Genomic DNA, 56680 nt, shown 5'->3' with positions numbered 1-56680 from the left:
GTAGCGGTTGTTCTCGATGACGTAGATCACCGGCAGCTTCCAGAGCTCCGCCATGTTGAAGCTCTCATAGACCTGGCCCTGGTTGGCCGCGCCGTCGCCGAAATAGGTGACGCTGACATTGTCGTTGCTGCGATAGTGATTGGCGAAGGCAAGCCCGGTGCCGAGCGAGACCTGGGCGCCGACGATGCCGTGACCGCCGTAAAAGTGCTTCTCCTTGCTGAACATGTGCATGGAGCCGCCCTTGCCCTTGGAATAGCCGCCGCGGCGGCCCGTGAGCTCGGCCATGACGCCGTTGGCCTCCATGCCGGTGGCGAGCATGTGGCCGTGGTCGCGATAGCCGGTGATGACCTGATCGCCCTGCTTCAAGGCCATCTGCATCCCGACCACCACGGCCTCCTGGCCGATATAAAGATGGCAGAAGCCGCCGATCGCGCCCATGCCGTAGAGCTGGCCGGCCTTTTCCTCGAACCGCCGGATCAGGAGCATGTCGCGGAGCGCCTTGAGCTCCTGCTCCCTGGTGAATTCCGGGGGCGAACCGCCGTCGGTCTTGTCCTGTGCAGTGCTTGCGGCGGCTTTCTTGGGTGCGGCCATGGGAATTCCGGGTCAGAGAAAACTTCAGCCCTCTCTAACCCAACTCAAACGCCCTTGGAAAGCACCGCGGCGGCATGGCACGACTTTCATTATGCCGCACTGCAACGTGATCGTAATATTGCAAAATCTTTGACGCGGATCGGGCAACAAATCGATGCACGGCGGCCGCCCGGCGATTCGTGGCCGCGTCAAGCAACGTCGACCCAACGCGGTCCCGACATTTGGAACGGGCGGCGCAGAACAGCGCCGCCCTCTCCGCCTGCCCGATCAGAAGAAGCCGAGCTTCTTCGGGCTGTAGCTGACCAGCAGGTTCTTGGTCTGCTGGTAATGGTCGAGCATCATCTTGTGGGTCTCGCGCCCGACGCCCGACTGCTTATAGCCGCCGAAGGCCGCATGTGCGGGATAGGCATGGTAGCAGTTGGTCCAGACCCGGCCGGCCTGGATCGCCCGGCCGAAGCGGTAGCAGCGGTTGGCATCGCGGCTCCAGACGCCGGCTCCCAAGCCATAGAGCGTGTCGTTGGCGATCTCGAGCGCTTCGTCGTCGCTCTTGAAGGTCGTGACCGAAACGACGGGGCCAAAGATCTCCTCCTGGAAGATGCGCATCTTGTTGTGGCCCTCGAACACGGTCGGCTGGACGTAGAAGCCGCCGGCGAGATCGCCGCCGAGCTCGGCGCGTCCGCCGCCGGCCAGCACCTTCGCGCCCTCCTGCTTGCCGATGTCGATGTAGGAGAGAATTTTTGCGAGCTGCTCGCCCGATGCCTGCGCGCCGATCATGGTGTCGGCCGCGCGCGGGTCGCCCTGCTTGATCGCGGCGACGCGCTTCAGCGCCCGCTCCATGAAGCGGTCATAGATGTCGGCGTGGACCAACGCCCGGCTCGGACAGGTGCAGACCTCGCCCTGGTTCAGCGCGAACATGACGAAACCTTCGATCGCCTTGTCGAAGAAGTCGTCGTCTTCGGCGGTCACGTCGCTGAAGAAGATGTTCGGCGACTTGCCGCCGAGCTCGAGCGTGACGGGAATGAGGTTCTGGCTGGCATATTGCATGATCAGCCGGCCCGTCGTGGTCTCGCCGGTGAAGGCGATCTTGGCGATGCGCGGGCTGGACGCGAGCGGCTTGCCGGCTTCCAGGCCAAAGCCGTTGACGATGTTGAGGACACCGGGCGGCAGGAGATCGCCGATGATCTCGGCCCAGACCATGATCGAGGCCGGGGTCTGCTCGGCCGGCTTGAGCACGACGCAATTGCCGGCGGCGAGCGCAGGGGCGAGCTTCCAGCAGGCCATCAGCAGCGGGAAGTTCCAGGGGATGATCTGGCCGACAACGCCGAGCGGCTCGTGGAAATGATAGGCGATGGTGTCGTGGTCGATCTCGCCGATCGAGCCTTCCTGGGCGCGGACGACACCGGCGAAATAGCGGAAGTGGTCGATTGCGAGCGGGATGTCGGCGGCGCGGATCTCGCGGATCGGCTTGCCGTTGTCCCAGGTCTCGGCGATGGCGAGACGCTCGAGATTTTCTTCCATGCGGTCGGCGATCCGGTTCAGGATCGCGGCGCGCTCGGCGACGCTGGTGCGGCCCCAGGCGGCCTTGGCCGCATGCGCCGCGTCGAGGGCAGCCTCGACGTCCTGCGCGTCGGAGCGCGCGATCTTGCAGACGATCTGGCCGTTCACCGGCGAGGCGTTGTCGAAATACTTGCCGGAGATCGGCGCGACGAATTTGCCGCCGATGAAATTGTCATAGCGTTCGGCGAAGGGAACTTTGGTGACGCTGAGGAATTCCACCTTGTTCATTGATCACTCCCGATGTTTGCTGTTTGCGCAATTCGTCGCGTGGTCGCGACTTGGGCCGACGATGTCGCGGGAGGCGTTCTCTGTCAGCCCGTGCGGGAGCGATGACGGAGCCGACCTGTCGCAGTTCTGCGACAGGTGATGAGGCGGCACGTCCTGCTACCGCACATACTGACCTCAGCCTGAGAGCGGGCTCTTGCGCGCGTCTCGAAGGATGGCGGGGGTGACAGTCAGGCCTCTTATGGTTCGAGACGACCGCTTCGCGGTCTCCTCACCATGAGGTCACGAGCAGCTCAATGCGCGTTCAGCTCGAACCGCTTGAGCTTTCTGTGCAGCGTGGCGCGGCTGACGCCGAGGGCCTTGGCGGCCGCCGAGACATTGCCGCCCGCGCGCAAGAGCGCCCGCTGCAACACCGCGCGCTGACCGCCGGCAAGATGGTCGCGCGCGGTATCGCCGCCGAGGAGATCGGCGGCAGGCATCGGCTGCAACGCCCGGCCGGGCGCGATTCCAAGTGCCACTCGGGCGGACCGGGTCGCGCCGATCACGAGATCGTCCGCATCGACCGCAACGAGGCCGCCGCACTGGCCGTCCGCACCTTGCCTCAGCACGATACGGGCATGGGCGAAGGCCCTGCGAAACAGATCGGCCTCGATACGCTTGGCCGCCTCACCCGCCGCGAGCGCGATGAGACTGGAAAACGCGTCGGTGCGGTCGGCGCGGCAGGACGAGACGTCGAGCACGCCCGCGAGCGCGGCCTCATGGTCGTAGATCGGAACGGCCGTGCAACTCAGAAGCGTGTTGCGGGTGAAAAAATGCTGGTCGCGGTCGATTGTGAGCGGACGCTGCTCGACGAGGCAGGTGCCGATGCCGTTGGTGCCCTCGTGCTCCTCGCTCCAGAGCGCTCCGGTCCAGAGCCCCCAGGACTGAAACGTCGCGTCGTCCGCCGGGGTGCCGCGGCGATCGACCGGCACGCCCTCGCCGTCGGCGAGCAGCACGCAGCAGCCGCTCGCGCCGACCGCCTGGTAGAGCCGGTCCATCGCGCCTCGCGCAGCGGACAGCAGCGGCGCGACGCGCTCGCACGCGTGGTGCAGCTCGGCTTCGCTCAGCCGGGTCGGCGAGCTACGGCCGGCGGGATCGAGACAATGCAATCTGGACGAACGGCGCCACGAGGCCACCAGCGCGGAGCGTGCCGCCTGGCCTGACGCGATGGCGGCCTCGACGCGGGCCGCGTGATGCCGGGGGGCTTGCCCATTCATCACTGTTTCCTCCGGGTGGCAAGCTAGACCGTGCCGGCACGGCCCGGTTGATCTGCGTCAACCCTGGCCAATGCGATGGAAGCCATGAACCCGCTGCGGCGCTGCCGTCAAGGCCGCAGTCCGGTTCCAGGCCTCGACTTCCAGGCCTTCGACTTTCGGGAGAGTTGAGACTTGCGGTTTTCGGCAGCGGCTTTCGACGCCGGTCTGAAGCGCTAGTTCGCCGGGATCATCCGGACGAGATCGCGCGGATTGACGTAGTCGAGCTGGAAGCGCGCCCGCTCGTCCAGCATGTCGGGGTCGATCTTCGCGGAGCGCAGCAGCGAAACGCGCTGCTCGCTCCTGGCGCGCTCGCGCTTGAGCTGCGCCAGCTCGCTGGTCAGCGCCACGATCTCCTGGTCGAGCTCCTGGCGGGCGTTGAGGCCGTATTTGCCGGTATAGGCGTTGACGCCGAAATAGCCGACGATGGCGGCCGCCATCGCATAGAGGGCAAGACCGGTCAGGATCGATTTGAGGCGCGCGCGGGAGACCATCAGGAGAAGATGGGACAGGTTGGTTAAGGGCGTGCTAATTGCCCCTCCCCGCTTCGCGTTCCATGCCTGAATCAGCCGTCATGCCCGGCCTTGTGCCGGGCATCCACGTTCTTCGTCAGTTCGGGAAAGACGTGGATGGCCGGGACAAGCCCGGCCATGACGGAGACTTGGGAATAGCCCCTCAGCCGTGATGCTTCGCCACGTGCGCCGCAAACGCGTCGAGATAGGCCTGGAGCACGGGCTTCAGCGAGTCCTTGGCCAAATTGCCGTCGGCATCGAAGGCGTCGCCGACTGCGTTCAAATAGGCTTCCGGCTGCTGCATGATCGGGCCGGAAATACCCGGCAGGATGTTCTGGAGCGTCTTGGCGGCGCTGACGCCGCCGAGCGGGCCCGGCGAGTTCGAGATGATGCCGACCGGCTTACCGTTGAATGAGCTCTTGCCATAGGGCCGCGAGGCGACGTCGATGGCGTTCTTCAGCACGCCCGGGATCGCGCGATTGTATTCAGGCGTGATGAAGATAACGCCGTCCGACTTCTGGATCTTTTCGCGGAAAGACAACCAGTCGGCCGGCGGCGCGCCCTCGAGGTCCTGGTTGAAGAACGAGATGCCGGCCGGCGTGACGACCTCAAGCTTGAGCGAGGCCGGCGCGAGCTTGGCGAGCGCATTGGCGATCTTCAGCGAAAAGCTGTCCTTGCGCAGGCTGCCGGCGATCGTGACGATATTGTAGGCCATGGGGTGTCCTCGAAATCTTCAGCGGGAGTGCCGGGGCGGCACTTAAACGATCCCCAGCGATGGATGCAAGTGCATGGACCGGTGCGATTTGGAAACACTGAGTTTCTGAACGGTTGCCCAAAACAATCAGGCCGCCAAGCGGCGGCCCGATCTCTTGTGCAAACGTCTCACCCCGATCAGATCGTCGGATTCCACGCCGACGGGATCAGGCGATATTTGGCGCCGTCCTTCTCGACATGGCCGATCGAGGGGAACGTGAAGTGGAAGCCGATCACGGTCGCCTTCTCGGCCGCCGCCATGTCGTAGAATTTGTGGCGGGTCGCTTGTGCCATCGGGCCATCCGTGTCGAACGCGACATGCCAGTCCGGATTGCGCAGGAAGAATTCAGGGATGTTGGTGACATCCGACTGGATCAGCACCTTGGCATCGCCGGACGCAATCGCGAACGAGGTGTGACCCGGCGTGTGGCCCGGCGTCGCGATCGAGGTGATGCCAGGCGCGACCTCCTTGCCTCCCTCGTACTTCGTCACCTTGGATTCGAGGCCGGCAAAGGTCTTCTTCACGTTGGCGAAGTAGTTCTTCATCATCGGGTTGGACTCGGCCTTGGCGGCGTTTTCCTCGCTGGTCCAGAACTCCCAGTCCTTGCCCGGCACCATGATCTCCGCATTGGGGAAGGCAAGCGCGCCGTCGGCGAGACGAATGCCGTTGGTGTGGTCGGGATGCAGATGCGAGAGCAGCACGACGTCGATGCTCTTGGGGTCGACGCCGGCGGCCTGGAGGTTCTGCAGCGTGCGACCGACCGCGCCCTTGCTCGGCTCGAGATTGGCAACGCCGTTGCCGGTATCGATCAGCACGAGCTTGGAGCCGGTGTTGATGAGCTGCGGATTGAACGGCACCGTGACCATGCCCTTCGGCATGTAGGCCGCCTCGCCCGCAGCCAGAGCTTCCTCCTTCGGCGCGTTGACGACGAACTTGTCCGGCATCGGGAAAGTGCGCGCGCCGTCGTTGATCGAGGTGCACTCGTAGCTGCCGACCTTATAGCGGTAGAAGCCCGGCGCCTGCGTGCCGGCTTGCGGCACTGCGGCATTGGCGGCGGTCGGTCCAAGCCTGGTCACGGCAGCCGCACTGAGGGCGGCGACGCCCGCGAGCAAATGGCGGCGATTGAGATCGGTCATGGAGAGGTCCCCTTCTGAGCGCGCCTTGCGGTTTTTCCGCTTTCAATGGCGGCGGAATAATCTCCCGCTTCGCTCAGAAGGCAAGACCTTCTTTCGGTGACGTGCCCTCGCACATCACGATTATTTATTTGGGTTGATGGGGAATTTTTCGCCGTTGGCCTGTCCGCCCCAATATCGCTTCGGTGCTTGGCCGTAGATTCGTTTGAAGGCATGTCCGAAGGCGCTCTCCGACGAATATCCCAGCTGCGCGGCGGTTGCCGAAACGGTCGCTCCGCGTCGCAGCTGATCGCGTGCAAGCCGCATACGCCACCGAAGGAGGTAGTCGAGCGGCGCGAGCCCCACCAGCGACTTGAACCGCTTCGAAAACGCAGATCGTGACATGGCGATCGCGTCGGCTAATGCTTCCAGGGTCCAGGGGTGAGCGACGTCTTCGTGCATCAGCCTGATTGCCTTGCCGATCCTGGCATCGACCAGCGCGTTGATCCATCCAAAACCCTCGCCGGCACTCTGATCCAGCGCTGCGCGGAGCACCTGGACGAGCAGGACGTCGGCGAGCCTGTCGGTGAGTACGGCCGCTCCGATTCCTGTCCCCCTGATTTCAAGGTCGAGAATCTGGAGCGTGGAATGAATGACGGGTGCCGACGGACTGCGCGATGGTATGAGCAGAAAGCGAGGCAGCGCATCGAGCAGCAATTCGGCGTCTGACGCTTCGAAACCGAAACTGCCGGCAAGTAGAACGGTATCGCTCCCCGCGCCGGCATCAAGATCGTTCCGACAATGGCCGTCTACGCTGGATCGAAGAATGCCGTCAGAGCGATTTCCGAAGGACTTCGTCAGGAGGCTGGCCCGTCGCTTCGGGTGACGACCATCTCTCCCGGTTATGTCGATACCGAGCTTCCATCCTCCATGACGGATTCCGCGCTACGGGAGCAGGGGCAGGCGAGCATGAAGGCACTGGCCATTCCGGCGAGCGCTATCGCAGAAGCCATCGCTTTCGCGATAGCTCAACCAGATAGCGTGGATGTCGGCGAGATCGTCGTTCGCCCGACTGCTCAGGCATGAACATGTCGATCAAGCGAGGTTGGGCCGGCGCGGCCGGTCCTTCCCCCCAGGTCACGCGCCGTCGCAAATCACGAAGATTTATTCGGATTGATGAGGAATTTTTCGCCGGTGGCGCGTTTGGCGTAGACTGCGATGTTGGCGGGATCGAGCGCCTCGGAAAGCGACACCACCTTGGTGTAATGGCTGGCGAAGGTGGTCTTCAATTCGTCGACGACGCGCTGGCGCAGCCTGGCCCCGTCCGCCTGCCCGATCTTCATCAGGAACGGAAACAGCAGCCAGCCGCCGACGCCCCAGGCCATGCCGAAGCCGCGCGGCAGCTCGATCGGGCGGACATCGAGCCCGCCGTAAACATAGACCTGCTTGTGCACGTTGGAGCCGTACCGGCTGTGGCCGTCTTGTTGATTGCGGCTTCCATGCAATTAAGGATGTCGCCGGCGAGCTTGCCGCCGCCGATGGCGTCGAAGGCGATGGTGGCGCCGGTTTCGACCAGCGCGTTGGTGAGATCGCCGAGGAAGCTCGGCGCGGTGGAATCGACGACGTATTTGGCGCCGATCTTGTGCAGGATGTCGGCCTGCTCCTTGCTGCGCACGATGTTGACCAGCGGGATGCCGTCCTTGATGCAGATCTTGTTCAGCATCTGCCCGAGATTGGAGGCCGCCGCGGTGTGCACCAGCGCCTTGTGACCCTCGCGCCGCATGGTCTCGGTCATACCGAGCGCGGTGAGCGGATTGACGAAGCAGGACGCGCCTTCCGCCGGCGTGGTGCCTTCAGGCAGCGGCAGGCATTCGCGCACTTTCAGCGTGCGATACTGCGTATACATCGCGCCGCCGATCATGGCGACGGTCTTGCCCATCAGTGCCTTCGCGGCATCCGACGAGCCGGTCCTGATCACGACGCCCGCGCCCTCGTTACCGACCGGCATGGACTCGTCGAGCCGGCCTGCCATCGCCCGCATCGCGCCTTCCGGCACCTTCGCGGTGATGACGCGAGCGCCCTTGTCGCCCGAAGCCTTTGCCGTGCTCATATCGGCCGCGCCGATCAGGAGCCCGAGGTCGGACGGATTGATCGGCGCCGCCTCGACGCGGACGACGACCTCGTCCGCGGCGGGTTCGGGGGTCGGCACGTCCAGAAGCGAGATCTCGAGCTCTCCGCTCTTCTTGATCAGCGAACGCAGTTGCAGTCCGGTCTTGCCGTCGGTCATGTCGATCCTCCCCTGTTCTTGTCTAAGCGCCGGCTTATGCCAGCGCCTTCAGTGCCGCCTTGCCGCCGTAGAGCGCCTGCTTGCCGAGCTGCTGCTCGATGCGCAGGAGCTGGTTGTATTTGGCGGTGCGATCGGAACGCGCAAGGGAGCCGGTCTTGATCTGACCGCAATTGGTGGCAACCGCGAGGTCGGCGATGGTGGAATCTTCGGTCTCGCCGGAGCGGTGCGACATCACCGAGGTGTAGCCGGCCTTGTGCGCCATCTCGACGGCGGCGAGAGTCTCGGTCAGCGTTCCGATCTGGTTGACCTTGATCAGGATCGAGTTGGCCCTGCCGGCCTTGATGCCCTCGGCGAGGCGCTTGACGTTGGTGACGAAGAGATCGTCGCCCACGAGCTGGCACTTCTTGCCGACGAGGTCGGTCAGCTCCTTCCAGCCGTCCATGTCATCTTCCGACATGCCGTCCTCGATGGTCACGATCGGATAGCGCGAGACGAGGTCAGCAAGGTACTTGGCCTGCTCGGAGATCGAGCGGGTCTTGCCCTCGCCCTCATAGACGTATTTGCCGTCCTTGAAGAACTCGGTCGAGGCGCAGTCGAGGCCGATGACGATGTCGGAGCCCGCCTTGTAGCCGGCCTTGCCGATCGCGTTCATGACGAATTCGAGCGCGGCGTCCGCCGACGGCAGGTTCGGGGCAAAGCCGCCCTCGTCGCCGACATTGGTGTTGTGGCCGGCCTTCTTCAATTCGGACTTCAAGGTGTGGAAGACCTCGGCGCCGTAGCGCAGGCCCTCGGCGAAGGAGGACGCGCCCACGGGGAGGATCATGAACTCCTGGAAGTCGATCGGGTTGTCGGCGTGCACGCCGCCATTGATGATGTTCATCATCGGCACCGGCAGCAGCCGCGCCGAGGTACCGCCGACGTAACGGTAGAGCGGCATGTCGAGCGAGTTCGCGGCCGCCTTGGCGCAGGCGAGCGAGACGCCGAGGATGGCGTTGGCCCCTAACCGGCTTTTGTTCGGCGTGCCGTCGAGGTCGATCATGATCTGGTCGAGCTGGGCCTGCTGCTCGACATCGAGGCCGCTCAGGGCCTCGAAGATCTCGCCGTTGACGGCGCCGACCGCCTTGGTGACGCCCTTGCCGAGATAGCGGGCCTTGTCCCCGTCGCGCAGTTCCACCGCCTCATGGGCGCCGGTGGAGGCGCCGGACGGCACGGCAGCACGGCCAAGCGCGCCATCTTCCAGCACGACGTCGACCTCGACGGTGGGATTGCCACGGCTATCGAGAATTTCGCGGCCGATGATGTCGATGATGGCGGTCATGATGTGCACTTCCGTTCGTTAGGGCTGATCGGTGCCGCGGGTCTTACACGGAGCGCAAGCAAATGTGAACGCTTGGACGGCGTGCTTCGACTGACGCGTGAAGCCTCCAGGACTAAGCTTAAGGGCATCTGGTCCGCGCGCAAAACCTCAATCTGAAACAGTCGGGGTAACGCCATGAATCGCCGCCAGTTTCTTGCCTCGAGCGCCGCCCTCCTCGCGGCCCGCCCAAGTTTTGCGCAGGAAGGGCCGTTCCGGACAAAATACTTCCCGATCAGCTCCGGCATCGGTCTGCACGACCTTGCCCCCGCCCCTAATGGCACGGTCTGGTTTACGGCCCAGGGCAAGGGCATGCTCGGCAGGCTCGATCCGAAGGATGGCAGCTATAAGACGGTCAGCCTCGGCCAGGGCGCCGCCCCGCACGGCGTGACCATTGGCCCCGACGGCGCGCCATGGATCACCGAGGGCGGCCAGAATGCGATCGCCCGCGTCGATCCTTCCGACCTCAAGGTCACGCTGTTCCGCCTGCCCGAAAAGTTCGCCGACGCCAATCTCAACACCGGCGTGTTCGACAAGGAAGGCACCTACTGGTTCACCGGCCAGTCCGGCTATTACGGCCGGCTCAAGCCGAACTCGGGCGGGATGGACGTGTTCAGGGCGCCCAAGGGCGTCGGCCCCTACGGCATCGCCGTCACGCCCAAGGGCGACGTCTGGTATGCCTCGCTTGCCGGCAGCTATATTGCCAAGATCGATCTGGCGACGGGCAGCGCCAGTGTGGTCGAGCCGCCAACGCCGAGCCAGGGTTCGCGACGGGTCTGGTCGGATTCGAAAGGCCGGATCTGGGTCAGCGAGTGGAACAGCGGCCACGTCTCGGTGCACGATCCCGTGGGAGCCTCCTGGAAGACCTGGAAGCTGCCCGGCGAACGTCCCCGCACCTACGCGGTCTATGTCGACGACAAGGACAAGGTCTGGCTGACCGATTTCTCCGCTAACGCCATCGTCCGCTTCGATCCCGCGACCGAAAAGTTCAACGTATTCGCCAGCGACAAAGCCAATGCCAATGTGCGCCAGCTCGACGGCAGGCCGGGCGAGCTCTGGGGCTGCGAGTCCGGCAACGACCGGATCGTCATGATCCAGACGGTCGCCGCCGGTTGACGACAGCGGCATTTGCGTCCATCCCGGCACGCGAAACAGGATGTGACGACAATGGCGAAGAAATCCCTTCAGCTCGGCCGCGCGGTCGAATGGCCGCACACGCCGGAAGAAGCGCAGCTCGACCGCGTGCCGAATCCGCAAACGGGCACGGACTATCTGGTGCGCTTCACCGTGCCGGAATTCACCTCGCTCTGCCCGGTCACGGGACAACCGGATTTCGCACATCTGATGATCGACTACGCACCGGCTGCGTGGCTGCTGGAGTCGAAGTCGCTCAAGCTCTACATCGCGAGCTTCCGCAATCACGGCGCCTTCCACGAGGACTGCACCGTAATGATCGGCAAGCGCATCGCGAGCGAGATCAAGCCGAAGTTCTTGCGCATCGGCGGCTATTGGTATCCGCGCGGCGGCATCCCGATCGACGTGTTCTGGCAGACCGGCCGCGCGCCGAAGGGCCTCTGGGTGCCCGAGCAAGGCGTCGCGCCGTATCGCGGGCGGGGCTGAACGTTTCTAAAGCGCGATGAGATGAGGATGAATCATCATCGCGCTTTAGGTTGTTGTTTGAGCATGATCTTTTCGGAAAACCGCTTCCCACTTTTCCGGATCATGCTCTAAATGTCCAGCAAGCGGTGCGGTTCCGGCTAACTAATAAGCGCTGAGCAGGTCGACCTTGGCGTTGGCTGCCACCAGCCGCCGCGCCAATATTGCGGCAAGGTTGCGCATGATCTTCAGCGAGGTCTCGGGATGCAGCCGGCGGTAGTCGGCAAAACTGTCGAGCGGCAGTTCGAGGCAGGTCACGAGCGTATCGGCGAAGACGTCGGCGCTGCGGCTTCTTTCGAGGATTGCCATCTCGCCGAACTCCATGCCGGGACCGAGCGAGGCCAGCCGCACGCCGCTTCGCAATTTGACGCTGACCATGCCGCTCTGGAGGAAGAACAGCGAATTGGCGGGCGCGCCGGCCGCGACGATGCGCTGGCCGGCAGTGTAGTGGCGCGTGGTCGAGAGCTTGACGATAGCGCCGATCTCGTCGGCGTCGAGCTCGGCCAGCAGCGCCTGTTCGCCGAGATGCGCGCTCTCCTTCACGTCGGTGAAGCCGCCGAAGCGATAGATCACCTGGTCCTCGGCCCATTCGATCGCATCGTCGAGCAGCGCGAAGCGCCGCAGCCTTCGCGGATCCGCCGTGCGCGCGGAAATCGCGACACACACCGCGGACGTCTCCTCGAAGCCTGATAGAACCGTGCTGATGCCGGCATTGCCGAGCGCCGTCAGCGCCTCACCCAGAAGCTCTGCGCCGGCTGCGGTGATGTCGGGGACGCGGCGGAAATCGATGATCAGGAGCGGCGCGTTCGGCGGCTCACTGGTGAGTCTTCGTGTGACGTAGTCGATGGTGCCGAAATTGAGCGCGCCGACGAGCTCAAGGATGCGGATATCGCTGTGGCGATCATCGAGAATCTGCTGCTCGTGCGGCTGGCGGCTGCGGCGCGACGAGATGCCGTAGATATCATAGTCGGCCATGACGCTGCTGCGAACGTCAGCGTTGCGGTTGAGCATGTGCAGGTCGAACCGCGCCGACAGCGCCTCGCAGACCTTGAGGCCGCGCACGCTGTTGAAATGATTGTCCAGGAGCGGCGAAAAGGTGCCGAGTCCCAATTGCGAAGGCAGCGCCGCGACGATGCCGCCGCCAACGCCGCTCTTGGCGGGGATGCCGACGCGATAGGTCCACTCGCCGGCATAGTCGTACATGCCCGAGCTCGTCATCACCGACAGCGTGCGCGCGACGATGTGCGGCGTGATCACCTGCACGCCGGTTACTGGATTGATGCCGCGATTGGCGAGCGTTGCCGCCATCACCGCCAGATCGCGCGCAGTGACCAGGATCGCGCATTGGCGGAAATACACGTCCAGCACGGCGTCGACGTCGTCCGGCAGCACCGCGTAATTCCGCAGCAGCCAGGCAATGGCCCGGTTGCGGTTGCCGGTTGCGGTTTCCGAGGCATGCACGGCCTCGTCGACGCCGAGCTCGCGGCCGGCGAATTGGCTGAGCTTTGAGCGGACGCGCTCGAAGGCGCCGTTCCCGTCCACCTCGTAGATCAGGCCCGAACAGGCAATCGCGCCGGCATTGACCATCGGGTTGAAAGGGCGGTTGTCGTTGGTGAGCCGGATCGAATTGAAGGCCTCACCGCTCGGCTCGACCCCGATCGTGGCCGCGACGCGCTCCTCGCCCACCGTCTCCAGCGCCAGCGCGAACACGAAGGCCTTCGAGACCGACTGGATCGTGAACGGCACCGCGCTGTCGCCGACCTCGTAGACGTGGCCGTCGATGGTGACGAGCGCGATGCCAAAATCATCGGGATTGGCACGCTTCAGCTCGGGAATGTAGTCGGCGAGTTCGCCCGAACTGTCGGCCCTGAACTCCTCGTAGCAATCGGTCAGGAAACGCCGCAGTGGTGGCCTGGTGGGGTATCCGGTCGATCGGGTCGCGCTTGCTGCGCTGGGCCAACGGATGGGCTGAGCGTCCACGGTCTCACACCTTGATTTGCTCAAAAGGGAAGCAATCCGCGTGCCATGCATACGACGGGCGGCTGTGGCACGGTGACGCCAGACCCAAGACACGCGCGGCGTTGATCCTGCTAAAACACGAAGAGCGGTAGCTTGATACGTCCGTCAGACCCGCGCGTCTCCCGGCGCCCGCTGCTTCAGCAGCCGGGCGCAGACGAATCCCAGCACCACCACGATCGCTGCGCTCGCGAACAGGGTCGGCATCTTGCCGCCATGCTGGAGGCCAAGGCCATAGGCGAGCGGCCCGACCGTCTGCCCCATGAAAAAGAAGAACGAATGCAGCGACAGCGCGGTGGCACGCGCCTCGACCGAGAGCTCGCTGGCAAACATCTGGAGGCAGCCATGGGCGATGTAGAAGCCCCATCCCATCACGATGAGATTGAGCGCCTGCACTTCCCAGCGTGGGCCGAAGGCGACGACAACGAGCTGCGAGGCCACCAGCGTCATGCCCGCGATCATCATTCCCTTCATGCCCAGCCATGGCAGCAGGCGCGACACCGTCAGCGTGTAGAACAAGCCGCCGACCGCAAAGCCCGCGATGACGAGACCGGCGATCGAGAGCGAGGTCTGCCCGAGCTCGAACAGGAACGAGGCGATGTAGGGAAACAGACCGAGCACGCAGCAGCCTTCAATGAACACCGCCGAATAGCAGACATAGGCGTTCGGGTTGGTGAAGATGGTGCGATAGCCGGCCTTCAGCGCCGACAGACTCGTCTTCGGCGGATGCTTGACCTTGGCGCCACGAAAACCGGCGGCGACTGCGATCGATGCAACGATCACAAGCACACCGAGCACCGCCAGCACGCCGCGCCAGCCGAGGAAATCGCCGATCAGGCCGGAGGCCGAGGCGCCGAGGAGATTGCCGGTCATCGCGCCGGCGAGCGTGCGGCTGATCGCGACCTGGCGTTTCTCCGGACCGACGAGATCGCTGGTCAGGCTGAGCGCCACCGGAAACACGCCGCCGGAGCCGATGCCGGCGAGGATGCGGGTCGCGAACAGAACCGAGAACGAGGTCGAAAGCGCGCCCAGAATGTTGGCAAGGCCGAGCAGCGCGAGGCAGCCGATCATCAGCCGCGTCTTGCCGAACAGATCGGCGGCGGCGCCGACAATCGGCTGGATGATCGAAAAGGTGAAGGCGAACACCGCGGCAAAGCCGGCAGCGGTCGCAATGCTGACGCCAAAAATCCTCGGCGACGTGCGGCAGCACCGGATCGAGCGCGCGCGCCGAGAGCGCTGCGGCGAAGCTTGCACCGGAGATGACGTAAAGCGCGGCCGGCAGGCCGTGATCGTGCGGCCGCGCCTCGCCTTGCTGCATCAGCGCGGGCCGGTTTTGACAGATTCTTTGGCGAGCGCGTCGAATGCCATCAGCTTTCGGATCAGCCCTTCGAACTCGCGCAGCGGCACCATGTTGGGTCCGTCGGACGGCGCGCTATCGGGGTCGGGATGGGTCTCGATGAAGACGCCGGCAACACCGACAGCGACGGCCGCGCGTGCGAGCACCGGCACGAATTCGCGCTCGCCTCCGGAAGACGTTCCCTTCCCGCCCGGCTGTTGCACCGAATGAGTCGCGTCGAAGATCACGGGCACGCCGGTGGTCCGCGCCAGGATCGGCAGCGCGCGCATATCAGAGACCAGTGTGTTGTAGCCGAAGGAGGCGCCGCGCTCGGTGACGAGCACGTTCGGATTGTTCGCGCTCGTGATCTTGGACACGACGTTCGCCATATCCCAGGGCGCGAGGAATTGCCCTTTCTTGACGTTGACGACCTTGCCGGTCGCGGCGGCGGCCAGCAGCAGATCGGTCTGCCGGCACAGGAAGGCGGGGATCTGCAGCACGTCCACCGCCTGCGCCACCTCGGCGCACTGCGCTGCGTCATGCACGTCGGTCAGGACCGGCAGGCCGAGCGACGATCGGATTTCGGCGAAAATCGGCAGCGACTGCGCAAGCCCAAGGCCCCGCGCAGCCGACGCGCTGGTGCGATTGGCCTTGTCGAACGACGTCTTGTAGACGAGGCCGATCTGCAGCCGCGCGGCGATCTCCTTCAGTGCGGAAGCCACCTCCAGCGCATGCTGGCGGCTTTCGAGCTGACACGGCCCGGCAATGATCGAGATCGGCAGATCATTGCCGAATTTGACCTTGCCAATGGTGATGACCGGCGCCGCTGACGTCGAAGAGCTCAAGGCAAATCCCTCGTTTCGGCGCGACCATAGCCGCGATGAAGGGCGGATCAACCCCATTCGGCCTGGGCTCCCAGAATATCAGGGTTGCGCCCAGGCTCCCGGCGACGTCCTCGCGCCGGCAGCCTCTACTTCACCGCCGAGAAGGCGGTCGGCGCCAGGATCTGGCTGACGATGTTGCCGACGATCTGGCCGTCGGCCTCGCTCTCGGCGCGCGCTTTCATCCAGTCCGGATCGGTCATGAAGCCGCCCCACTTCTTCTCGCGCTCGGCGAGCGACTCCCAGGCCAGGAAATAGGTCAGTTCCTGGTTGGATTCACCGATCAGCGTCGTGAAGAACCCGGCCTGCTTGATGCCGTGCTTTTCCCACAGCTTCAGCGTGGCGGTCTCGAACCGCTTGAGCAGTGCCGGCAGGCGGCCGGGCACGCAGCGATAAATGCGCATTTCGTAGATCATTCATGTTCCTCCCTGATCAAGTCCGGCGGTTATAACGGCTGGCACTGACAGTGTCTTGAGGCCCGCTCGGCCGCCCCCTGTGGCGTTCCGCGCATGGCTGAGCCCGCTCAAGGCCACCTCCTCGAGAGCCGGTTCCCGTAATGCTGCCGCAATGATACGGCCGCTAGATTGGCGCGATTGAGGTTGAGGTGCGGATCATGCGGATTTTGCTCGTCGAGGACGAGGCCGAAATGGCCGACGCGCTGGCGTCGGCGCTGAAGCGCTACGACATGGTGGTGGACCACGCCCCCACGCTCGCCGAGGCGGAAGAGGCCATTTCTGCCGACGTCCACGCCGCCGTCCTGCTCGATCGCCAGCTTCCCGATGGCGACGGTCTCAGCCTGATCCCGAAACTGAGGGCGCGCGCCGACGGCGTGCCGATCATCGTGTTGACGGCGCGCGGCGAACTCGCCGACCGGGTCGCCGGACTGGACTGCGGGGCGGATGATTATCTGGCAAAACCGTTCGCGGTGGAGGAATTGCTGGCGCGGCTGCGCGCCGTGCTGCGCCGGCCCGCCGGGATGCAGCCCGACATCATGCACGCCGGCCGCCTCGCCTTCGATTTCGGCCATCGCGAGGCAAGCATCGACGGGGCACCGCTCGAGCTGCCGCGGCGCGAGCTCCTCGTGCTGGAAGCCCTGGTCCGCCGCATGGGCCGGACCGTGCTGCGCTCTGCGCTGGAAGAAGCCGTCTACAGTTTCGACGACGAGATCCAGTCGAATGCGCTCGATACGCATGTGTCGCGGCTGCGCCGCAAACTCTCGGAAGCCGATGCGCGCGTGGAGATCCACGGCATTCGCGGCGTCGGCTATCTCTTGAAGAAGCTGCCATGAGCAAGCACGACGATCCCTATTGCCTGCGCTCGCGGCTGAGCTGGCGCCTGCTGTCGCTCCAGGCGGCGCTGCTCACGGCGCTCGTTGCCGTCGTCGTCGGGGCATTGTGCGCGTCGGGCTTCGTGATCGCCGAGCGTGACGAAGATCGCGTGATCGAAATCGTCCAGCACGCGCTCGCGCGCGATGCGCAAGGCGACCTGGCCCTGCGATCGACGACCGAGCTGAAGCAATTGCGCGGCGAGACCCCCGACCTCTGGTTCCTGGTCCGCGACAGGCAGGGACATTCGCTCAGCGAAGGCGCCGTGCCGGTCGAATTCGCCGCGATCGGCAGCGGCCTCGACCAGATCAGCCAGGCGCGGCTCGGCTGGCAACTGTTCGAGGACGATCCGCGCAAGTCCCCGGCGCGGTTGAAACGGGTCGACACCGACGCCGGCAATGTGCAGATCATCACGGCGACGCAAGGCAGACTCACCGGCGCCAAGGCGTTGTTCATGACATCGCTTGCACTCCTCGGCATCGCCCTGCCCGGCCTGCTCCTCATGGGAACGGCGACCTTCATCGCAACGCCGATGATCGTGCAGCGCGCCTTCAAGGGGCTAGACACCACGGCGGATCAGGCGCGGCGCATCGACATCCACCAACGCGGCGCGCGACTGTCGCTGGCCCGGATTCCGCTGGAGGTCGTGCCGCTGGTGACCGCGGTCAACGACGCGCTGGCGCGGCTCGACCAGGGCTATGCCCGCCACAAACGCTTCGTCGCCGATGCCGCACACGAGTTGCGCACGCCAATCGCGATCCTGAACACGCGGTTGGAGTCGCTTCCGCCAGGGCCGGACAAGACCCGGTTGCTGGAGGATTCCGCGCGGCTGGCAACGCTTGCCGAGCAACTGCTGGACATTCAGCGGCTCGACCGCTGCGGTCATCCCTTCTCGCGCGTCGACCTCGTCGCAATCGCGCAAAGCGCGGCCGCAGATCTCGCGCCGCTGGCAATTGCCGCCGGCTACGAGCTGGCGCTGGATGCCCCCGCCACGCCGATCGAAACGATCGGCGACGCGGCGGCGCTGGAGCGCGCGCTGACCAACCTCGTGCAGAATGCGATCCAGCACGGCCCTCGCCGCGGCACCATCGGCATTCGTGTCAGCAGGCCCGCGAGCATCGAAGTCTCGGACGAAGGCGCCGGCATTCCGGCCGACCAGCGCGAACAGATCTTCGAGCCGTTCTACCGGCTGACGCCGCTCGATCGCGGTGCCGGCCTCGGCCTCAACATGGTGCGCGAGATCGTGCTCCTGCATGGCGGCCACATCTCGGTCGCGGACGGAGCGATCGGCGGCACGTGCTTCAGGATGTCGCTGCCGCCGGTCCGGGAGAATTGACGCTATCGGCATGCCGCACGCAATGCTGTCGCAATGCGCGAGAGCGATTATTCGGCCGCCTCACTTCTGACCTGCGAGGCGCAACCAAGACGCCGGAGTGCGCATGCCCAACGATTTCCTCTCGTTCTTCCTGTCATGGATGTCAGCCCCGCGTCGCGTCGGCGCGATCGCGCCGTCGGGCGCGGCGCTCGCCGATCTCATCACCCGCGAGATCACCGCATCGACCGGCCCGGTTCTCGAACTCGGCCCCGGCACTGGCGCGTTCACCTACAAGCTGCTCAACCGCGGCGTGCGTCAGCAGGACCTCACGCTGATCGAGTACGGCTCCGACTTCATGAAGCTGCTGCAGCTGCGTTTTCCCAACGCGCGCGTTTTGTGGATGGATGCGGGGCGGCTGGCGACGGAGCGCCTCTATGACGGCGCGCCCGTCGGCGCGGTCGTGAGCGGTCTGCCGCTGCTCAACATGTCGACGCGCAAGGTCGTCTCGATCGTCGGCGGCGCGTTCAGCCATGTCCGCCCCGGCGGCGCCTTCTACCAGTTCACCTACGGCATGAGTTGCCCGATCCCGCGCCGGTGCTCGACCGGCTCGGCTTGCGCGCAAAGCTGGTGGATCGTGCCCTGCTGAACGTGCCGCCGGCCGCCGTCTACAAGCTGACGCGACGGCCGCAGATGAAGCTCGTCACGGCAACGCTTGCGCCTGATACGTCAATGCCGGTCGCGCCGGAGCCGATGCAACACGCGCGCGACTACACCGCCGCAAGCTGAGCCGATTACACCAACCGGCTCTGCACCATCGCCGCCCGAATGAACGACGCGAACAGCGGATGCGGTTCGAAGGGGCGCGACTTCAGCTCGGGGTGGAACTGGACGCCGATGAACCAGGGGTGATCCTCATACTCGACGATCTCCGGCAGCACGCCGTCGGGCGACAGGCCCGAGAATTTCAGCCCGTGCTGCTCGAGGCGGTCCTTGTAGGCGGTGTTGACCTCGTAGCGATGGCGGTGGCGCTCGGAAATCTCGGTCGCGCCACCATAGACCTGCGAGACGCGGCTGCCGCGACTGAGCGCCGCGGGATAGGCCCCTAACCGCATCGTGCCGCCGAGATCGCCGACCTTGGATCGCTTCTCGAGCTCGTTGCCGCGCAGCCACTCCGTCATCAGGCCGACCAGCGGCTCCTTGGTGGGGCCGAACTCGGTGGAGTTGGCGTCCTCGATGCCGACGAGGTTCCGCGCCGCCTCGATCACCGCCATCTGCATGCCGAAGCAGATGCCGAAATAGGGCACGTCGCGCTCACGCGCGAATTGCGCCGCGCGGATCTTGCCTTCGGCGCCGCGCTGGCCGAAGCCGCCGGGCACCAGAATGCCGTTGACGTGCTCGAGGAACGGCGCGGGATCTTCCTTCTCGAAGATCTCGCTCTCGATCCAGTCGAGATTGACCTTCACCTTGTTGGCGATACCGCCATGCGAGAGCGCCTCGATCAGCGACTTATACGCATCCTTCATGCCGGTATATTTGCCGACGATGGCGATGGTGACGTTGCCTTCGGGATTGCGGATGCGCTCGTTGATCTGCTGCCAGCTCCGAAGCTCCGGCGGAATCCGCGAGCCGATGCCGAAGGCAGCGAGCACTTCGTCGTCGAGGCCTGCGGCATGATAAGCCTGAGGGACAGCGTAGATGCTGTCGGCGTCGCGCGCCTCGATGACGGCGCTCTCGCGCACGTTACAGAACAGCCCGAGCTTGCGCCGCTCCTCCTTCGGGATCTCTCGGTCGGTACGGCAGAGCAGGATGTCCGGCTGGATGCCGATCGAGCGCAGCTCCTTGACGGAGTGCTGCGTCGGCTTCGTCTTCAACTCGCCGGCGCTCGGAATGTAAGGCAGCAGCGTCAGATGAATGTAGATGGCATGATCGCGCGGCAACTCGTTCTTGAGCTGGCGGATCGCCTCGAAGAACGGCAAGCCCTCGATGTCGCCGACGGTGCCGCCGATCTCGACCAGCACGAAGTCGTAATCGTCGTTGCCGTCGAGGACGAAGTCCTTGATAGCGTTGGTGACATGCGGAACCACCTGGATGGTCGCGCCGAGATAATCGCCGCGACGCTCCTTGGAGATGATGTCCTGGTAGATGCGCCCGGTCGTGATGTTGTCGGCCTTGGTCGCAGGCCGCCCGGTGAAGCGCTCATAGTGACCGAGATCGAGATCGGTCTCCGCGCCGTCATCGGTCACGAACACTTCGCCGTGCTGATACGGCGACATAGTTCCGGGATCGAGGTTGAGATAGGGGTCGAGCTTGCGGAGGCGGACCTTGTAGCCCCGGGCTTGCAACAGGGCACCGAGTGCCGCTGAAGCCAGACCTTTGCCGAGCGAAGAAACCACGCCGCCGGTGATGAATATGTACCGCGCCATGGGGCTTAACCTCTAATCCCTCGAATTCGATTCGCCAAAGCGATTCGTATTCCGCCCCAAAGATTTTGCGGGCCTGTGGGTGAGCCAAAACTAAGAGTGGTGACAGAGCCTTGATGGGGCTTGTTGGTGCGGGACGGTAGAAGCCGCCCTGCATGGCCCCCCTGCTTTATTGCGAACGCGGCACCTGCGGGCCGCTCGGTGCCGGAGCCTGCTGCTGCTCGTCGGCCTTCTTCAGCGAATCCAGGATGCCGCCCGAGGTCGGCGGCGCGATCGGCCCGCCGCCGGCCGGCTGGGTCTGCGACGCCGGCGCACCGATGATCGACGAGGGCGCACGGTTGTAGCCGGCGTGCCAGGACAGGAACAGGCTGGTCAGGAAGAAGCCCGCAGCCAGGATCGCGGTCGTACGCGACAAGAGGTTCGCGGTGCCTCGGCTCGACATAAAGCCCGCGCCGCCGCCCATGCCGAGGCCGCCGCCTTCCGATTTCTGGAGCAGGACGGCACCGATCATGACGGCCACGATCATGAGGTGGATGACGATGATAACGGTCTGCATAGTATCCTTCCGTCACAAGCCGATAGCGCCGGTACCGGCAGCCGATCGCGCTTCGCGGGTTTTCCTGAAGTTGCGCGGTGTTACACGATCGGAAACGGCATTGCCACCCCCGATCCGTCCGGATCGCGCTCCAAGCTTAGCTAGGCGCAGCCCCTGGCAATCGCAAGGAAATCGGCCGCCTTCAGGCTGGCGCCGCCGACCAGCGCGCCGTTGACATTCTTAACCGCCATCAGCTCGGCCGCATTTGAGGGCTTGACTGAGCCGCCGTAGAGAATCCGCATCTTTCCGCCGTCGGCCTTGAACCGGGAGGTCAGGAGTTCCCGGATAAACTCATGAATCTGCTCGACATCCTGGGCCGTGGGGGTCAGGCCGGTGCCGATCGCCCAGACCGGCTCGTAGGCGACGACCAGCTTGGCCGCAGTTGAGCCATCCGGCAGCGAGCCGTTGAGCTGGCCGCGCAGGATATCCAGGGTCTGACCGGCATCGCGCTGGGCCTGCGTCTCGCCGATGCAGACGATCGCCGTCACCCCGGCGCGCCATGCGGCCTCGGCCTTCTGCCGGATCAGGGCATCGCCCTCACCGTGGTCGGCGCGGCGCTCGGAATGGCCGACGATGATGGCGGTCGCGCCTGCATCCACCAGTATTTCGGCGGCAATATCGCCGGTATGGGCGCCGGAGGCCTTGGGATGGCAATCCTGGGCCCCCACCGCGACCTTCTTGCCGCGCGCCTTCTCCGCAAAAGCTGCGATCAGGGTCGCCGGCGGACAGACCAGCAAATCGGCCTTGCCGGCCACCTCTGCCGCACCATTGAGCATGGCGTCGAATTCGGCAGTCGAGGCCTTCAGGCCGTTCATTTTCCAGTTGCCGGCGATCAGGGGGCGGATGGCATCGGTCATGTCAAATTCCAGCAAATTCGGTTTGTGCATGCGCTAGCAGAGGTCCCGTGGCAGTTCCAGAGACCAGGGGCTTTTAACCGCAGGGATCGAAAGCCTGCCGGACCTGAGGTTGCGGGGGGAAAGCCGCCACTTTATGATGATCGATCAATTTGGTGACGCGCTTTTGCGGAATCTGCATTAAGACGCGCTCCCGTTCCCCTCCTGCCAAACAAGTTGGACCAAATGCTTCGAGGAATGCGCAAGGCCTCATCAAACTGGCTCGGCAAGACCATTATGGCCGTGGTGATGGGCGTGCTGATCATCAGTTTCGGCGTTTGGGGCATCGCCGACATCTTCAAGGGCTTCGGGCAGTCCACGTTGGCCAAGATCGGCCGAACCGAGATTTCGCTGAACGAGTTCCGCCAGATCTATACGGACCGCCTGCAACAGATCAGCCGCCAGTTCGGCCGTCCGCTGTCGCCTGACCAGGCGCGCGCCTTCGGCCTTGACCGTCAGGTGCTCCAGCAGACGATCGCGGAAGCCGCCCTCGACGAAGAGGCGCGCCGGCTCGGGCTCGGCCAGTCCGACGACCAGATCCGCCAGGTCATCATGAACGACCCGAACTTCAAGGGCGTCGGCGGCAGCTTCGATCCGAACCGCTTCCAGTCCGTGATCCGCAATTTCGGCTATACCGAGCAGCGCTACGTCTCCGAGCAGCGCAAGGTCTCGCTGCGCCGGCAGATCACCGGCACGATCGGTGCCGGCCTCGAGCCGCCGAAGGCGATGCTCGAGGTGCAGACGCGCTTCCAGAACGAGCAGCGCGCCATTGAATTCGTCAGGCTCGACGCAGCCCAGGCAGGCGCCATCGACGTACCCTCGCCCGAGGCGCTCGCCGCCTATTTCGAGGATCACAAGGTCCAGTTCCGCGCGCCCGAATATCGCAAGATCGCGTTCGTCGTGGTCTCGCCGGAGGAGATCGGCAAGTGGAGCGAGGTGTCGGACGACGACGCCAAGAAACTGTTCGATCAGCGCAAGGACCGGCTCGGCACGCCGGAGAAGCGCCAGATCCACCAGATCGTATTCCCCAATGCCGCCGAGGCGCAGGCCGCGCGCGAGCGGCTCGCCGGCGGGACGTCGTTCGAGGACCTCGGCAAGGAGCGCGGCCTGAGCGCGTCCGATGTCGATCTCGGGCTCGTGACCAAATCCTCGCTCGATCCTGCGGTTGGAGACGCCGCCTTCGCGCTTGCCGCGGGCGAGATCAGCCAGCCGATCCAGGGCCGTCTCGGCACGTCGATCGTCAAGGTCGACAAGATCGAGCCGGGCAATGAGGCGAACTATGCGAGCCTTGCCGGCGACATCAAGCGCGAGATCGCCACCGAGCGCGCGCGCGTCAAGGTCGCCGATCTCCGCGACAAGATGGAAGACGAGCGCGGAGGAGGTTCCAGCGTGATCGATGCGGCGCAGAAGCTCGGCCTCACCGCCGTGACCGTCGACGCCGTCGACCGTTCCGGCCGCGCTCCGAACGGCCAGCCGGTCGCCAACATCCCGCAGGGCCTCGACGTGGTGTCGCAGGCCTTCAACACCGATGTCGGCGTCGACAACGACTCGATCTCGTTCAAGGGCGGCTTTGTCTGGTACGACGTGCTTGCCATCACGCCCTCGCGCGACCGCAATCTCGACGAGGTTCGCGACCAGGTCGAGGCACGCTGGCGGCAGGACCAGATCGCGACCAAGCTGAAGGCCAAGGCGACCGAGGTGGTGCAGAAGCTCGAATCCGGCGGCAAGCTCGCCGACGAAGCAGCCGCGATCGGCGCCAAGGTCGAGACCGCGAGCGGCTTCAAGCGCGACGCCTCGCCCGCCAGTGTGCCCGCAGCCGTCGTGTCGGCCGCCTTCCGCGCCGCCAAGGACGGCGTCGGGCAGACGCCGGTGACCGGCGGCACCGAGGTGATCGTATTCCGCGTCACCGAGATCGTCGTTCCCGTGGTCGACGCCGCTTCGGAAGCGGTCAAGAAGCTGAAGGACAGTCTCGACCGCGCGCAGACCGAGGAGCAGGTCGCTTCCTACGTCAACAAGCTTGAAACCGACATCGGGACCACCATTAATCAGGCCGCCTTCGCGCAGGTGACCGGCGCGAACCAGTGAGTTGAAAGCACGCGATGGACGACCTGAAATCGATCATTGGAAAAGTGGCGACCGGCGCCAGCCTGTCGCGTGACGAAGCGGCTTCCGCCTTCGACGCCATGATGTCTGGCGAGGCTACGCCCTCGCAGATGGGCGGCCTCCTGATGGCGCTGCGGGTGCGCGGCGAGACCGTGGACGAGATCACCGGCGCGGTCTCGGCGATGCGCTCCAAGATGCTCACAGTCGACGCGCCCGCGGACGCCGTCGACATCGTCGGTACCGGCGGCGACGGTTCCGGCTCGGTCAATGTCTCGACCTGCGCCTCCTTCATCGTTTCGGGCGCGGGTTTGCCGGTGGCCAAGCACGGCAATCGCGCGCTGTCGTCGCGCTCGGGCGCCGCCGACGTGCTGGCTTCGCTCGGGGTGAAGATCGATCTGAGGCCGGAGCAGGTCGGCCGCTGCGTGCGCGAATGCGGCATCGGCTTCATGTTCGCCCCCGCCCATCATCCCGCCATGAAGAACGTCGGCCCGACCCGGGTCGAGCTGGCGACACGCACGATCTTCAATCTGCTCGGCCCCTTGTCCAATCCGGCCGGCGTGAAGCGGCAGATGGTCGGCGTATTCTCCCGGCAATGGGTGCAGCCGCTGGCGCAGGTGCTCAAGAACCTCGGCTCCGAATCCGCCTGGGTCGTGCACGGTTCCGATGGCCTCGACGAAATCACCCTCACCGGCCCGACCTTCGTCTCCGCGCTCCACAATGGCGAGATCCGGAATTTCGAGGTGACGCCGGAGGACGCCGGCCTGCCGCGCTGCGAGGCCGGTGCACTCAAAGGCGCCGACGCCGACGCGAATGCGATCGCCTTGCAGAGCGTGCTCGACGGCAAGCCGAGCCCCTATCGCGACGTGGCACTGATGAACGCGGCCGCCGCGCTGGTCCTGGCCGGACGCGCCAAGGACCTCAAGGAGGGCGTTGCGATTGGAGTGAAGGCGCTCGACAGCGGCGCGGCGAACGCGCGGCTGAAGCATCTGATCGCGGTCTCCAACAGCTGAGCTGACATGTCGGACATCCTGACCAAGATCGAAGCCTACAAGCGCGAGGAGATCGCCGCCGCCAGGCGCGCACAGCCGCTGTCCGCGGTGGAGGCGAAGGCCAAGGCGCAAGCAGCACCGCGCGGCTTCGCGCGCGCGATCAAGGCCAAGCACGCCAACGGCGACTACGCGCTGATCGCGGAGGTCAAGAAGGCCTCGCCGTCAAAGGGCCTGATCCGCGCCGATTTCGATCCGCCGCTGCTCGCCAAGGCCTATGAGGCCGGCGGCGCGGCCTGCCTCTCGGTGCTGACCGACACGCCCTCGTTCCAGGGCCATCTCGACTTCATGGTAGCCGCACGCGAGGCCACGTCACTGCCGGTGCTGCGCAAGGATTTCATGTTCGACACCTATCAGGTGGCGGAGGCCCGCGCGCACGGCGCCGACTGCATCCTGATCATCATGGCGGCGCTCGATGATGCCACGGCAAAAGACCTCGAGAACGCCGCCCTCGCCTACGGCATGGACGTGCTGATCGAGATCCACGACCGCGCCGAGCTCGACCGCGCGCTGAAGCTGCGTTCCCCGATGATCGGCGTCAACAATCGCAATTTGCGCACCTTCGAGACCACGCTTGCGACCAGCGAAACATTGGCCCCGTTGATCCCCGGGGACCGGCTGATGGTCGGCGAGAGCGGCATCTTCACGCCCGCCGATCTCGCCCGGCTCGAGCGCGTCGGCATGTCGACCTTCCTGGTCGGCGAGAGCCTGATGCGCCAAGCCGACGTCACCGCTGCGACGCGCACGCTGCTCGCACGCGAAACTACGCGCGCGACGGGCACGCGCTGACATGACTCGCAAGCCGAGCACTACGAAAGCAGCCAAGACCGAGACCGGCCCTGCCCTCACCCATATCGGCGCTTCCGGCGAGGCGCGGATGGTCGACGTGTCGGACAAGCCCGCGAGCGAGCGGCTCGCGGTCGCGGAAGGACGCGTCGTCATGAGCAAGGCGACGCTTGATCTGATCGTGTCCGGCAATGCCAAGAAAGGCGACGTGCTCGGCACCGCGCGCATCGCCGGCATCATGGCAGCCAAGCGCACGTCGGAGCTGATTCCGCTCTGCCATCCGCTGGCGCTGTCGAAGGTCACAGTCGACATCGAGCCCGACGCAAAGCTGCCGGGCTGCTTCGTCCGCGCCAGCGTGAAGGTCACGGGCCCGACCGGTGTCGAGATGGAGGCGCTCACCGCCGTCTCGGTCGCCTGCCTCACCATCTACGACATGATCAAGGCGGTGGAACGCGGCGTGCGCATCGAGGGCATCCGCCTGGTCGAGAAGCTCGGCGGCAAGTCCGGCCATTACCGCGGCTGATTGCCGCTGATCTATTTCGCCTCGCGCTGCCGCTCGCGATAGGCGCGCGTCTTCATCCGATTGCCGCACAGCGTCGACATGCACCACCGCCGCGTCGATGGTTTCGACCGATCGAAGAACACCCGGCGGCATTCCTCCGAGGCGCACATCTTCAGCCGGTCCAGCGTTCCCACAAGCGTCGCGTTGTGCAGCTCGATGGCGATAGCCGACAGGCCGGCGAGCGCATCCTCGCGCATCGCCGATAATACTGCGCCGCGGCCAACCCGCGCCTCCACCCGCAACGGAAACGCTGCGAGCGCGTCACCGAGCGCGCCGAGAACCTCCTTGTTCCGGCGCCGCTCGGCTGGGTCGCATTGCAGATAGGCGCGTAGCGCTCCGCGCAGCCGCAGCGCGGTAGCTAACATTGCGGGCGTGATGCGTCCGCCGGCGCCGAGGCCGCGCTCCTGCATCCAGTCCGCGATCTGCTTCATCCCGGCAATTTCGTCGCTCTGCGGGTGCTCCACCCCGAAATGCGAGAAGTGGCGAACATCGAGCGTGTTGGCGAAATCGTAGACGTTCGCCAACGCGTCAGGAACCTGGAACTTGCGTGACTCTTTCGACATCGGAACACCGGAGGAATTTGAGACACCAGTAAAACATATTTACCGGTTGACAGCAACAGACACCGGTATATTGATTATACTGGTGTTGACCTCCTCGTTGAAATCGAGCGGGGTTGCGATGACAAAATGGAGAACGCCGTGGCCGAGCTCCTGCATTATCTCGAACTCACCGAGCTTGCTGCACGCCTCAAGGCGCGCGAAATCTCCGCGCTGGACGTGACGCGCGCGCAACTCGACCGTATCGACGCCCTGGACCGTGAACTCGGCAGCTACGTTCACGTGATGGCGGAAACGGCTATCGCCGAGGCGAAAGCCGCGGATGCCGAAATCGCAAATGGCCAGTATCGGGGCCCGCTGCATGGCGTGCCGATTGCGCTGAAGGATCTATTTTGGACCAAGGGCATTCCGACGGCGGCCGGCACCACGCTTCATCGCGATTTTCGTCCCGGTGAAGATGCGACCGTCGCGCGCAGGGTCAAGGATGCAGGCGCCGTGGTGCTCGGCAAGTTGCAGCTCACCGAGGGCGCCTATTCCGATCACCACCCGTTGGTGACGCCACCGAGAAATCCATGGAATCCGGATTACTGGCCGGGCATTTCGTCCAGCGGCTCGGCGGTTGCGACGGCCGCCGGACTTTGCTTCGGCTCGCTCGGCTCCGACACCGGCGGCTCGATCCGCTGGCCGTCCGCCGCCAACGGCCTGACCGGGCTGAAGCCGAGCTGGGGCCGCGTCAGCCGCCACGGCACGTTCGAGCTGGCCGCGACACTCGACCATATCGGACCGATCGGCCGCAGCGCTGTCGATGCCGGCGTGCTGCTTGGGGCCATCGCCGGACACGACCCGAACGACCCGACGTCACTGCTCAATCCGGTGCCCGACTATCTTGCCGCGGCCGCACAGGACGTGCGGGGCTTGCGGATCGGCCTCGACGCTGCCTGGAACAGCGACGATGTGGACGTTGCGACAGAGCACGTGTTGGCGGACGCCATTGATGCTTTCCGCGCGCTTGGCGCCCACACCGTCAACGTCAGATTTCCCGACGTAAGACAGGCGATTGCCGACTGGACCCCTCATTGTGCGGTGGAAGCTGCAGTCGCGCACGAGGCGACTTATCCTGCCCGCGAGAATGAGTACGGTCCGATCCTCGCCTCGCTGCTCGAGGCTGGTCGCGCACTCTCCGGTCTCGATTATCAGAAGATCCTGCTGCGGCGGCTGGCACTGCGCGGCCAAGTGACTGCGCTGTTCGAGACCATCGACCTGCTGCTGATCCCGGTACACCCTTTCGCGCCGTTGACGCTGAGCATGATCCGGACGCTCGGCGAGCAGCCGGATCTGATCGCGAAGCTGCAGCGCTACACCTCCCCGTTCGACATGACCGGTCATCCCACGATCACGCTACCAGGTGGTGCATCGGCGGACGGACTGCCGATCGCGTTCCAGCTTGTCGCCGCCCATCTCGACGAGGCCACGCTGGTTCGGGCCGGCGCAGCGTTCCAGCGTGTCACGTCCTGGCATCGTCGCCATCCTTCCCTCACCTCGCGGAGGCAGCATTGACCATTCCATTCAAACCCGCTGGGCGAAGCATTTTCCATGGCTGGTTCGTCGTCGCGGCGGCATTTGCCGTCATGTTCGTCGGCTTTGGTTCCGCCTACACATTCAGCGCATTTCTGGAGCCGCTCCAGCGCGATTTCGGCGCCTCCCGCGGCTCAATCTCGCTAGTGTTCTCGATCGCGGGATTTCTGTACTTCGCTCTCGGACTCGTCAGCGGCCCCCTCGCCGACCGGTTCGGCTCGCGTCCACTGGCCGTCGCGGGCATGATCCTGATGGCGGCTGGACTTGCGGCCGCGAGCGCTGCACGTTCCCTCGTGGAGGTCTATCTCGCCTACGGGCTCGGCGTCGGCCTCGGCGTCGGCTGCGCCTATGTTCCAGCAATCGGCGCGGTGCAACGCTGGTTCGTCAAGCGCCGCGGCTTCGCCTCTGGGCTCGCGGTGAGCGGCATCGGGCTCGGTACGCTGGCAATGCCGCCGCTCGCCTCATTGCTGATCGCATCGATGGGCTGGCGCGGCGCCTATCTGGTGCTGGGCACGATCGCACTGGTGCTAGGCGGCGGGATGTCGCTGCTAATCGAGAATGATCCGAAGGACCGCGGCCTCCGACCCGACGGCGATCCGCCTCGCGACGCGGCGGACGCAAACAGCGCCGGCGGCGCCTCGGTGCGCGAGGCCGTCCGGTCGACGCGGTTTGCCGCCCTCTATGTATCGTGTCTGGTCTGCTCGTTCGGCGCCTTCGTCCCATTCGTTCATCTCGTGCCTTACGCGCGCGACCACGGGGTCGCGGCGTCCTCTGCGGTGCTGCTGCTCGGCGTGATCGGTGCCGGCAGCACGGCGGGCCGGTTCTTTCTCGGCGCGGTCGCCGACCGGATGGGCCGCGATCGCTCCCTGATCATGGTCCTGATCGGAATGGCGTTCGCGATGGCGATCTGGGCCGTTGCCGCTGATGTCCGGACCCTCGCCGCTTTTGCCTTCTTCTACGGCGTGTTCTACGGCGGCTGGGTCGCGGTGCTGCCCTCTGTGGTCATGGACTATTTTGGCGGACGCAACGTCAGTGGAATCATCGGCATCCTCTACACCAGCGTGGCGTTCGGCACGCTGGTTGGTCCGAGTGCGGCCGGCTTCGCCTACGACGTCAATCACAGCTATACTTTGCCGATCCTGATCAGCGCCGCCGCGAACATCGTCGCAGCGCTGATCGTGGTGGCGATACTGGCGCGCAGCGAAACCCGCCCGATCAGCGCAGCGACGCACTGATCGACCCGAATTTTGAACTGAGCCTGCTGCCCATGCCGTTCACCACGGTGATGATCGCAAGCGCGATGCCGGCGGCGATCAGGCCGCACTCGATCGCGGTTGCGCCGGTTTCGTCGGCGAGAAATTTCTTCAAAGTATTCTTCATGATCGTATCCTCCTCCGCGTCGTTGCGAAGACGCTCGCGAGTCGTGTGCCAATGCGAACTTAAGGATCGCCAGCACCTTAGATGGTTAAGCTTCGATTGATCATCGCGATGGCCGGCAGAAATTGTCCGGCCGCGCGGAAGCTTCCTGCAGGTCTCGCGTCCCGCGCATTGATTGCTTTTGTGAGTGTCCATTCACGGCGCATTAACCCAGCTTCCTAACTTCGCCTCCACTCCGTTCCCTTAAACCAACGGATGTTTCCGGGGCCAAGAATTGACCCTGACGTGTGCACGACAACGATCGATCATGATGACGAGATTCTGCAGTCGCCTTTTTGACCGGGCCTTCGTGCGCAGCGGACCGATCCGCTGGCTGGTGGTGGGCGGCACGCTGCTGATCGCGGCGATCGCCGTCGGCGCGACGCTGATGGCGCAGAATTTCCGCGAACGTGCGCTGCGCAACTCCGGCCGCGAGCTGGAAAACACCGTGCTGATGCTCGCCCATCATTTCGACCAGCAATTGCAGGATTTCGCCGTCATCCAGAAGGATTTTGTCGACCACGTTCGCGCGACCGGCATCACCAGTGCAGCGGACTATCGCAAACGCCTCTCCGGCCAGGACGTCCACCGGATGCTGCGCTCGAAGATCGAGGCACTGCCCTACATGGGCGGCGTCAACATCATCGATGCCGAAGGCAATTTGATCAATTCGTCGACGGCATGGCCAGCCCCGAACGTGAACGTTGCCGATCGCGCCTATTTCCGGACCTTCCGATACGATCCCAATGCTCCCGACGTCCTGATCGAGCCACTGCACAGCCGCGTCTCCGGCGCCTGGACCATCCTGATCGTGCGCAAGATCGTCGGACCAAACGGCGAATTCATGGGTGTGGTCGGACGCGGCATCGAACCGGCAAACTTCGAAAAGTTCTTCGAGTCCGCCGTGCTCGGCGAAGGCGCGACGATCTCGATGCTGCACCGGGACGGCACGCTGCTCGCCCGTTATCCCCATTCCAGCGAATTGATGGGGCGGAATTTCAAGAACGGACCGTTCGCGCATCAAAGGGTCTTCGGGCTCGACCATTTTGCCGGCCGCTTGATGAGCCCCGTCGACGGCGAGGACCGGCTGATTTCCTCACACGCCCTGCCCCACTTCCCGATCCTGATGATGGCCACCACAACGCGCGCGGCGGCCCTGACGGACTGGCGCGAGCAGATCGGCATGCTGATCTCGGTCGCCGCCTCTTCCGCACTCGCCATCGCGGGCGTGCTGATCGCGATCGTACGCAAGCTCCTGGAGCAGCACCGCCTTTCGCGGGAACGGCTGACGCTGGAAAAGCAGCGTCTCGACCGCGCCGTCAACAACATGACCCAGGGCCTGCTGCTGTTCGACGCCTCGCAGCAGCTCGTGATCTGTAATCAGCGCTACATCGAGATGTACGGGCTGTCGGCCGAAATCGTGAGGCCCGGCTGCAGGTTCCACGACATCATTGCGCACCGCAGGGCCACCGGCTCGTTCACAGGCGATCTGGACCAGTATGTCGCGCGGGTCCTGCGCGACATCCATGTGCGCAATTCCATGGTGATCGATACCTCCGACGGTCGCTCGATCCAGATCGTCAACGAACCGCTCGCTGACGGCGGCTGGGTGGCGACGCATGAGGACATCACGGAGCGCCGGCGTATCGAGGAGCGCATCACCCATCTCGCTCATTACGACGCGCTGACCGACCTGCCTAACCGCACCATGTTCCACGAGCATCTGCGCGAGGAACTGGCTCTCGTCGCCGGGGACGAACAACTCGCGGTGCACTACATCGACATCGACGAGTTCAAGGGCGTCAACGACGCGCTCGGGCATCTTGTCGGCGACGAACTCCTGAAGGCGGTCGCGCAGAGCCTCCGCCGGTGCGCGGGTCCGGCGGACTTCGTGGCGCGGCTCGGCGGCGACGAATTCGCCATCGTACAGAGCGCGGTGACGTCGCTGAACCAGGTCAACGAGCTCGTCGCGCGGCTGTTCGAGGCCATCCGCGCGCCGTTCGACTGCATGGGCCATCATCTTGCCACCGACGCCAGCATCGGCATCGCGCTGGCGCCGGAACACGGAACGGCGCTGGACCAGATCCTGAAGAACGCGGATATGGCGATGTACGCCGCCAAAGCCGCCGGACGCCGCACCTATCGCTTTTTCGAGCCGGAGATGGACGCCAAGATCCACGAGCGGCGGCAGCTCGAGATCGACCTGCGCCACGCCATCGCCCATGGCGGCCTCGAGGTCTATTACCAGCCCTGCCTCGCCCTGAAGGACGACCGCATCACCGGCTGCGAGGCGCTGGTGCGCTGGCGCCACCCCGAACGCGGCATGGTCTCGCCGGCCGAGTTCATCCCGATCGCCGAGGACACCGGCCTGATCAACGAGATCGGCGAATGGGTGCTGGCGACCGCCTGCCGGGACGCGGCGAACTGGCCCGACGACATCCGCCTCGCCGTCAACGTCTCGCCGGTGCAGTTCAAGAGCGGCACGCTGGCGCTGAAGATCATGGCGGCGCTCGCCGCCTCCAATTTTCCGGCCAGCCGGCTCGAGCTCGAGATCACCGAGGCGGTGCTGATCCGTGACGACGACACCGCGCTTGCGATCCTGCATCAACTCCGCACCATCGGCGTCCGCATCGCGCTCGACGATTTCGGCACCGGCTACTCCTCGCTGAGCTATCTGCACCGCTTCCCGTTCGACAAGATCAAGATCGACCGCTGCTTCGTCAACGACATCGCCGGCCCCGACGGCTCCGCCAGCATCGTCCAGGCCGTCGTCAACTTAGCAGCCGCCCGCCGCATGACCACCACGGCCGAGGGCGTCGAGACCGAGGAGCAGCGGCGGCTGCTCCGCGCGCTCGGCTGCTCCGAGATGCAGGGCTATCTGTTCAGCGCTGCGAGGCCCGCCGACAAGGTGCTGGAGCTGTTCGCAGCTCATCGCAGCCGTCTCGTCCAGCACGGCGACCAAGAGAGCCGACGCCGCGAAGCAGGCTAGCGCCCGTCCTCATACAGCTGAGCGGAAATCCTGCAATTGCTCGGAGCATTCCTGCTCATGAGCCAAGGATGACATTGGCGGACAGCCAAACGGCGCCAGGCTTGGAATTGAAGACCATTTGGTCTATATATAAGCGATGCGCCGCCAGAACCCAGTTCCCTCGCCCCGTGGCCGTCCCCGAAGTTTCGACATGGAAGCAGCTGTCGAACGCGCGATGGGCGTGTTCTGGTCCCGCGGCTATCACGCCACGGCGCTACCGGACCTTCTTCGTGCGACGAAGCTCTCGCGGGGCAGCCTCTACGCCGCTTTCGGCGACAAGCACTCGCTGTTCTTGCGTGCGCTTGATCGCTACATTGCGATTGCCTCGACACGGATGGATATCGAACTCGACCCCCGCAGGGAGCCGGTCGACGGCCTACGGGCCTACCTTGCCGGCTACGTTGACCGCAACAGCGGTGCCAATGGTCGGCGCGGATGCCTGTTGGTGGCCACAGCCATGGAACTGGCTGGCCGTGATGCCGAAATTGATCGTCGCATCGGGAGCTTTTTCAAAGCCATGGAGGCTCGGGTGGCTGGTGCACTTTCCCGTGCGAAGGCAGCGGGCAAGCTGGCCGATGGTGTCGAGCCTTCGAGTGCCGCCCGAATTCTCGTCTGTTTCGTCGAGGGCCTGCGGGTGGTCGGTAAAACGGCACCGACACGGATCATTTCGCAAGCCACCGTTGACGCTTTTCTCGACCGCTTCATCAGGTAGACAAACCATGGACGTTTCCGCTGTTCGCACGCCTATATCTAGACCGAATGGTCTTGAAAAGAACGATGCCATGTCTGCCATTCAGATCGTCTGCGCGGTGGTCGTCCCCTTGCTCTGGGGTTATCAATTCGTGGCCATCAAAGTTGGCGTTATGGAGTTTCCACCCCTCTTCTTCCTCGCGCTGCGCTTCCTGGCCATCGCGCTGCTGCTTGTTCCCTTTGTCAAAAGGCCCGCACGTCAACAGTTTGGCCCGATCGCAGCGATTTCGTTTTTCCTTGGCGGACTGAACTTCGGGCTCTTCTATGTTGGCCTCGGCCTCGGCTCGGGAAGCATGTCGGCCGTCGCAATTCAACTCGCCACGCCCTTCACCGTCCTGCTGGCCTGGCCGCTGCTTGCGGAGCGGCCGTCTCTCACCACGTCCGCTGGAGTGGTGCTTGCATTCGTCGGCGTGGTCGTGCTGGCAGCAGGGCCTGGTCTGTCGGCAAATGCGCTTCCGCTGCTGCTCGTGGTCGGCGCAGCCTTCGCATTCGCGGTGTCCAACGTCTTGACCAAACGCTACGGTCCTTTTGATCCCCTGATGTTGATGGGGTGGTCGTCGCTGCTCACGGTGCCGCAGGTCATGGTGATGTCGTTGCTCCTTGAACATGGACAAGCGGCGAGCCTTGTCACGGCGGACGGGCATGGTTGGCTGGCACTGGCCTACACGATTTTCATCGGAGGAATTGTCGGGTTTGGCCTTTGGTTCTGGCTGATCGGGCGTTGCTCCATGGGCCGCGTCGCACCCTTCGGTCTGCTGCTTCCGGTGTTCGCCTTGATGTCGAGCGTGTTGTTCCTTGGTGAACGCATGACTCCAAAATTGATGATCGGCGGGCTGCTCGCGATCTCCGGCGTCGCCGTCACTCAGCTAAGACCGAGCGCTCGACCAATTTGAACTTGGAAGTCGCGTCGTTGGCAGATTCTCAGCGGGTCCATCCCCGCGACGAAGTGCTGGTCGAGCGCGACCGCGCCCGGCGCTGGGCCGAGCGCGACGGCTGCTACGAGGTCACCTTTGCGGCCATGAACCCCAGCTGAGACGGCGTCCAAAACGAAATCGCCCGGGAGCGGTCAACCACTCCCGGGCGATCGATGTCTGGAACTGGCGAGGCTTAGTTCGGCACCGCGGCCTTCGGCGCAGGCTTGGCCGCGACAGCGTTCGCGGTTTGGCCGTGCAGGAAGTCATACGCCGTATGCAGGGCCTTATCGTCCTTCTCTTCCGGCGGGACATAGGACTGCGATCCGGTCTGCTCCGTGCCATCGGCCGCCTGCAGATGGCCGCGCATCTGGGACTCCGCCATGGTGTCCATCCGGCCCTTCAGCTCGGGCGGCACGTCCTGGAGGATCTCGATGTCGGGCGCGATGCCCTGGGCCTGGATCGAGCGGCCCGACGGCGTGTAGTAGCGCGCCGTGGTCAGCGCCAGTGCGCCGTTGCCGGTGCCGAGCGGAATGATGGTCTGTACCGAGCCCTTGCCGAACGAACGCGTGCCGATGATGGTCGCGCGCTTGTGATCGTGCAATGCGCCGGCCACGATCTCGGAGGCCGAAGCCGAGCCGCCGTTGACGAGAACCACGAGCGGTTTGCCCTTGGTGAGGTCGCCGCCATGCGCGGTGAAGCGCTGGGTCTCCTCGGCATTGCGGCCGCGGGTCGAGACGACCTCGCCGCGCTGCAGGAATGCGCTCGACACCGACACGGCCTGGTCGAGCAGGCCGCCCGGATTATTGCGCAGGTCCATCACGTACCCGACCAGCTTCTCGGGCGGGACATCCCTGGAGATCGATGCGATCGCCTTCTTCAGGCCATCGGTGGTCTGCTCGTTGAACGAGGTGACGCGGATATAGCCGATATCGCCGTTCTCGACGTGGAAGCGCACGGGGCGCACATGGATGATCTCGCGCTTGATCGCGACGTCGAGCGGGGCGTCGGCCCCCTTGCGCACGATCGTGAGCTTGGTCTGGGTGTCGACCGGCCCCTTCATCTTGTTGACGGCCTGCTCGAGCGTCATGCCCTGGACGGCATCGCCATCGATCTTGCTGATGAGGTCGCCCGACATGATTCCGGCCTTGGACGCCGGCGTGTCGTCGATCGGCGAGACGACCTTGACGAGGCCCTCCTCCATCGTGACCTCGATGCCGAGCCCGCCGAACTCGCCGGAGGTGGTCTCCTGCATCTCGGTCCAGGCTTTGTCGTTCATATAGCGCGAGTGCGGATCGAGCGAGGTCACCATGCCGGTGATCGCGCCTTCCATCAGCTTGGCATTGTCAGGCTTCTCGACATAGCTCGCCTTCACCCGCTCGAACACTTCGCCGAACAAGTTGAGCTGGGAATAGGCGTCATCCGCGCTCGCTGCCGCCCGTGCTGCCCATACGCCGCCGTGCGGACTGGCTACCAGAAGGGTCAGACACGCTCCGGTGAGCGCGCCCAGGGGGAACAGCAGGGTTTTCCGCATGGAGAGGCTGGCCTTTTTGCTCTGGGGCTTCGGAGGCGCCAAGCAAATGGCGATCCAGCCCGCTGTTCACAATACCATTCTGGTTTCTTCAAGGCCGGGACGCCACGCCGGCGGGTAGACCGTAAAAATCCCTTCGCCCGGGCCTAAACTTTTGGCAACGTTCCGAAATCGTTTCGTGCAAGCCGGGAATCGGTCCGCCAGCCCACGCCTCGCAGCTATGCGATTTTAGGATGGTTTTGGAGGGCCGGACACGATAGGCGATGACAATAAGACTTCAAATTCTCGGGAGGACAACAATGAATGACGCGCCCCGCATCCAGCCGGAGAGGAACGTCGAACTCGGCGCCAGCGCCGAGCCGTTCCAGAACCTGCACGAATTCATCCGCAAGGCGCGCGCCAATCTCAACCAGAACGCCTGGGACTACATCGTCGGCGCCGCCGAGACCGAGACCACGATGCGTCGCAACCGCATGGCGCTGGACGAGATCGCCTTCCGCCCGCGCGTGCTGCGCGATGTCAGCAAGGTCGCCGGCTCGGTCGAGCAATTCGGCCGCAAGATGCGCCTGCCGGTGGTGCTCGCCCCCGTCGGCGCGCTCGAGATCTTCGATCCGGATGGTGCGGCGAGCGTGGCACGCGCCTGCGGGACTTTCGGTGCGGCGCACATGCTGAGTTCGGTGTCCGAGCCCGGCCTCGAGAAGACCGCCGAGGTGGCACCCGACGCGCTGCGCCTCTACCAGCTCTATGTGCGCGGCGACGATGCCTTCGTCGCTGACGTTGTCAGCCGGGCCGAGAAGAACGCCTATGCCGCCTTTTGCCTGACCGTCGATACCGCTCATTACAGCCGTCGCGAACGCGACATCGCCAAGCGTTACGTTCGCGAGAGCCGCCTGCGAGCCACCGGCGGCGATTTCCAGAAAGGCCTGGAGTGGCGGACGGTGAAGATGATCAAGGACAAGTTCAAGATCCCGCTGATCCTCAAGGGCATCGCGACGCCAGAGGACGCGCTGATCGCGATCGATCACGGCGTCGAGTGGATCTACGTCTCCAACCATGGCGGTCGTCAGCTCGATCACGGCCGCGGCGCCATGCATGTGCTGCCCGAGATCGTCGATGCCGTGAACGGCCGCGCCAAGATCATGGTCGATGGCGGCTTCGGCCGCGGCACCGACATCGTCAAGGCGATCGCGGCGGGCGCCGACCTCGTCGGCATCGGCCGGCTGCAATGCTGGGCGCTGGCGGCGGCCGGCGAAGCCGGCGTGGCGCGCATGCTGGAGCTGCTCGAGGACGAAGTGCTGCGCTGCCTCGGCCTCTTGGGTGCGACCTCGTTCGCCGAGGTCGACAAATCCTGCCTGCATGCAGCGACCGCAACCAACGCGCCGAGCGTGTTCAGCGCGTTTCCGCTGTTCGACCACGAGCCATATCGATACTGAGTGAAAGGATGCAGGTGACATCGCTCTCTCCCGGCAGCGCGGATGCGCTTCTGTTCGATCTCGGCCGCGTGGTGCTCGACATCGATTTCTCCAAGGCGATCGCCTGCTGGGCGGGACATGCCGGCTGCAAGCCCGAATCCATCGTCGCGCGCTATGTGGGGGACAGCGAAGCCTATCGGCTGCATGAGGTGGGCAAGATCAGCGACGAGGACTATTTCGCCTCATTGCGAGCCTCGCTCGGAATCGGCATTTCGGACGCGCAGTTCCTGGAAGGCTGGAACGCGATCTTCGCCGGCGAAATGCCTGACATCGCCGAGCTGTTGCCGCGGGCGGCGAAGCAGATGCCGCTCTACGCCTTCTCCAACACCAACCGGCCGCACGTGGACTATTTCTCGCAGGAATATGCCGATCTCCTCGGCCATTTCCGCGAGCTGTATTTGTCGTCCAGCATCGGCCTGCGCAAGCCGGATGCCGAGGCCTTCGACCACGTCATCGCTGCGATCGGCGTACCCGCCGGGCGTATCGTGTTCTTCGACGATCTTGCTGAAAACATCGAGGGAGCGCGGGCGCGCGGCTTGACGGCGGTCCATGTGACCTCGCCGCGTGACGTCGGGAACGCATTGAAGGCATTGGGTATCTGACGACAATCCGCCGTCGCGAAACCCAGGAGGCACGGCCCCGTCGGAACTAATTTTGACGAAGCTGAGGAACCCGATCACTTTGTGCATTTTTATACCGAGTTCCGGGAACGGAATACCGGGTTCCGGACTCTAGAGTCCGTCGGGATCTCTACGGACGGACGCATCATCGTGTTGGGCAAAACCTACCTCACCAAGCAGGCATCTCTTCTTCTTGAATTCGCCAGGACAACTTCAGACTCGGACCTTTCGGCCAAGCTTGTGCGCAAGGCCGCCGACCTGAAATCCCAGGCCGATCCGCTCCCCGACAAGGATCAGGGGCCGAAAGCGCCCGACGTAAGTCCCGGGCAGATAGAGAGCTGATCGATGCTGGCCGTGGCGCTCGTCATTCTCGTTTTTGCCATGGCCACTCTTCTGCCGATCTGCCTCGTTCTCTGGACCATGCCTCGCCGGGCTTGATCATGCCTTCCAGAACAATGTGAAGCAGCGGGATGAATTGCGCCCGCTCAGCTGTTTTTGCCTCTGCGCCCGCGCTCGGCTAGAAGACTTGCGGAACATTCGCCCGAACGTGCCGAGCAGGAGTTTTCGCCGTGGCCTTGATGCCGGTTTCTGACGCGCTTGCCGCGGTGCTGGCGAGTGCAGAGCCGCTGCCCGAAGAGATGGTTTCCCTCGACGAAGCCTACCATCGCGTGCTCGCGCGCGACGTCGCAGCGCGGCGTACGCAGCCGCCGCAGGCGATGTCGGCGATGGACGGCTACGCCGTGCGCGCAGCTGACGCCGCGACGATCGATTCGAAGCTCACCGTCATCGGCGAGGTCGCAGCGGGTCGGCCGTTCGCGGGAACGGTCGGCGCCGGCGAGGCCGTGCGGATCTTCACCGGCGGCGTCGTTCCCGACGGCGCCAACGCCGTCGTGATCCAGGAGGACACGGTCGCTGATGGCAAGCGCATCACGATCAAGGAAGCCGCGATCGCAGGACGGCACATCCGGCCCGCCGGCGTCGATTTCCGCGAGGGCGACGTGCTCCTGCGCACGGGAATCCGCCTCACCGAGCGTGACCTCGCGCTCGCCGCCGGGATGAATCATCCGCATCTTCCCGTTTGCCGGCGTCCGAAGGTCGCGATTCTCGCCACCGGCGACGAGCTGGTGATGCCGGGCGCCACGCCTGGTCACGGCCAGATCGTCTATTCCAACGGCTACGCCCTGCATGCGCTCGCCCGCAGCGAGGGCGCCCAGACCATCGACCTCGGTATTGCCGCCGACACACTGGAGGCCACCACCGCCGGCATCCGCCGCGCCCGCGAGAGCGACGCCGACATCCTGATCACGACCGGCGGCGCATCGGTCGGCGACCACGATCTGGTCCAGCAGGCGCTGAGGGACGAAGGTATCGCGATGGCGTTCTGGAAGATCGCGATGCGGCCGGGCAAGCCGATGATGCATGGACGGCTCGGCGCAATGGGCGTGATCGGCCTGCCGGGCAATCCCGTGTCGTCCTATGTGTGCGCCTTCCTGTTCATGGTGCCGCTGATTCGCGCCCTGTCGGGCCGTTCGGTGATTCACCATCGCCGTGAGCGCGCCGCGCTCGGCCGCGACGTCGGCGCCAACGACCAGCGCGAGGACTATCTGCGCGCGCGCCTGGAGGAGCGCGACGACGGCACGCGCATCGCCCTTCCCGTCAGTCATCAGGACTCTTCGCTGCTTGCGAATCTCGCTGCGGCACAGGTACTTCTCGTGCGCGCACCGTTCGCGCCGAAGGCTGAAGCCGGCACGCCCTGCGAGGTGTTGCGGCTCCCCGTCTGAGTGCCTCGAGAATGCGGGTTCCGCGAACTTCGCTCTGTTCACGGTAAATTAAGCAGTTGCGGAACACATATCGAACATATAGTGTCCGTTCATGATTTGTTTCGAGCGTGTAGCGGCTTATTGCTGAATTCAGCGTCTCGGAATCGAACGGCATCAATCGGGGGACTTTGGTCGAGATGTTAACGCGCAAACAATACGAGCTTCTGCGGTTCATCAATGAACGTCTGAAGGAAAGCGGCGTGCCCCCTTCCTTCGACGAGATGAAGGATGCGCTCGACCTGCGCTCGAAGTCGGGTATCCATCGCCTGATCACGGCGCTCGAGGAGCGCGGCTTCATCCGGCGCCTGCCCAACCGCGCCCGTGCGATTGAAGTCATCAAGCTGCCCGAGCTCCAGGCAGCCGCCGGCAGCCGCCGCGGCTTCACGCCGAGCGTCATCGAGGGCAATCTCGGCAAGGTGCGCGCGAGCTCCAGCCTGTCTGCGGACGAGGGCGAGCGTCCCGTTGCGGTGCCGGTGATGGGCCGCATCGCGGCCGGCACGCCGATCGAGGCGTTGCAGACCCGCAGCCACACTATCAGCGTACCGCCCGACATGCTCGGCTCGGGCGAGCACTACGCGCTCGAAGTGCGCGGCGATTCCATGGTCGAGGCCGGCATCCTCGACGGCGACATGGCGCTGATCCAGCGCAACGAGAGCGCCGATACCGGCGACATCGTGGTGGCGCTGATCGACGACGAGGAAGCGACCCTCAAGCGCTTCCGCCGCCGCGGCGCCTCGATCGCGCTCGAGCCCGCCAACGCGGCCTATGAGGTACGTATCCTGCCGCCGAACCGGGTGAAGATTCAGGGCAAGCTGATCGGGCTGTACCGGAAGTACTGATACCGGGAGTCCTTGATACCGGGAGTCCTTGGCGCCGCGCGCGCTTCCGATCGGCAGCCCGATCAGAGATTGGAGCGGATCATTGTCCGCTCGGGCTGGATAGTCTTTCTGGTTCCGCACAGATTATCCGGGCCCACCTCCGGCGCTAGATCCTCGATACGCCGCACGAAGCACCCAGGGGCTTCGCGGCCTTCAGGTTCGAGGAGAAGTCATGCGCAAAATCATTCTGAGCACAGTTGCGGCGGCGCTGATCGCAGCATCAGCGTCGCCAGCATTTGCCGCACAATCGCGTCACCATGTCCGCAAGGAAACAGCGGTCAGCGATCAAGTCCGCAACGCGCGGAATGCGATCGCGCAACCGTCGCAGCCAGGCTGGCAATATTCGGGCTGGTCGGCGTCCGCAGGGCGTTGACACGCGCCTCCCGAATGCATCGCAGCAGCCTTTGTTCCTAAAAGATAATGTGATCGCGGCTTGCGGAAACCAGCCGCAGATTTGCCCACAACCAAGTAGAGTTTTGCGTGTTTCCACTCTGATAGAGGCCTGCGCCTCGATAAGAGACGCGGGCGCTATCCCAGCCTGAGGAGCACCCGATGTGTGACTACAGCCTGCATGCCGTCGCGTCGCGTCCCGCCGAAGTCGGCGAGACGATCGTCACGACAAGCTTCCGCGGCACCTCGACGCGTGGTTTTGCGTCCGCAGCCGATCCGACCGTGGCCGTCTGCCTGCTGCCGGGAACGGAGCTCGCCTTCACCGACAACGTCCGCTACGACAATCGCTGGATCTGGACGCGTACCATCAATTCCCGCGTCGGCAAGTTCGGCAAGATCGATCCGCACATTCCCGACCGCCATCATGATGCGATTGAATTCCCCGACGGCAAATACGTGCTGGTGACTCAGCTCGTCGAGGGCCAGCAGGCAACCGTGCTGCAACTGCCGGTGACCCAGCCGGTCACTGATCGCGAGCACAAGCCGGAGATCATCGCCGACAGGCAGCCGACGGTCACCCGCCTGCCGATCGGCTGACACAGCCGCCCTCCGGCCGAGAGGTTGGAGGCCAGGATTGAATTGCCATCGCCGGCCGTGGCCGGCGAGATGGTGCGGTCGCGTCCAGCGAAATCCGATCGGATTGATCAAGCCGCTGCGCCTCTGCGCAGCACGAAGTTTGAGCCGCCCTGCCTGAATTATGAACGTCCGCTTCGCAGCCAAATGACCGATGCTGTCAAGGGCTTGAGACGGCGGACACGCTCGATGAAAACCTTCCTTCGCGTCGTTGAACTCTGGGTACCCGACCGGACGCGCATGCGGCTGGAATTTGGTGGCGGCCTCTACGGCGAAGGGCTGTCCGCGTTCAAGGCCGTCAGCGAAGAGTTGCACTTCGGATATGACGAGGGACTTCCGGGCAAGGCCTGGGCCTCGGGCCACCCCGAAATCCTCACCAGATTCGCCAATTCCTATTTCAAACGGACCGATCAGGCGCTCGTAGCCGGCCTCACCTGCGGCGTCGCGGTACCGGTGTTTGCAGGCGAATTCCTCCAGGCCGTCATCGTGCTGTTCTGCGGCGACGGCAAAGCGCATGTCGGCGCGATCGAGCTCTGGCACAACGACCCTGATGTCTCCCACGAGATGGGGCTCGTCGACGGCTATTACGGCACCGCCGATATGTTCGAGTTCAACTCTCGCCACACCAAATTTCCTCGCGGCTTTGGCCTGCCTGGACGCACCTGGAAGGCGGGCCTGCCGCTGATCATCAAGGACCTGCACGACGCCAGGAGCTTCCTGCGCTGGGAGGACGCGGCCAAGGTCGGGATCAATCTCGGCGTGGGCGTGCCCTATCGGACCGGCACGGACCAGACCTGGGTCCTGACATTCCTCTCGGCGCAGGCCACGCCGATTGCGCGACGCTTCGAGATCTGGGTCCCGAACCAGATCCGCTCGGCGCTGGTGTTTCGCGCCGGCGATTGCAGTGCGCAGACCGACCTTGCCGCGCTCTATGCGACGAAATCCATCGCCAGGGGCGAAGGCAGCATCGGCGGGGCCTGGGCCACCGGCATGCCCGCGCTCAACGATGAGCTCGCGCATGACGGCTCGGTCGCCGGCCTTGAGGCCCGCGCATCCGGACTGAGCCGGATGGTGGCCCTGCCGGTCATCGGCAATTCCGGGCTCGACGCCGTGCTGGCCTGGTATCTCTAGAGAGCGAAGTGGATACCGGTTCGCGTGAAGAAAACGCGTCAGAATCCAGAGCTTCGGTTCTGATTCAATCGGAGCCGAAGATGCTCTGGCCGATCCGCTCAATCCTCGGCCTGCAAGTCGGTCTCCGCCGGCGTTGCGTCCCGGGTGCGGGGCGCGGCCGTCTTCGGCGCAAGACTGCCATCGAAATCACCTGCGCCGGCGCCGGCCGGCAACCAGGGGCGGCTCGTGCCTCTCGCCCTCACCGCCTGAACCGCAAAACCGTCACCACGCTGCGTCAGCGCCAGCGCGCTCTGGCTGGCGAGCCGCTGCCGATCGACCACCATCGCGGCGCAATCGGGCGGCGCGGGACGTGCCGTCACCACCAGCGCGGCCCGGCTGCAATCGTCCGCCAGTGCGTCGATGCGCAGTGCCAGCGCGACCAGCCTGCCGTCGGCGAGCGGCGTCACGCAGCCGGCTTCGTCGCAAGACACGCCGTCGGCCAGCGAGGCGCTGCCGGCATCGCGCGGATCGGCGTCGGCAGCTAACCACTCTTTGAGCAAAAAGCCGTCCTTGCTCGCCCTGATCAGATGCAGATGTCCGTCCCTGCCCCGGACCGCGACACTCTGACCATCCCCGGCAATCAGAATGTCGGGCTGCCGCACCGACAGCCCCCAGAGGATCGCAGCCAGCAGCACCAGGGCGCCGGACCAGCGTAACGGCGTGCGCAACAGGCCCAGCACGATGATCCCCAGGCTCGCCGCGATCAGAGGTGCAATGCCGAAAGCCGGGATATGGCCGACCGCGCCCGGCAATGCGGCGACCCAGCGCGACACCGCAACCATCCAGTCGACGCCGATCCCCATCAGCCACCAGAACACGCTGTCGAGCCCGAAGGGAGCCGCAAGCAGCCCTAACAGCCCCGCCGGCATTACCAGCGCCGAGACCACCGGCATCGCGCCGAGATTGGCGAGCACGCCGAACGGCGTGACGCGGTGGAAGTGGAAGGCGGCATAGGGCGTGGTCGCAAGTCCCGCGATCAGCGAAGCCATGAACAGCATCGCGATCTCGCGGCCGCCCCACATTGCAATGCGCGCGGTCGCCGAATGATCCGGCGACGCGAACAGGTTCGGCATGCCGATCTGCACCAGTGCGACGAGCCCGAGCGTCGCAGCGAACGACATCTGAAAGCTTGTTTTTTGGTTCAGATATCTTTCGCATTTTCAAAACCTTAGCTTACCTTTCGTGCTTTATTCCGGGACTTTTTCCGGGACTCTGCGAGTTGCTGAACAGCCGCTGCGACGTCTTCGTCCAGCACGTGCGCGTATCGCAGTGTGCTCTTGATGTCGCGGTGGTTCAGCGCTTTCTGAACCAACTTCAGATTGCCGCTGTCGCGCAGCAGCTTGGTGCCGAAGTCATGTCGGAAGTCATGGAACCGGAAGTCAGCCAAACCAGCGCTAGCGCGGATTCGCTGCCAGGCCGTCTTGGCCCCGGTGTACGTCAGCGGGTAGCGCTGGCCACGCAGGCGGCCCAGACGCTTGTTGGCGCAGACGGCAACGTAGGTGAACACGAACTCGGCGTGCTGGCCCCGCAGCGGAAACAGGATCTCGCGGACATGCGGGGTGATCGGAAACAACACGCGCCGGCCGCCCTTGCCGAGCCGCACAATCTGGCGTGCGCCGAAATCCACTTCAGTCCAGCGCAAGGTAACGCACTCATTCAGTCGCATGCCGCTGCCTCTCGCAAAGTCGAAGAAGGGGCCATAGTCGTCGCGCATCGCGGCATCGATGGCGTCGGCCTCCTCGCTTTTCAGCTCGCGCACCCGCTCCTCGGGCTCGGGCAGGATCAGTTCATCCCATTTCGGCTCGCCCTCGAACACCGCGCCCTCAGCCTTGGCGAAGGCGAACAGCCGCTGCAGGACCTTCGTGGTTGAGCGGTTCACGGTGGCATTGGAGATGAGCGGCAATGCCGCCTCTTGTTCTTTTGTCCGCTTGCCGCGCCTGGAAACCCGATGCCCGCGGCGCCAAGCCACAAGCTTCTTGGCCTCATTGTGGTTGATGTCAGTGAGCGACTTCGCCTTACCGAAATAGTCGATCAGCCGCGCAAGGTTGGTCTCGGCAGCCTTCGGCTCGGCGTCATACTGTGCGCTATCGTTCCAGAGCCGATCAGCGACGTCATCAATAGCGAGCGATGCGCGAGAGCGCTTCATCGCCTTCACCAGAGACTTGGCCTTCTCTAGCTCAGCGGCTTCTAGCTTCTCCGCGTCTCTTCGAGACGTGCACTTCGTCGAGCCGTGAAACCGACGACCGTCGTACTGGAAGTCGAATTGGTAGTACGGCGAGCGTTTGTCCCGATAGACGGACATGATGCCTCTCTCCTTCGTCGCCGCTCCAGAAACTCCTGGATGTCTTCTTCCGTGTACCGGCGGCGCGGGCGCTTCTTGCCGCGCCCGACGTTGATATATGCAATTTCCCCATCGTGAGTGAACGCACCGAGTTGATCCTCGGTGATGCCCAACCTCAAGGCCGTTTCTTTGGGAGTGAGCGGCGCAACCCGTGACATCAGTCAGCAACCTGTTCCGCTTCCATCTGCCGACGCAGAGCGAGGATGATTTCACTGTTTTGGCTGCGCAGATTTTCGGATGCCCTGCGTTCGAGCCAGGATTTGGTCTCGCGCGGGAGTCGGATTACCATTTCAGCCCGGTCAGCGGCCTTCATCATTGGCGTACAAACTCCCAGTTTGGGTGGTAATCGTCTGTCGAGAGGTCGCGAACACTCGCGCTGAAATCAATTTACCACCAGATGATACTAGTTCCAGATTTGTTCACCCTTTCGCGCGCGGGTATCCCCGCTTATCTAGATGCAGATTTTTAAGCCATTGTATTTGCTAGGAAAATATTGGCACTCGCAAAGACAACCTCCGTTGACAAATCGGCAAGAGAGAGCAGGCAACCGATGGCCACTAGTGAAATGACCGAAGCCGAAGAGGCGGAGGTGATGCAGCTGACCAAGGATCTCATGAACTACTTGAGCGTCCGGAACGTGCCGCTGGGTATCGCCAGCGCGGCGCTCATCCAACTGCTTTTGGAAATTCAGAGGAGGCGTGGAGAGCACGGCACTCTGGATGAGGCCGCGCGCGAGCTCATCCAGCTTTTCCAGCGCGCTGTCTCGAAGCAAAACAACTGAGCCCGCCGGCATGAACCGGCGGGCCTTCGAGGTAATTCCCATCTTTTCCCCGAGGGGACACAGGGTCCTCGTGATGACTTTGGGGACCATCAAGCAGCCGGTGGCCATGCGCTGAATATCCGCGAGAAGGGACCGGATGATCAGATCGGTCCGTCAAGGGCGGCTCCCTCCGTCGAGGTGCCGACGGAGCTTCCTGATGATCTCCCGCAGATCGTTCGCGTACTCCTCGATGAGGCGTCGAGCCTCCTCTACGCGCGACGGCTTCGAAGGCCGCCCGTTCTCCTTCGGGGCAGGTTGTTCGGGCCTCTTCATGCCGCGAAGGTCGGCGCGGAATCGAGGGGGTTCTATTTTGAGCTAGATCAAGGAGTGTTCTTCTGGCGGAACATTCGCGTTCGCGACATGTTCGGTAGCAGAACGAAACCAGAGCGGGCTGCCAGCGAGGGCCGCCCGTAAATTTCCCGGAGCCAAAGAAAAAACCCGCCGACCTAGTGAGCCGGCGGGAGTTGACTGAGATTGTAGACCGGCGGGCACCGGTCGCTTCAGGCCCCCGTAGCATGAAAGCCCGCCAGCGTGAACATGCGGCACAGGAAGAGGCCGCCGCAGGTGTTGGATCTTGGAAAAGCCAAGCGTCCCCAGTGTTGGAAAAATCGGCAGTCAGCGCTGTTCGCTTCCGCACATGGCGATGGTTTCCGGACAGGAACTTGCCGAGTTTTCCCGATTGGATTCACATGGGCAAATGCGTAGCTTGATCGTTCCTAATTACTTAGCCCAAAGGCTGGGCAATTCCGGGAGTGCCATCCGTTGAATGAGAGTGCGCCTTCACAGTCCAGATTTTTAGTACGGGAGGGAAGCGTGGGTTGGATGATCTATGATCGAGAACGCAAGGGGCCAGCTCTGATTGGGACCGGCGGTTGGGCGGCCAACCTTACGAGGGAGGAAGCCGAACGCCTGAAGCTGGTGCTAACTGCTGAGGCCTAGCAGGCGAGGCCCGCCAGCGTGAACAGGCGCCTTGTCCACACCCACGACGCACAGTAGCTCGCGCGCACTCCTAGCTACTAGGAATCGATAATTTGCGAGCTACTTACGAAGTCGCTTTGATCACGGCATGCGCGCTCGCCGTCGATATACAAAATGGGCCGGTCATTATCCGCCCCGCAGCCCTGCTGAATGGCTGGCTGACGGCCATGTGACCTGCAGCATCCAGTGCCTAGCCGGCCGTTGCGATCGCAAGGTCGACGTGCGGCTCGACGCGCTCCCGAAGGATCAGCCGTGGTCGCGCGTCGGCTTGCGCCTGGTCTGTTCAGCATGCGGCGCCGCAGGATCTGTGCATATCGTCCCGAACTGGCATGACAGCCGCGGGCAAGTCAGGCCAAGCATGAGGTCGAGGTTTTGATTCCAGCAATGAAACCCGTCACCGAACGCCCTTTTGCCGATCCGGAAGTCGCCGCCCGCAAGCTCGTTCAGCTGGCTTCGAACATCGAGGCAGTCCAGGACGGCCGAATCCATATCGAGAAGATCAATTACCCCTTCCTCTACACGCTCAAGGGAAGCGGCACCGAGTTCGGCGCCGGCATCAAGTATGCAGTCGAGCGCGGCTGGCTCGACCTGCACGAGAGCGGTACCTACGTGCGGCTACTGACACCCGGCCGATCTGCTGGCGCTCCGTTAGGAACCGAGGCCAGATTATCCAGTTTGCTGTCTCGCTAGCTCGTCCGAGCCGGCGGAGCGGCTCCGGCCTACCCCAAAGGTCCCCCTGAAGCCGGGGCCGTCTCTCTGCTGGCGCCTACACAGTTGGGACCACCCATGAAAATACCGAGAGGCAAGTTCATCGGCGAGCGCACCGACAAGCCTCCGGGAGATGAAGCAGAGCATTTCATCAAGTGCCCCACCTGCGGCGGATGGATCGATATGCGCGACCTCGGATCGGTTTTCGACCATGAGGGGCCGTTGCCCCATCCCGGCCAGGATCAGGCACAATAGACACTGGCAGGGCCCCGCCAGCGTGAACCGGCGGACCTTGTTGACAATCAAACGGCTAGGCACGAAACTTGCGTTCATAGAGGCGTTGAACGCCAATCATTGCTTTTCTATTCTCTATAGATTTCTTTTATCCATTTGGAGGCACCGTGACCGACGAGGAAATCGCCCGTCTGCGCGCCCATGACAGCAACATCAGTCGATATCGGCGGCTGCTTAAAACCAATCTCTCAGACCTTGAGCGCCGATTTTTGGAACAGCGCCTAAACGAGGAAAGATCGGCCGTCGAGAGCTTGGCTCCTCCTCCCGCCCCACGGACTCAGTTTGACGCCGGGGCGTTTTGACTATGCTCGAGCTCGGACTTACAAATGGCAGTGTTGGAATTACCGCACTGGCTGATGATCACAGGGGCCCTGCTGGTGGTCGCCGGCTTTATTGGTGCCCTAGTCAGCGGAAGGAAGGCCGACAGAGTTGATCCATCTCCCGACGAGCCGATCGATCCGCCGACTTTACCAAGTCTCCGCGATCCCACGCCGAAGACCAATGCCTAGGTGAAGAAGCCCGCCAGCGTGAACTGGCGGCCTGTCACATCCCCGTGGCATAATCATTGCAGAGTTGAACACGGACTGGGATTTCAGTGCCCAGTCTGAGACAAGAGTGCTGCCGGGGGGACTGGCATTTCGAGTCTCGGCAGCGCTCTTCCTTAAACCTTGAGCCGGATGGTCCAAGCCACAAGCTGTATCAGGCGCATTCTACATGTGACTGAAAACCTCAGGTGATCGGAGCATCGAACGATCCCCGCCGCCGTTTCTTAATGGGTTTTATCCCGCCTGTGCTTTCGACCAGCGCGGTCTCTTGATGACCACATCTTGCGCAGCGAAACTCAATTTGGGGCGACAGGCTTGGCCAGGTCGGGCGGATGAAGTTGGCGGGCATCGGCCAAGCATGACAGTTCGGGCAATCACGTAGGACATGATCTGGAGAGAGCACACTCATCTCCAACAGCTGGAACACCGCCGGTGATTGCCTAACGATGCATTTTTCGGATCGTTCCGATAAAAAACGGCTCCTGCGTCGGGGAGGCGCAGGAGCCGGGGGTCGATTACTCCGGTTTGCAGGGGGGCTTGAAGCCGGAGCACAGTGAAAACGGGATGCATTACCGTTTGTTCCCGACTCCCAAAATGCTCTGACGCGCCTATCTTTCGCCCATGCGTATGGCGTACGAGCTCTGCCTGGCGACTGCCGGCAAGCAGGTCCCATCCGGACCAGACTGGATCCACGAGGTAAAGCACGACGGTTACCGGATGCTCGTCATCCGGGAGAACGAGCGCGTGCGGCTGCTTTCCCGCAATGGCACCGATTGGACCAAGCGCTATCCCTGGATTGCCGAGGCGGCGCTAAAGAACCGGCAGAAGCACTTCGCCATCGACGGAGAGGCCGTGATCCTCGGCATTGACGGCGTTTCCGATTTCAACGCGCTGCACTCCCGCAAGCACGACCAGGAGGTGCAGCTTTATGCGTTCGACGTGCTGGCGCTGGGCGGGGACGATCTTCGCGACATGCCACTGCACCTGCGAAAGACAAACCTACAGAGACTGCTGGCGCGCCGGCCTGATGGAATCACGGTGGCGCCGTTCGAGCGGGGCGAGATCGGCCCTGATCTGTACCGTGCTGCCTGCCGCATGGGCCTGGAGGGGCTGGTCTCGAAACACCGCGATCGGCCCTACCGGGGCGGCCGGCAGAAATTTTGGGTGAAGGTGAAGAACCGTACCCATGCTGCGATGGAGCGCGAGCTATGAAAGAGGGAAAGCCGAAGGGCTGGGAGCTGCAATTATTTCACTCGCTGCCCGATCTGCGGCGAGATGATTGTGTTTCTACACCCCACCCGAATCATGCACTTTAGTGCGTCGAGTTTAAGGACTGCTTGAGCGAGGCTTCACATGGGAAGGCCTGCTGTAGTTCGGACGATCACAGTCACAATCGACGGTGTTGCGCATCACGGGACATTTTTCGTCCAGAACGCCATCGTGTACGTGCAATCTGCGTTCGGAAGCAAGGCAACCCACGTTGGCGGGTCGCCGCCCGAATTGACGGCCAAGCTGCTGCTCTCAGAAATCATTCGCGCCCGCGCTGAGGCAATACACTAAGCGCAGAATTGCGCTGTGGAACGCCGCGCCTGAGTCGCAGCGGGAGAGTGGCGAGGAAGCTATTGCCTTTGGGCGCCCGTTCCGGTTGAGTGGCGCGTCAATAGGCAGGAGGGCAGATCAAATGGCCGACAGAATCGATGTCGATGTTACCGGCAAGTCAAAGTACGAAGTAGCTCATGAAATGGCGCGATTCATTCTCATCAACATGGAAAATCGCGAAGTCAAAAGTATAAAGCGACAAGAGTTTTTGCATTTGATCGCTGATTGCGTTGATGCCCTGCACACCGTCAAGGTCTGACCTAAAACAAGCGAGGCTGGCACCCCTGCAGGGTCCAGCCTCCTCTTGTCCGCAAGGGATATACACCAATTGATGTGCAGTGATCTTTTCTCGCGGCACGTGCCTTTGTGGTTAGGACTGAATCGTTAAGAATGCAATACCCCTTCTCGCCGCTGCCGCATATTTTGAGCGCGATCGAGGCTGCCATGTCTGCGGCCAGACTGGCGCGCTTTCACTCACTGCCGTCAACCGACAGGAATCTCGCGCTGCGAATGTACGTATGGAACGCGCGACTGTGCGAAGAGTTCTACATCCCGTTGCAATTTACCGAAGTGGCTCTCCGGAACGGAATTCATCAACGGTTAACGCAAGCATTTGGGCCGAATTGGTACATAAATCCAAAATTTACCTCGATCATCCCCAATCGGCACAAAGAAGACCTAACTAACGTCGTCGCGTCTGAAAGAGCTAAGCGCGGCGTGGGCTTCACGGTTGATCACGTTGTCGCGGGCCTCCCCTTCGGCTTTTGGCAGAACCTTATGGGGAAGGGTGTTGCCCACGTCCTCTGGAAGTACAATGTCAGCGCTGTATTCCCAAAAGCTCCGATCGGAACGAGGCGAGAGACAGCGTTCGATAAGCTGGAGCAATTGCGGAAATTCCGCAACAGCGTGATGCATCACTATGCGATCTTCGACAAGAACCCGATGACCGAATACAACAACATCCGCACTATACTTGATTGGATGTGTCCGCACACCCTTTGGCTTATGGGCGAATTATCCAATCCTGCGGCGGTTGTGGCACGACGGCCCCAAGTTTAAGTAGCAATCACGCCACCCCAACCTTCGGATACACGATCGGCCGGTTGAAGCCGCCCAGGTCGTCGCCCCGGATCATTCCCACGCGCGTCAGCCCTTTTCCCTGTCCTGCTCAATCTGCCAGTTCAGCGCCTTCACCCTCAACTGCACTTCCGCGCGGGCTGACCGCTCCAGCTGCTTGATGATGTCACGCTTCTCGGGCGGGAGATCAGGACGCATCTCCATCACAGTCAGATTGCGGACTTCCTGCTGTGCGTCCTTCAACTTCCCGCGTAGAGCTCGTCCACGCTCGGCATCGGCTGGCCCCTCCGGCCAGCATCCTACTCGTTTCCGCGATCATCTCCACCCGCCGCTCTCGGCTCAGCGCCGGGCACCGCTCGGCATTCCAGAGCTGTCCTTGGCATCGTCGAGCGGCTGAGAATTGACCGCAAAGCCAAGCGAGGCGACTGTTTCGTCAGACATCTACTACTCCGCCGCCTGTGAATACGGGATTATCTCGCCCGATACCGGGTCCATTGGTTGCTCTGACACGAGCCCTAGCTGCTCCTCGGCGAGCCGCTGTTCTTCGTCCTCTTCCCTGAAATCCGGACCGAGGATGCCGCGCCGCTTCAATTCAAAGCGCTCGGTCTTCGCTGAGATGACGTTACGCTTCTGCGCATCGCCGATGATCTTGGCCTCGTCGGTGCTACCAGTAAGTGCGGCAAAGTCCGTGCTGACGTTCGCCGTTGCCGTGTCTGCGATGCCGAGCCATTTTGCGGTGAAGGCTAATCCCTCATCCAGGCCGTTCTTGAGATTACCGGCCCACGCCTCGATTGCGCTGTGAGCGCGTGAGTTATCGACGCCTGAAGCTGTCGCAGTGACGCCAGCCTTCGGAATGGTCGGCTGCATTGCGAGCTTGGAGAAAACATCGTAGACGCGTTCCGGACCCTTGGCGATCTGCTCGACAAGCGCGGCATCAGGGCCGAGAATTTCCCACTTTGCGGTACCGGTCGCGTCTGTTGGCGGCGCAAACAACACGGTATCAGGACCGAGTTCAAGCTCGTCTGTGCTTTTGGCAACGCCTTGGCCCGCCAACATCGGCCAACCCGACATATTCTCGATTTCATTCTGGCGAGCCAGCGCGCGATAGTACTCAAGTGCGACGTGGCAGAGTTCATAGGACCAGGGTTTGCACGCAATCGCGCCCTTCTTTTTCCCGGTGAAGACACGGACCAGCGGCACCTCGGTCATTTCTGAAATCTGGCCACCGTCAACTTGTGCGAAATTCTTCTCGCCCTGCTTCTGCCAGATCGTCCACCACACGCCGCCGCCGTCTTTGATCTCCACCACCTTGACCTGGGGAATGCATGATTCGGCGAAGCCATCCGCGACGTGCGGGAATTCCCACCAGCGCGCGTGCGTTACGACTTCGCGGCCCCTAATGAATTGGGTTCGGACATCGATCAAATTGCGAACGGGGATCTGCACCCAGTACGGCCGGGCACCTTCCGCTTTTTCGTCTGCGAGGGTTTTGACCTTGCCATCCTTCCGAGCAACGCCGCGTGTGTGGTCCACAAAGAACAACGCGACGCCATGACTGACCGCGGCGTCAAACACGTTGCGCGCAAACACGTTGAGACTGTTGCCCTGCCCGTCAACGTCCTCCGCAAACGTTTTCATTTGCGCGGGGGCGGTATCGCTCAGCGTCACTGGCGACGTAAACGGCCGCGACGTGATGCCTTCGAGCGCATCCGGAACGATCGGGCGCCAAGGCGCGTCATGAAGCCGGCGCTTATATTTCTTGTCCGATTCCTTCTCGAACCTCGGCAGAAAGCGTTCACGCCCGCGCTTGATGGCGTCATGGCCCTCAAGCACGTCATCGATCAGGCACCATTTGTGCTCCATGCAAGTGACGTCCTCGGACTTGGTGTCCGGGCCGGCGGTGTCGCCGGTCGCACGAGCGCCAGTCGTTGCAATCGTGACGTAACGCGGCCCTTGGCCAAATAGATCCTGAAGCCACCCCATTACGCGGCAACCTTCACGATCTCATCAGCTGAGGCGTCACGCCACTGCCTCGCTGCAAAATCGTAGATCCGGCAAATCTCTTTGGTCTCGCCGCCGATTTGGCGCTCCTCAACTCGGAATGGCAGTTCGCCGTCCCCAGCTTCGCCGACCTTGGCCACACTCTCGAACACGTCCTTGGAAACGCCAATGATTTCCCGCATCTCTTCCCGCGCCAGATTCGTGAGGCGATCAACGACCCCGACCACCTCCTCCAGATCGGCCAGCTCGGCCAGCGCTTCGCCGTGTTCTACCTGCAACTGGTCGTCAAGGATCGTCTTCTGATGGTGCGCGCTCAGGCCGATCAGCTCCGGTATGCTCGCATGCGCGATGGCGCCGACAACGACGGGATTATGCCTGTTGCCGTCAATAAACTTCGCGCGCTGGTCTGCCGTCATGCTGCGCATCGCCGCGCGGATTTCCTCATGATCGCGGCGCTGCTCGTCAGTCGGCTTTGCCAGCGTCAGCCCTGACCGCTTGTCCGCGATTTCAGCCTTAATCTTCTCCGCGGTAGCCCGTGCGCGCCGCAAGGCCGGAATGTTGTCCGTCATCGCGTGTTCGGCGACATGCTCGGAGGTGCCGAGAGCCGTGAACCGATTTGACTTCTCGGTCTCTTGGCGCTTGGTCCTCAGCGAATTGACGGCATCGAGAGCCCCAACGTATGCGGTGCGCAGCTTCGCTACCGACGATCCAGTAGGGCCGTCGAAGACGAATTTCGATACCCGCTTCGCCGACGAATATGGCCCGTTTCCAAGGTGCGTCGGGCCGGTCCATCGCGACGGGTCGGGAGAAAGAAACCGGTTTGCCATTGGTTTTATCCTAACTATCGGGGTGTGCGTCGGGGGTCGGTGGTCGGGCCGAAAGCCGCGCCCGATGATGTTGGCGGTGATTTGCGGCAACCAGTCTTCAACATCCATTTTCAGCCCCAGCTGTAACGACCGACCAGTCCGGTCGGGACGCGGTTATATTCGGCGGCATAGTGCAGCGTCATCGCCGCCACGTTAGCGACGTCATCGTGGGACATCGGCGCATGATCGATTGAATCTCTGCCACCCCTCGCCGTGCGGCGCTCGAGGTTGGCGAGCTGGTTCGTCAGCACGGGGTTGTCGAGAAGGTCGACTTTCTGACTGTTCACGCGCGGCAGGAATGCGCGGTACACGTCATTCTTGGTCATGTCCGCGACACGATAGTTGATCCCGCGCTTTTCGAACTGCTCGCGTGGCCAGAGCCCCGCGTATCGATCGCCACGGCAGGACGTGACACCGTAGCTCTTCATCGTTTCCGCGAACTCCTCGACCACGGACTCAGGGGAGAACGGCGGCTTTCGTTCCCGGAGACAATCAAGCACTGCGATGCCGGTTAGTTTCTCGAAATGCGCAATGCCGAGTGTCATGGAGTCACTGGAGCCGCCCGAAGGGTCGACCGCTGCGACATATTGGAAGCCATCCACCCTCGGCCGCTCGATGCATTCAGGTGTCACCACGGCTTCGATAGCCTCGCGGGACAGGAAGGCTTGAACGTCGGTTCTGAACTCAGCACCATATTCCGCCGAAGCGCTCGCCGGGTCGCGCTCGATGGCGCGATCAATCACGCTTTGCGAAATCGTCGGGTTCATGGACCGCGTTGGAGCTCGCCAGACGAGCACCGAGGGATCATCCTTGCCGAAGTAGGTCTTGAACGCTTCCCACATCGCCCCGCGCTTTGCGTACGGAGAAGACGCGCAGAGCAGGATGCTGCCGGGAATCGAGGACATGCCAGGCCTGATGGCATCAAGGATCTCGTGGTCAGGCTCCGCCGCGGTATCGTTCGGCCAAAAGGCGATCTCGTCTGCCAGCACCGCGACGAAGGCATAGCCGCGAGACGTTTTGAAAGATGCCGTTCCGACCTCAATCGTGATGCTGTTATCAAGGTCGATGCCGTCAGCCCTTGGCTGACCTTCGATCATGTCCGCGAGCAACGGCGTACCTTGGATAATGCCGCGGACGTACCGCATGATGACGCGGGCCTGCCGGCGATCGGCTGCAATCACCATCACCGTGCCGCGCTCGCCGGGACCAAGGAATTCGTTGTAGGACTTGAAGGTGGCCAGGAAGACCGCGATCAGCGCCAGCACGAACGATTTGCCGGCGCGCCGACCGCAGACCAGCCAGGCCTCAGTGAACGGCTCAGAGGGCTGATATTGCCGACCAGTATGGGCGCGATAGACGGCCTCCTGCTCCGGTGTCATCGGAAGCCCGAACAGGGCAGCAATGAATGCGAACCATGCCGACCAGGTATCGGGATTGCGGAACCATCGGCCAAATAGGTTGGGATCTTCGCAGGCTTGCAGCAGATTCAACGCGCCACCGCCTGGATGTAGTTGCGCAGGTCGGACGTACTTCCGGCCTCGACCTTGCGCGCCGATGCCTTGGACGTCATGTTGTCCAGAAGACGTCGGATTTCGCTGGAAAGTCTGATCGCCTCGTCACCATCGACGAGCTGTCCGAGAACCTGAGCGCTCTGCAGGGCCTCCGCGCGAAGCGTGAGCATTGCGGCCTGCCGGACCTGAGCTTTCTCAGCCTCACTCAAATGATCGATGCCGCCAGCCTCTTCGGCGAACTGCTTGCAGAGGTCGCGAAACCGCCTTGCCTGAGGCAGTCGATTGTCAACGCCAGGCAGGCACCACGGCCGATTTGAGATCACAGATCGATTGGTGATCGAACCCGGCGCCCGCTTGTGGGGCACTGGCTGTGACGTGCTTGTGAAGGCGGTGCGAACATCGTGCATTCACTAGAAATGACACGTGTTCGCGCGCGCGCAAAGAGCCGGTCCCGATTGTCTGAACAAAAATTCCGCGTCGATAAGTGGAGACTCTGCCGGTGTTAGGCCGCCGCGCGGAGCGGAGGAAGATCGAAGTAGGCTTGATCCGGGGTGCGGTCGTCAAGGCT

General features: G+C 63.5%; 53 protein-coding genes and 5 pseudogenes (1 of these 58 cut by a window edge). 30 read left to right on the top strand and 28 right to left on the bottom strand.

Features of this window, described 5'->3' with window-relative positions; genetic code table 11:
• From pdhA to QCM77_RS20365, 7 genes are all read right to left on the bottom strand, one after another.
• A protein-coding gene (gene pdhA, locus QCM77_RS20395) for a pyruvate dehydrogenase (acetyl-transferring) E1 component subunit alpha (protein WP_279663850.1) crosses the window boundary here: on the bottom strand, positions 1-591 show its 5' portion. It extends 432 nt beyond the left edge of the window; the window shows 591 of its 1023 coding nt (coding positions 1-591); it begins with the start codon at positions 589-591; the stop codon falls past the left edge of the window.
• Positions 592-858: 267 nt separating this feature from the next.
• Positions 859-2376 carry an aldehyde dehydrogenase gene (adh, locus tag QCM77_RS20390; protein ID WP_279663851.1) on the bottom strand — a complete coding sequence of 506 codons (1518 nt, stop codon included), beginning with the start codon at positions 2374-2376 and terminating at the stop codon, positions 859-861.
• 290 nt (positions 2377-2666) lie between these two features.
• Positions 2667-3629, bottom strand: a complete 963-nt coding sequence (locus tag QCM77_RS20385; protein ID WP_279663852.1) for a helix-turn-helix domain-containing protein — start codon at positions 3627-3629, stop codon at positions 2667-2669.
• A gap of 212 nt (positions 3630-3841) precedes the next feature.
• Positions 3842-4159 (bottom strand): FtsB family cell division protein, encoded by a 318-nt coding sequence (locus QCM77_RS20380; RefSeq protein ID WP_247349469.1) that lies wholly within the window; start codon positions 4157-4159, stop codon positions 3842-3844.
• Between the two features lie 181 nt (positions 4160-4340).
• The gene (locus QCM77_RS20375; protein WP_279663853.1) at positions 4341-4892 is read right to left on the bottom strand and encodes an NADPH-dependent FMN reductase; all 552 of its coding nucleotides are present in this window, start codon (positions 4890-4892) and stop codon (positions 4341-4343) included.
• A gap of 176 nt (positions 4893-5068) precedes the next feature.
• The gene (locus QCM77_RS20370; RefSeq protein ID WP_279663854.1) at positions 5069-6067 is read right to left on the bottom strand and encodes an MBL fold metallo-hydrolase; all 999 of its coding nucleotides are present in this window, start codon (positions 6065-6067) and stop codon (positions 5069-5071) included.
• Between the two features lie 120 nt (positions 6068-6187).
• Positions 6188-6871 carry a helix-turn-helix transcriptional regulator gene (locus QCM77_RS20365; RefSeq protein ID WP_279663915.1) on the bottom strand — a complete coding sequence of 228 codons (684 nt, stop codon included), beginning with the start codon at positions 6869-6871 and terminating at the stop codon, positions 6188-6190.
• On the opposite strand from QCM77_RS20365, the pseudogene QCM77_RS20360 reads away from it, so the two are divergent.
• Positions 6821-7129, top strand: a pseudogene (locus QCM77_RS20360) (SDR family NAD(P)-dependent oxidoreductase); the annotation flags it as partial. The gene QCM77_RS20365 and the pseudogene QCM77_RS20360 overlap by 51 nt on opposite strands.
• 68 nt (positions 7130-7197) lie before the next feature.
• Here the strand turns inward: QCM77_RS20360 and QCM77_RS20355 are convergent.
• A pseudogene (locus QCM77_RS20355) lies at positions 7198-8330 on the bottom strand (zinc-binding dehydrogenase).
• Positions 8331-8364: 34 nt separating this feature from the next.
• Complete coding sequence (gene eno / locus QCM77_RS20350; protein ID WP_211387143.1) at positions 8365-9648, bottom strand: phosphopyruvate hydratase; 1284 nt, start codon at positions 9646-9648, stop codon at positions 8365-8367.
• A 174-nt stretch (positions 9649-9822) separates the two neighbouring features.
• Between eno and QCM77_RS20345 the strand changes: the two genes are divergently transcribed.
• Together QCM77_RS20345 and queF are read left to right on the top strand one after the other, a co-directional pair.
• Positions 9823-10800, top strand: a complete 978-nt coding sequence (locus QCM77_RS20345; RefSeq protein WP_279663856.1) for a Vgb family protein — start codon at positions 9823-9825, stop codon at positions 10798-10800.
• A 51-nt stretch (positions 10801-10851) separates the two neighbouring features.
• Positions 10852-11304 (top strand): preQ(1) synthase, encoded by a 453-nt coding sequence (gene queF / locus QCM77_RS20340; protein ID WP_279663857.1) that lies wholly within the window; start codon positions 10852-10854, stop codon positions 11302-11304.
• A gap of 141 nt (positions 11305-11445) precedes the next feature.
• On the opposite strand, the gene glsA is transcribed toward queF, so the two are convergent.
• The 4 genes and pseudogenes from glsA to QCM77_RS20320 all read right to left on the bottom strand — a co-directional run bounded on the left by glsA (position 11446) and on the right by QCM77_RS20320 (position 15989).
• Positions 11446-13320: a glutaminase A gene (gene glsA, locus QCM77_RS20335; RefSeq protein ID WP_279663858.1), complete on the bottom strand. Its 1875-nt coding sequence runs from the start codon at positions 13318-13320 to the stop codon at positions 11446-11448.
• Between the two features lie 144 nt (positions 13321-13464).
• A pseudogene (locus QCM77_RS20330) lies at positions 13465-14674 on the bottom strand (MFS transporter).
• Positions 14674-15537, bottom strand: a complete 864-nt coding sequence (gene kdsA, locus QCM77_RS20325) for a 3-deoxy-8-phosphooctulonate synthase (RefSeq protein ID WP_279663860.1) — start codon at positions 15535-15537, stop codon at positions 14674-14676. Before kdsA ends, QCM77_RS20330 begins: the two are co-directional and overlap by 1 nt.
• A gap of 125 nt (positions 15538-15662) precedes the next feature.
• Positions 15663-15989, bottom strand: coding sequence for an NIPSNAP family protein (locus QCM77_RS20320; protein WP_279663861.1), 327 nt, complete (start codon positions 15987-15989; stop codon positions 15663-15665).
• 197 nt (positions 15990-16186) lie between these two features.
• Here QCM77_RS20320 and QCM77_RS20315 point away from each other — a divergent pair, with 197 nt between their 5' ends.
• From QCM77_RS20315 to QCM77_RS20305, 3 genes and pseudogenes are all read left to right on the top strand, one after another.
• The gene (locus tag QCM77_RS20315) at positions 16187-16861 is read left to right on the top strand and encodes a response regulator transcription factor (RefSeq protein WP_279663862.1); all 675 of its coding nucleotides are present in this window, start codon (positions 16187-16189) and stop codon (positions 16859-16861) included.
• A complete protein-coding gene (locus tag QCM77_RS20310; RefSeq protein ID WP_279663863.1) occupies positions 16858-18234 on the top strand; it encodes a sensor histidine kinase in 1377 nt (458 codons plus the stop codon). Before QCM77_RS20315 ends, QCM77_RS20310 begins: the two co-directional genes overlap by 4 nt.
• A gap of 103 nt (positions 18235-18337) precedes the next feature.
• Positions 18338-18999, top strand: a pseudogene (locus QCM77_RS20305) (class I SAM-dependent methyltransferase).
• A gap of 5 nt (positions 19000-19004) precedes the next feature.
• On the opposite strand, the gene pyrG reads toward QCM77_RS20305, so the two are convergent.
• From pyrG to tpiA, 3 genes are all read right to left on the bottom strand, one after another.
• Complete coding sequence (pyrG, locus tag QCM77_RS20300) at positions 19005-20636, bottom strand: CTP synthase (RefSeq protein WP_279663866.1); 1632 nt, start codon at positions 20634-20636, stop codon at positions 19005-19007.
• Positions 20637-20802: 166 nt separating this feature from the next.
• Positions 20803-21189 (bottom strand): preprotein translocase subunit SecG, encoded by a 387-nt coding sequence (gene secG / locus QCM77_RS20295; RefSeq protein WP_279663869.1) that lies wholly within the window; start codon positions 21187-21189, stop codon positions 20803-20805.
• 140 nt (positions 21190-21329) lie between these two features.
• Positions 21330-22085: a triose-phosphate isomerase gene (tpiA, locus tag QCM77_RS20290; protein ID WP_279663871.1), complete on the bottom strand. Its 756-nt coding sequence runs from the start codon at positions 22083-22085 to the stop codon at positions 21330-21332.
• Positions 22086-22307: 222 nt separating this feature from the next.
• Between tpiA and QCM77_RS20285 the strand changes: the two genes are divergently transcribed.
• Genes QCM77_RS20285 through moaC form a run of 4 tightly spaced genes read left to right on the top strand, consistent with a single transcriptional unit; the run spans position 22308 to position 26579 of the window.
• Complete coding sequence (locus QCM77_RS20285; RefSeq protein WP_279663872.1) at positions 22308-24206, top strand: peptidylprolyl isomerase; 1899 nt, start codon at positions 22308-22310, stop codon at positions 24204-24206.
• Between the two features lie 14 nt (positions 24207-24220).
• Positions 24221-25234, top strand: a complete 1014-nt coding sequence (gene trpD, locus QCM77_RS20280; protein WP_279663873.1) for an anthranilate phosphoribosyltransferase — start codon at positions 24221-24223, stop codon at positions 25232-25234.
• A gap of 6 nt (positions 25235-25240) precedes the next feature.
• Complete coding sequence (gene trpC, locus QCM77_RS20275; protein ID WP_279663875.1) at positions 25241-26059, top strand: indole-3-glycerol phosphate synthase TrpC; 819 nt, start codon at positions 25241-25243, stop codon at positions 26057-26059.
• Between the two features lies 1 nt (position 26060).
• Complete coding sequence (gene moaC / locus QCM77_RS20270; protein ID WP_279684634.1) at positions 26061-26579, top strand: cyclic pyranopterin monophosphate synthase MoaC; 519 nt, start codon at positions 26061-26063, stop codon at positions 26577-26579.
• Between the two features lie 11 nt (positions 26580-26590).
• Here the strand turns inward: moaC and QCM77_RS20265 are convergent, their stop codons facing one another.
• Positions 26591-27181, bottom strand: a complete 591-nt coding sequence (locus QCM77_RS20265) for a CGNR zinc finger domain-containing protein (RefSeq protein WP_279663879.1) — start codon at positions 27179-27181, stop codon at positions 26591-26593.
• A 138-nt stretch (positions 27182-27319) separates the two neighbouring features.
• Between QCM77_RS20265 and QCM77_RS20260 the strand changes: the two genes are divergently transcribed.
• Together QCM77_RS20260 and QCM77_RS20255 are read left to right on the top strand one after the other, a co-directional pair.
• On the top strand, positions 27320-28735 hold the full coding sequence (locus QCM77_RS20260; protein ID WP_279663881.1) for an amidase: 1416 nt from the start codon (positions 27320-27322) through the stop codon (positions 28733-28735).
• Positions 28732-29988 carry an MFS transporter gene (locus QCM77_RS20255; protein WP_279663882.1) on the top strand — a complete coding sequence of 419 codons (1257 nt, stop codon included), beginning with the start codon at positions 28732-28734 and terminating at the stop codon, positions 29986-29988. The genes QCM77_RS20260 and QCM77_RS20255 overlap by 4 nt, the downstream gene beginning before the upstream one ends.
• On the opposite strand, the gene QCM77_RS20250 is transcribed toward QCM77_RS20255, so the two are convergent.
• Positions 29969-30133, bottom strand: coding sequence for a Flp family type IVb pilin (locus tag QCM77_RS20250; protein WP_279663884.1), 165 nt, complete (start codon positions 30131-30133; stop codon positions 29969-29971). The genes QCM77_RS20255 and QCM77_RS20250 overlap by 20 nt on opposite strands.
• 304 nt (positions 30134-30437) lie before the next feature.
• Here QCM77_RS20250 and QCM77_RS20245 point away from each other — a divergent pair, with 304 nt between their 5' ends.
• From QCM77_RS20245 to QCM77_RS20230, 4 genes are all read left to right on the top strand, one after another.
• Positions 30438-33158 carry a bifunctional diguanylate cyclase/phosphodiesterase gene (locus tag QCM77_RS20245; RefSeq protein WP_279663885.1) on the top strand — a complete coding sequence of 907 codons (2721 nt, stop codon included), beginning with the start codon at positions 30438-30440 and terminating at the stop codon, positions 33156-33158.
• A 190-nt stretch (positions 33159-33348) separates the two neighbouring features.
• Positions 33349-33909 (top strand): TetR/AcrR family transcriptional regulator, encoded by a 561-nt coding sequence (locus QCM77_RS20240; protein ID WP_279663886.1) that lies wholly within the window; start codon positions 33349-33351, stop codon positions 33907-33909.
• A gap of 70 nt (positions 33910-33979) precedes the next feature.
• The gene (locus tag QCM77_RS20235) at positions 33980-34840 is read left to right on the top strand and encodes a DMT family transporter (RefSeq protein ID WP_279663887.1); all 861 of its coding nucleotides are present in this window, start codon (positions 33980-33982) and stop codon (positions 34838-34840) included.
• Between the two features lie 17 nt (positions 34841-34857).
• Positions 34858-34980: a hypothetical protein gene (locus QCM77_RS20230; protein WP_279663888.1), complete on the top strand. Its 123-nt coding sequence runs from the start codon at positions 34858-34860 to the stop codon at positions 34978-34980.
• 74 nt (positions 34981-35054) lie between these two features.
• Here QCM77_RS20230 and QCM77_RS20225 read toward each other — a convergent pair whose 3' ends face one another.
• A complete protein-coding gene (locus tag QCM77_RS20225; protein ID WP_279663889.1) occupies positions 35055-36392 on the bottom strand; it encodes a S41 family peptidase in 1338 nt (445 codons plus the stop codon).
• A gap of 296 nt (positions 36393-36688) precedes the next feature.
• Here QCM77_RS20225 and QCM77_RS20220 point away from each other — a divergent pair, with 296 nt between their 5' ends.
• The 7 genes from QCM77_RS20220 (at position 36689) to QCM77_RS20190 (ending at position 43333) form a co-directional block, all read left to right on the top strand.
• Positions 36689-37822, top strand: coding sequence for an alpha-hydroxy acid oxidase (locus QCM77_RS20220; protein WP_279684633.1), 1134 nt, complete (start codon positions 36689-36691; stop codon positions 37820-37822).
• Between the two features lie 8 nt (positions 37823-37830).
• Positions 37831-38463, top strand: a complete 633-nt coding sequence (locus QCM77_RS20215) for an HAD family hydrolase (RefSeq protein ID WP_279663892.1) — start codon at positions 37831-37833, stop codon at positions 38461-38463.
• Positions 38464-38544: 81 nt separating this feature from the next.
• Positions 38545-38823: a hypothetical protein gene (locus QCM77_RS20210; protein ID WP_279663894.1), complete on the top strand. Its 279-nt coding sequence runs from the start codon at positions 38545-38547 to the stop codon at positions 38821-38823.
• 227 nt (positions 38824-39050) lie between these two features.
• Entirely contained in the window at positions 39051-40262 is a 1212-nt protein-coding gene (locus QCM77_RS20205; RefSeq protein ID WP_279684632.1) for a molybdopterin molybdotransferase MoeA, read from the top strand.
• 176 nt (positions 40263-40438) lie between these two features.
• A complete protein-coding gene (gene lexA / locus QCM77_RS20200) occupies positions 40439-41140 on the top strand; it encodes a transcriptional repressor LexA (RefSeq protein ID WP_279663897.1) in 702 nt (233 codons plus the stop codon).
• A gap of 591 nt (positions 41141-41731) precedes the next feature.
• Positions 41732-42166, top strand: coding sequence for a hypothetical protein (locus QCM77_RS20195; protein WP_279663898.1), 435 nt, complete (start codon positions 41732-41734; stop codon positions 42164-42166).
• A 225-nt stretch (positions 42167-42391) separates the two neighbouring features.
• The gene (locus QCM77_RS20190) at positions 42392-43333 is read left to right on the top strand and encodes a GAF domain-containing protein (RefSeq protein ID WP_279663899.1); all 942 of its coding nucleotides are present in this window, start codon (positions 42392-42394) and stop codon (positions 43331-43333) included.
• A 98-nt stretch (positions 43334-43431) separates the two neighbouring features.
• Here QCM77_RS20190 and QCM77_RS20185 read toward each other — a convergent pair.
• The 4 genes and pseudogenes from QCM77_RS20185 to QCM77_RS20170 all read right to left on the bottom strand — a co-directional run.
• Positions 43432-44502 (bottom strand): annotated as a pseudogene (locus QCM77_RS20185) (ComEC/Rec2 family competence protein); the annotation flags it as partial.
• A gap of 38 nt (positions 44503-44540) precedes the next feature.
• A complete protein-coding gene (locus QCM77_RS20180; protein WP_279684630.1) occupies positions 44541-45674 on the bottom strand; it encodes a tyrosine-type recombinase/integrase in 1134 nt (377 codons plus the stop codon).
• Complete coding sequence (locus tag QCM77_RS20175; RefSeq protein ID WP_462804342.1) at positions 45560-45871, bottom strand: helix-turn-helix domain-containing protein; 312 nt, start codon at positions 45869-45871, stop codon at positions 45560-45562. Before QCM77_RS20175 ends, QCM77_RS20180 begins: the two co-directional genes overlap by 115 nt.
• Positions 45871-46029 carry an Arc family DNA-binding protein gene (locus tag QCM77_RS20170; protein WP_279684629.1) on the bottom strand — a complete coding sequence of 53 codons (159 nt, stop codon included), beginning with the start codon at positions 46027-46029 and terminating at the stop codon, positions 45871-45873. The genes QCM77_RS20175 and QCM77_RS20170 overlap by 1 nt, the downstream gene beginning before the upstream one ends.
• 249 nt (positions 46030-46278) lie before the next feature.
• On the opposite strand from QCM77_RS20170, the gene QCM77_RS20165 reads away from it, so the two are divergent.
• The 7 genes from QCM77_RS20165 (at position 46279) to QCM77_RS20135 (ending at position 51716) form a co-directional block, all read left to right on the top strand.
• Positions 46279-46494: a hypothetical protein gene (locus QCM77_RS20165; protein WP_279684628.1), complete on the top strand. Its 216-nt coding sequence runs from the start codon at positions 46279-46281 to the stop codon at positions 46492-46494.
• Positions 46495-47895: 1401 nt separating this feature from the next.
• Complete coding sequence (locus QCM77_RS20160) at positions 47896-48201, top strand: hypothetical protein (RefSeq protein WP_279684627.1); 306 nt, start codon at positions 47896-47898, stop codon at positions 48199-48201.
• 419 nt (positions 48202-48620) lie between these two features.
• Positions 48621-48815 carry a hypothetical protein gene (locus QCM77_RS20155; protein WP_279684626.1) on the top strand — a complete coding sequence of 65 codons (195 nt, stop codon included), beginning with the start codon at positions 48621-48623 and terminating at the stop codon, positions 48813-48815.
• A 24-nt stretch (positions 48816-48839) separates the two neighbouring features.
• A complete protein-coding gene (locus tag QCM77_RS20150) occupies positions 48840-49022 on the top strand; it encodes a hypothetical protein (RefSeq protein WP_279684625.1) in 183 nt (60 codons plus the stop codon).
• Between the two features lie 663 nt (positions 49023-49685).
• Positions 49686-50270 carry an ATP-dependent DNA ligase gene (locus tag QCM77_RS20145; RefSeq protein WP_462804341.1) on the top strand — a complete coding sequence of 195 codons (585 nt, stop codon included), beginning with the start codon at positions 49686-49688 and terminating at the stop codon, positions 50268-50270.
• A 469-nt stretch (positions 50271-50739) separates the two neighbouring features.
• Positions 50740-50916, top strand: a complete 177-nt coding sequence (locus tag QCM77_RS20140; protein WP_279684623.1) for a hypothetical protein — start codon at positions 50740-50742, stop codon at positions 50914-50916.
• Positions 50917-51047: 131 nt separating this feature from the next.
• Entirely contained in the window at positions 51048-51716 is a 669-nt protein-coding gene (locus QCM77_RS20135) for a hypothetical protein (protein WP_279684622.1), read from the top strand.
• Positions 51717-51803: 87 nt separating this feature from the next.
• Here QCM77_RS20135 and QCM77_RS20130 read toward each other — a convergent pair whose 3' ends face one another.
• The 5 genes from QCM77_RS20130 to QCM77_RS20110 all read right to left on the bottom strand — a co-directional run bounded on the left by QCM77_RS20130 (position 51804) and on the right by QCM77_RS20110 (position 56282).
• Entirely contained in the window at positions 51804-51977 is a 174-nt protein-coding gene (locus tag QCM77_RS20130) for a hypothetical protein (RefSeq protein WP_279684621.1), read from the bottom strand.
• 201 nt (positions 51978-52178) lie between these two features.
• The gene (locus tag QCM77_RS20125; RefSeq protein WP_279684620.1) at positions 52179-53717 is read right to left on the bottom strand and encodes a DUF4055 domain-containing protein; all 1539 of its coding nucleotides are present in this window, start codon (positions 53715-53717) and stop codon (positions 52179-52181) included.
• Positions 53717-54562, bottom strand: a complete 846-nt coding sequence (locus QCM77_RS20120; RefSeq protein WP_279684619.1) for a hypothetical protein — start codon at positions 54560-54562, stop codon at positions 53717-53719. Before QCM77_RS20120 ends, QCM77_RS20125 begins: the two co-directional genes overlap by 1 nt.
• 110 nt (positions 54563-54672) lie before the next feature.
• Positions 54673-56091: a terminase large subunit domain-containing protein gene (locus tag QCM77_RS20115; RefSeq protein ID WP_279684618.1), complete on the bottom strand. Its 1419-nt coding sequence runs from the start codon at positions 56089-56091 to the stop codon at positions 54673-54675.
• Positions 56088-56282 (bottom strand): hypothetical protein, encoded by a 195-nt coding sequence (locus QCM77_RS20110; RefSeq protein WP_279684616.1) that lies wholly within the window; start codon positions 56280-56282, stop codon positions 56088-56090. The genes QCM77_RS20115 and QCM77_RS20110 overlap by 4 nt, the downstream gene beginning before the upstream one ends.
• Positions 56283-56680 lie beyond the last annotated feature (398 nt).

This window comes from Bradyrhizobium nivariense (assembly GCF_029846695.2).
In the GTDB taxonomy this organism is placed as follows: domain Bacteria; phylum Pseudomonadota; class Alphaproteobacteria; order Rhizobiales; family Xanthobacteraceae; genus Bradyrhizobium.
This window is presented reverse-complemented; position numbering and strand designations above follow the sequence as displayed.

Excerpts from the sequence above, each read along its gene's own strand:
- QCM77_RS20235 (WP_279663887.1), top strand. The coding sequence starts at position 33,980 with ATGTCTGCCATTCAGATCGTCTGCGCGGTGGTCGTCCCCTTGCTCTGG.
- QCM77_RS20150 (WP_279684625.1), top strand. The coding sequence starts at position 48,840 with ATGGCAGTGTTGGAATTACCGCACTGGCTGATGATCACAGGGGCCCTG.
- QCM77_RS20160 (WP_279684627.1), top strand. The coding sequence starts at position 47,896 with ATGAAACCCGTCACCGAACGCCCTTTTGCCGATCCGGAAGTCGCCGCC.
- adh (WP_279663851.1), bottom strand. The coding sequence starts at position 2,376 with ATGAACAAGGTGGAATTCCTCAGCGTCACCAAAGTTCCCTTCGCCGAA.
- QCM77_RS20190 (WP_279663899.1), top strand. The coding sequence starts at position 42,392 with ATGAAAACCTTCCTTCGCGTCGTTGAACTCTGGGTACCCGACCGGACG.
- QCM77_RS20385 (WP_279663852.1), bottom strand. The coding sequence starts at position 3,629 with ATGAATGGGCAAGCCCCCCGGCATCACGCGGCCCGCGTCGAGGCCGCC.
- QCM77_RS20195 (WP_279663898.1), top strand. The coding sequence starts at position 41,732 with ATGTGTGACTACAGCCTGCATGCCGTCGCGTCGCGTCCCGCCGAAGTC.
- QCM77_RS20225 (WP_279663889.1), bottom strand. The coding sequence starts at position 36,392 with ATGCGGAAAACCCTGCTGTTCCCCCTGGGCGCGCTCACCGGAGCGTGT.
- QCM77_RS20250 (WP_279663884.1), bottom strand. The coding sequence starts at position 30,133 with ATGAAGAATACTTTGAAGAAATTTCTCGCCGACGAAACCGGCGCAACC.
- QCM77_RS20245 (WP_279663885.1), top strand. The coding sequence starts at position 30,438 with ATGATGACGAGATTCTGCAGTCGCCTTTTTGACCGGGCCTTCGTGCGC.
- QCM77_RS20175 (WP_462804342.1), bottom strand. The coding sequence starts at position 45,871 with ATGTCACGGGTTGCGCCGCTCACTCCCAAAGAAACGGCCTTGAGGTTG.
- QCM77_RS20215 (WP_279663892.1), top strand. The coding sequence starts at position 37,831 with ATGCAGGTGACATCGCTCTCTCCCGGCAGCGCGGATGCGCTTCTGTTC.
- QCM77_RS20145 (WP_462804341.1), top strand. The coding sequence starts at position 49,686 with ATGGCGTACGAGCTCTGCCTGGCGACTGCCGGCAAGCAGGTCCCATCC.
- QCM77_RS20370 (WP_279663854.1), bottom strand. The coding sequence starts at position 6,067 with ATGACCGATCTCAATCGCCGCCATTTGCTCGCGGGCGTCGCCGCCCTC.
- tpiA (WP_279663871.1), bottom strand. The coding sequence starts at position 22,085 with ATGACCGATGCCATCCGCCCCCTGATCGCCGGCAACTGGAAAATGAAC.
- QCM77_RS20285 (WP_279663872.1), top strand. The coding sequence starts at position 22,308 with ATGCTTCGAGGAATGCGCAAGGCCTCATCAAACTGGCTCGGCAAGACC.
- QCM77_RS20125 (WP_279684620.1), bottom strand. The coding sequence starts at position 53,717 with ATGGGGTGGCTTCAGGATCTATTTGGCCAAGGGCCGCGTTACGTCACG.
- QCM77_RS20110 (WP_279684616.1), bottom strand. The coding sequence starts at position 56,282 with ATGCTCACGCTTCGCGCGGAGGCCCTGCAGAGCGCTCAGGTTCTCGGA.
- QCM77_RS20140 (WP_279684623.1), top strand. The coding sequence starts at position 50,740 with ATGGCCGACAGAATCGATGTCGATGTTACCGGCAAGTCAAAGTACGAA.
- QCM77_RS20375 (WP_279663853.1), bottom strand. The coding sequence starts at position 4,892 with ATGGCCTACAATATCGTCACGATCGCCGGCAGCCTGCGCAAGGACAGC.
- eno (WP_211387143.1), bottom strand. The coding sequence starts at position 9,648 with ATGACCGCCATCATCGACATCATCGGCCGCGAAATTCTCGATAGCCGT.
- QCM77_RS20180 (WP_279684630.1), bottom strand. The coding sequence starts at position 45,674 with ATGTCCGTCTATCGGGACAAACGCTCGCCGTACTACCAATTCGACTTC.
- trpC (WP_279663875.1), top strand. The coding sequence starts at position 25,241 with ATGTCGGACATCCTGACCAAGATCGAAGCCTACAAGCGCGAGGAGATC.
- QCM77_RS20380 (WP_247349469.1), bottom strand. The coding sequence starts at position 4,159 with ATGGTCTCCCGCGCGCGCCTCAAATCGATCCTGACCGGTCTTGCCCTC.
- lexA (WP_279663897.1), top strand. The coding sequence starts at position 40,439 with ATGTTAACGCGCAAACAATACGAGCTTCTGCGGTTCATCAATGAACGT.
- QCM77_RS20320 (WP_279663861.1), bottom strand. The coding sequence starts at position 15,989 with ATGATCTACGAAATGCGCATTTATCGCTGCGTGCCCGGCCGCCTGCCG.
- QCM77_RS20315 (WP_279663862.1), top strand. The coding sequence starts at position 16,187 with ATGCGGATTTTGCTCGTCGAGGACGAGGCCGAAATGGCCGACGCGCTG.
- QCM77_RS20120 (WP_279684619.1), bottom strand. The coding sequence starts at position 54,562 with ATGGCAAACCGGTTTCTTTCTCCCGACCCGTCGCGATGGACCGGCCCG.
- QCM77_RS20135 (WP_279684622.1), top strand. The coding sequence starts at position 51,048 with ATGCAATACCCCTTCTCGCCGCTGCCGCATATTTTGAGCGCGATCGAG.
- QCM77_RS20345 (WP_279663856.1), top strand. The coding sequence starts at position 9,823 with ATGAATCGCCGCCAGTTTCTTGCCTCGAGCGCCGCCCTCCTCGCGGCC.
- QCM77_RS20310 (WP_279663863.1), top strand. The coding sequence starts at position 16,858 with ATGAGCAAGCACGACGATCCCTATTGCCTGCGCTCGCGGCTGAGCTGG.
- QCM77_RS20220 (WP_279684633.1), top strand. The coding sequence starts at position 36,689 with ATGAATGACGCGCCCCGCATCCAGCCGGAGAGGAACGTCGAACTCGGC.
- QCM77_RS20165 (WP_279684628.1), top strand. The coding sequence starts at position 46,279 with ATGACCGAAGCCGAAGAGGCGGAGGTGATGCAGCTGACCAAGGATCTC.
- QCM77_RS20240 (WP_279663886.1), top strand. The coding sequence starts at position 33,349 with ATGGAAGCAGCTGTCGAACGCGCGATGGGCGTGTTCTGGTCCCGCGGC.
- pyrG (WP_279663866.1), bottom strand. The coding sequence starts at position 20,636 with ATGGCGCGGTACATATTCATCACCGGCGGCGTGGTTTCTTCGCTCGGC.
- QCM77_RS20265 (WP_279663879.1), bottom strand. The coding sequence starts at position 27,181 with ATGTCGAAAGAGTCACGCAAGTTCCAGGTTCCTGACGCGTTGGCGAAC.
- queF (WP_279663857.1), top strand. The coding sequence starts at position 10,852 with ATGGCGAAGAAATCCCTTCAGCTCGGCCGCGCGGTCGAATGGCCGCAC.
- QCM77_RS20170 (WP_279684629.1), bottom strand. The coding sequence starts at position 46,029 with ATGATGAAGGCCGCTGACCGGGCTGAAATGGTAATCCGACTCCCGCGC.
- moaC (WP_279684634.1), top strand. The coding sequence starts at position 26,061 with ATGACTCGCAAGCCGAGCACTACGAAAGCAGCCAAGACCGAGACCGGC.
- secG (WP_279663869.1), bottom strand. The coding sequence starts at position 21,189 with ATGCAGACCGTTATCATCGTCATCCACCTCATGATCGTGGCCGTCATG.
- trpD (WP_279663873.1), top strand. The coding sequence starts at position 24,221 with ATGGACGACCTGAAATCGATCATTGGAAAAGTGGCGACCGGCGCCAGC.